45 protein-coding genes and 3 pseudogenes are annotated in these 48393 nt (G+C 68.0%); 26 read left to right on the top strand and 22 right to left on the bottom strand.

Going from position 1 to position 48393, the window contains the following annotated elements:
• Nucleotides 1-820: 820 nt before the first annotated feature.
• The 3 genes from DEU38_RS26820 to DEU38_RS26810 all read right to left on the bottom strand — a co-directional run bounded on the left by DEU38_RS26820 (nucleotide 821) and on the right by DEU38_RS26810 (nucleotide 3457).
• On the bottom strand, nucleotides 821-1711 hold the full coding sequence (locus tag DEU38_RS26820) for a DUF1707 domain-containing protein (protein WP_114724409.1): 891 nt from the start codon (nucleotides 1709-1711) through the stop codon (nucleotides 821-823).
• A 2-nt stretch (nucleotides 1712-1713) separates the two neighbouring features.
• Nucleotides 1714-2574 (bottom strand): DUF1707 domain-containing protein, encoded by an 861-nt coding sequence (locus DEU38_RS26815; RefSeq protein WP_114724408.1) that lies wholly within the window; start codon nucleotides 2572-2574, stop codon nucleotides 1714-1716.
• A gap of 88 nt (nucleotides 2575-2662) precedes the next feature.
• Entirely contained in the window at nucleotides 2663-3457 is a 795-nt protein-coding gene (locus DEU38_RS26810) for a polymer-forming cytoskeletal protein (RefSeq protein WP_114724407.1), read from the bottom strand.
• Between the two features lie 264 nt (nucleotides 3458-3721).
• Here DEU38_RS26810 and DEU38_RS26805 point away from each other — a divergent pair, with 264 nt between their 5' ends.
• Nucleotides 3722-4195 (top strand): hypothetical protein, encoded by a 474-nt coding sequence (locus DEU38_RS26805; protein WP_114724406.1) that lies wholly within the window; start codon nucleotides 3722-3724, stop codon nucleotides 4193-4195.
• 65 nt (nucleotides 4196-4260) lie between these two features.
• Here the strand turns inward: DEU38_RS26805 and DEU38_RS26800 are convergent, their stop codons facing one another.
• Nucleotides 4261-4473, bottom strand: coding sequence for a DUF2182 domain-containing protein (locus DEU38_RS26800; RefSeq protein WP_114724405.1), 213 nt, complete (start codon nucleotides 4471-4473; stop codon nucleotides 4261-4263).
• A gap of 249 nt (nucleotides 4474-4722) precedes the next feature.
• Nucleotides 4723-5196 (bottom strand): annotated as a pseudogene (locus DEU38_RS26795) (transposase); the annotation flags it as partial.
• Nucleotides 5197-5312: 116 nt separating this feature from the next.
• Between DEU38_RS26795 and DEU38_RS26790 the strand changes: the two are divergent.
• The 4 genes from DEU38_RS26790 (at nucleotide 5313) to DEU38_RS26775 (ending at nucleotide 8434) form a co-directional block, all read left to right on the top strand.
• The gene (locus tag DEU38_RS26790; protein WP_114724403.1) at nucleotides 5313-5663 is read left to right on the top strand and encodes a hypothetical protein; all 351 of its coding nucleotides are present in this window, start codon (nucleotides 5313-5315) and stop codon (nucleotides 5661-5663) included.
• Nucleotides 5664-5732: 69 nt separating this feature from the next.
• Nucleotides 5733-6233, top strand: a complete 501-nt coding sequence (locus tag DEU38_RS26785) for a hypothetical protein (RefSeq protein WP_114724402.1) — start codon at nucleotides 5733-5735, stop codon at nucleotides 6231-6233.
• A gap of 64 nt (nucleotides 6234-6297) precedes the next feature.
• The gene (locus DEU38_RS26780; protein ID WP_114724401.1) at nucleotides 6298-6786 is read left to right on the top strand and encodes a hypothetical protein; all 489 of its coding nucleotides are present in this window, start codon (nucleotides 6298-6300) and stop codon (nucleotides 6784-6786) included.
• A 544-nt stretch (nucleotides 6787-7330) separates the two neighbouring features.
• Entirely contained in the window at nucleotides 7331-8434 is a 1104-nt protein-coding gene (locus DEU38_RS26775) for an alpha/beta hydrolase (RefSeq protein WP_114724400.1), read from the top strand.
• A gap of 46 nt (nucleotides 8435-8480) precedes the next feature.
• Here the strand turns inward: DEU38_RS26775 and DEU38_RS26770 are convergent, their stop codons facing one another.
• The 6 genes from DEU38_RS26770 to DEU38_RS26745 are packed head-to-tail and all read right to left on the bottom strand — an operon-like array spanning nucleotide 8481 to nucleotide 13729.
• A complete protein-coding gene (locus DEU38_RS26770) occupies nucleotides 8481-9353 on the bottom strand; it encodes a hypothetical protein (protein WP_114724399.1) in 873 nt (290 codons plus the stop codon).
• Nucleotides 9346-10542: a hypothetical protein gene (locus DEU38_RS26765; RefSeq protein WP_147283592.1), complete on the bottom strand. Its 1197-nt coding sequence runs from the start codon at nucleotides 10540-10542 to the stop codon at nucleotides 9346-9348. Before DEU38_RS26765 ends, DEU38_RS26770 begins: the two co-directional genes overlap by 8 nt.
• A gap of 45 nt (nucleotides 10543-10587) precedes the next feature.
• Complete coding sequence (locus DEU38_RS26760; protein WP_114724397.1) at nucleotides 10588-11598, bottom strand: hypothetical protein; 1011 nt, start codon at nucleotides 11596-11598, stop codon at nucleotides 10588-10590.
• Nucleotides 11595-12164 carry a DUF4274 domain-containing protein gene (locus DEU38_RS26755; RefSeq protein WP_114724396.1) on the bottom strand — a complete coding sequence of 190 codons (570 nt, stop codon included), beginning with the start codon at nucleotides 12162-12164 and terminating at the stop codon, nucleotides 11595-11597. Before DEU38_RS26755 ends, DEU38_RS26760 begins: the two co-directional genes overlap by 4 nt.
• Nucleotides 12154-13212 carry an ankyrin repeat domain-containing protein gene (locus DEU38_RS26750; protein WP_114724395.1) on the bottom strand — a complete coding sequence of 353 codons (1059 nt, stop codon included), beginning with the start codon at nucleotides 13210-13212 and terminating at the stop codon, nucleotides 12154-12156. The genes DEU38_RS26755 and DEU38_RS26750 overlap by 11 nt, the downstream gene beginning before the upstream one ends.
• Nucleotides 13199-13729, bottom strand: coding sequence for a TetR-like C-terminal domain-containing protein (locus tag DEU38_RS26745; RefSeq protein WP_181818962.1), 531 nt, complete (start codon nucleotides 13727-13729; stop codon nucleotides 13199-13201). The genes DEU38_RS26750 and DEU38_RS26745 overlap by 14 nt, the downstream gene beginning before the upstream one ends.
• A gap of 46 nt (nucleotides 13730-13775) precedes the next feature.
• On the opposite strand from DEU38_RS26745, the gene DEU38_RS26740 reads away from it, so the two are divergent.
• Nucleotides 13776-14279, top strand: coding sequence for a DUF2004 domain-containing protein (locus tag DEU38_RS26740; RefSeq protein WP_114724393.1), 504 nt, complete (start codon nucleotides 13776-13778; stop codon nucleotides 14277-14279).
• A gap of 138 nt (nucleotides 14280-14417) precedes the next feature.
• Here the strand turns inward: DEU38_RS26740 and DEU38_RS26735 are convergent, their stop codons facing one another.
• From DEU38_RS26735 to DEU38_RS26725, 3 genes are all read right to left on the bottom strand, one after another.
• Entirely contained in the window at nucleotides 14418-14669 is a 252-nt protein-coding gene (locus tag DEU38_RS26735) for a hypothetical protein (RefSeq protein WP_114724392.1), read from the bottom strand.
• A gap of 322 nt (nucleotides 14670-14991) precedes the next feature.
• Nucleotides 14992-15957, bottom strand: coding sequence for a nitronate monooxygenase family protein (locus DEU38_RS26730; RefSeq protein WP_114724391.1), 966 nt, complete (start codon nucleotides 15955-15957; stop codon nucleotides 14992-14994).
• A gap of 44 nt (nucleotides 15958-16001) precedes the next feature.
• Complete coding sequence (locus DEU38_RS26725) at nucleotides 16002-17564, bottom strand: class I adenylate-forming enzyme family protein (protein WP_181818961.1); 1563 nt, start codon at nucleotides 17562-17564, stop codon at nucleotides 16002-16004.
• Nucleotides 17565-17656: 92 nt separating this feature from the next.
• On the opposite strand from DEU38_RS26725, the gene DEU38_RS26720 reads away from it, so the two are divergent.
• The 7 genes from DEU38_RS26720 (at nucleotide 17657) to DEU38_RS26690 (ending at nucleotide 26677) form a co-directional block, all read left to right on the top strand.
• The gene (locus DEU38_RS26720) at nucleotides 17657-18850 is read left to right on the top strand and encodes a thiolase family protein (protein WP_114724416.1); all 1194 of its coding nucleotides are present in this window, start codon (nucleotides 17657-17659) and stop codon (nucleotides 18848-18850) included.
• A gap of 53 nt (nucleotides 18851-18903) precedes the next feature.
• Nucleotides 18904-19845, top strand: coding sequence for a helix-turn-helix domain-containing protein (locus tag DEU38_RS26715; RefSeq protein WP_114724415.1), 942 nt, complete (start codon nucleotides 18904-18906; stop codon nucleotides 19843-19845).
• Between the two features lie 181 nt (nucleotides 19846-20026).
• Nucleotides 20027-21688 (top strand): aldehyde dehydrogenase family protein, encoded by a 1662-nt coding sequence (locus tag DEU38_RS26710; protein ID WP_114724389.1) that lies wholly within the window; start codon nucleotides 20027-20029, stop codon nucleotides 21686-21688.
• A 2-nt stretch (nucleotides 21689-21690) separates the two neighbouring features.
• Nucleotides 21691-22887, top strand: a complete 1197-nt coding sequence (locus DEU38_RS26705) for a thiolase family protein (RefSeq protein WP_114724388.1) — start codon at nucleotides 21691-21693, stop codon at nucleotides 22885-22887.
• A 36-nt stretch (nucleotides 22888-22923) separates the two neighbouring features.
• Nucleotides 22924-24663 carry a class I adenylate-forming enzyme family protein gene (locus tag DEU38_RS26700; protein ID WP_114724387.1) on the top strand — a complete coding sequence of 580 codons (1740 nt, stop codon included), beginning with the start codon at nucleotides 22924-22926 and terminating at the stop codon, nucleotides 24661-24663.
• Nucleotides 24664-24665: 2 nt separating this feature from the next.
• Nucleotides 24666-25193, top strand: coding sequence for a PaaI family thioesterase (locus DEU38_RS26695; RefSeq protein WP_258558178.1), 528 nt, complete (start codon nucleotides 24666-24668; stop codon nucleotides 25191-25193).
• A 2-nt stretch (nucleotides 25194-25195) separates the two neighbouring features.
• Complete coding sequence (locus DEU38_RS26690; RefSeq protein WP_114724386.1) at nucleotides 25196-26677, top strand: carotenoid oxygenase family protein; 1482 nt, start codon at nucleotides 25196-25198, stop codon at nucleotides 26675-26677.
• Between the two features lie 139 nt (nucleotides 26678-26816).
• Here DEU38_RS26690 and DEU38_RS26685 read toward each other — a convergent pair whose 3' ends face one another.
• Nucleotides 26817-28055 carry an acetyl-CoA acetyltransferase gene (locus tag DEU38_RS26685; RefSeq protein WP_114724413.1) on the bottom strand — a complete coding sequence of 413 codons (1239 nt, stop codon included), beginning with the start codon at nucleotides 28053-28055 and terminating at the stop codon, nucleotides 26817-26819.
• 403 nt (nucleotides 28056-28458) lie between these two features.
• Here DEU38_RS26685 and DEU38_RS26680 point away from each other — a divergent pair, with 403 nt between their 5' ends.
• Entirely contained in the window at nucleotides 28459-29406 is a 948-nt protein-coding gene (locus DEU38_RS26680; RefSeq protein WP_181818960.1) for a helix-turn-helix domain-containing protein, read from the top strand.
• Nucleotides 29407-29425: 19 nt separating this feature from the next.
• Here the strand turns inward: DEU38_RS26680 and DEU38_RS26675 are convergent, their stop codons facing one another.
• On the bottom strand, nucleotides 29426-31024 hold the full coding sequence (locus DEU38_RS26675) for a Na+/H+ antiporter (RefSeq protein ID WP_114724384.1): 1599 nt from the start codon (nucleotides 31022-31024) through the stop codon (nucleotides 29426-29428).
• Between the two features lie 59 nt (nucleotides 31025-31083).
• Between DEU38_RS26675 and DEU38_RS26670 the strand changes: the two genes are divergently transcribed.
• Nucleotides 31084-31413 carry a UBP-type zinc finger domain-containing protein gene (locus DEU38_RS26670; RefSeq protein ID WP_114724383.1) on the top strand — a complete coding sequence of 110 codons (330 nt, stop codon included), beginning with the start codon at nucleotides 31084-31086 and terminating at the stop codon, nucleotides 31411-31413.
• A gap of 41 nt (nucleotides 31414-31454) precedes the next feature.
• On the opposite strand, the pseudogene DEU38_RS26665 reads toward DEU38_RS26670, so the two are convergent.
• Nucleotides 31455-31883, bottom strand: a pseudogene (locus DEU38_RS26665) (sensor histidine kinase); the annotation flags it as partial.
• Between the two features lie 61 nt (nucleotides 31884-31944).
• Nucleotides 31945-33204, bottom strand: coding sequence for an MFS transporter (locus tag DEU38_RS26660; protein ID WP_114724381.1), 1260 nt, complete (start codon nucleotides 33202-33204; stop codon nucleotides 31945-31947).
• Between the two features lie 125 nt (nucleotides 33205-33329).
• Here DEU38_RS26660 and DEU38_RS26655 point away from each other — a divergent pair, with 125 nt between their 5' ends.
• A complete protein-coding gene (locus tag DEU38_RS26655; protein WP_114724380.1) occupies nucleotides 33330-34271 on the top strand; it encodes a LysR family transcriptional regulator in 942 nt (313 codons plus the stop codon).
• A gap of 23 nt (nucleotides 34272-34294) precedes the next feature.
• Here the strand turns inward: DEU38_RS26655 and DEU38_RS26650 are convergent, their stop codons facing one another.
• Entirely contained in the window at nucleotides 34295-34819 is a 525-nt protein-coding gene (locus DEU38_RS26650) for a cytochrome C5 (protein ID WP_114724412.1), read from the bottom strand.
• A 121-nt stretch (nucleotides 34820-34940) separates the two neighbouring features.
• Here DEU38_RS26650 and DEU38_RS26645 point away from each other — a divergent pair, with 121 nt between their 5' ends.
• On the top strand, nucleotides 34941-35645 hold the full coding sequence (locus tag DEU38_RS26645; RefSeq protein WP_114724379.1) for a hypothetical protein: 705 nt from the start codon (nucleotides 34941-34943) through the stop codon (nucleotides 35643-35645).
• Nucleotides 35646-35727: 82 nt separating this feature from the next.
• Here DEU38_RS26645 and DEU38_RS26640 read toward each other — a convergent pair whose 3' ends face one another.
• Nucleotides 35728-37146 carry a PLP-dependent aminotransferase family protein gene (locus DEU38_RS26640; RefSeq protein ID WP_114724378.1) on the bottom strand — a complete coding sequence of 473 codons (1419 nt, stop codon included), beginning with the start codon at nucleotides 37144-37146 and terminating at the stop codon, nucleotides 35728-35730.
• Nucleotides 37147-37193: 47 nt separating this feature from the next.
• Here DEU38_RS26640 and DEU38_RS26635 point away from each other — a divergent pair, with 47 nt between their 5' ends.
• The 3 genes from DEU38_RS26635 (at nucleotide 37194) to DEU38_RS26625 (ending at nucleotide 40874) form a co-directional block, all read left to right on the top strand.
• Nucleotides 37194-37658, top strand: a complete 465-nt coding sequence (locus DEU38_RS26635) for a carboxymuconolactone decarboxylase family protein (RefSeq protein WP_114724411.1) — start codon at nucleotides 37194-37196, stop codon at nucleotides 37656-37658.
• A 278-nt stretch (nucleotides 37659-37936) separates the two neighbouring features.
• Nucleotides 37937-39826 carry an alkyl/aryl-sulfatase gene (locus tag DEU38_RS26630; RefSeq protein WP_114724377.1) on the top strand — a complete coding sequence of 630 codons (1890 nt, stop codon included), beginning with the start codon at nucleotides 37937-37939 and terminating at the stop codon, nucleotides 39824-39826.
• 85 nt (nucleotides 39827-39911) lie between these two features.
• A complete protein-coding gene (locus DEU38_RS26625) occupies nucleotides 39912-40874 on the top strand; it encodes a DUF389 domain-containing protein (RefSeq protein WP_114724376.1) in 963 nt (320 codons plus the stop codon).
• Here DEU38_RS26625 and DEU38_RS26620 read toward each other — a convergent pair.
• Nucleotides 40875-41608: pseudogene (locus tag DEU38_RS26620) on the bottom strand (sigma factor).
• Nucleotides 41605-42177: a carboxymuconolactone decarboxylase family protein gene (locus tag DEU38_RS26615; protein ID WP_114724375.1), complete on the bottom strand. Its 573-nt coding sequence runs from the start codon at nucleotides 42175-42177 to the stop codon at nucleotides 41605-41607. The pseudogene DEU38_RS26620 and the gene DEU38_RS26615 overlap by 4 nt, the downstream one beginning before the upstream one ends.
• A gap of 148 nt (nucleotides 42178-42325) precedes the next feature.
• Between DEU38_RS26615 and DEU38_RS26610 the strand changes: the two genes are divergently transcribed.
• From DEU38_RS26610 to DEU38_RS29590, 6 genes are all read left to right on the top strand, one after another.
• The gene (locus tag DEU38_RS26610) at nucleotides 42326-42772 is read left to right on the top strand and encodes a helix-turn-helix transcriptional regulator (protein ID WP_114724374.1); all 447 of its coding nucleotides are present in this window, start codon (nucleotides 42326-42328) and stop codon (nucleotides 42770-42772) included.
• 5 nt (nucleotides 42773-42777) lie between these two features.
• On the top strand, nucleotides 42778-43188 hold the full coding sequence (locus tag DEU38_RS26605; protein ID WP_217487163.1) for a VOC family protein: 411 nt from the start codon (nucleotides 42778-42780) through the stop codon (nucleotides 43186-43188).
• Between the two features lies 1 nt (nucleotide 43189).
• The gene (locus DEU38_RS26600) at nucleotides 43190-43819 is read left to right on the top strand and encodes a glyoxalase (RefSeq protein ID WP_114724372.1); all 630 of its coding nucleotides are present in this window, start codon (nucleotides 43190-43192) and stop codon (nucleotides 43817-43819) included.
• 64 nt (nucleotides 43820-43883) lie between these two features.
• Nucleotides 43884-46274, top strand: coding sequence for an excinuclease ABC subunit UvrA (locus DEU38_RS26595; RefSeq protein ID WP_114724371.1), 2391 nt, complete (start codon nucleotides 43884-43886; stop codon nucleotides 46272-46274).
• 64 nt (nucleotides 46275-46338) lie between these two features.
• On the top strand, nucleotides 46339-46875 hold the full coding sequence (locus tag DEU38_RS26590) for a hypothetical protein (protein WP_114724370.1): 537 nt from the start codon (nucleotides 46339-46341) through the stop codon (nucleotides 46873-46875).
• Between the two features lie 53 nt (nucleotides 46876-46928).
• Nucleotides 46929-48125, top strand: a complete 1197-nt coding sequence (locus DEU38_RS29590) for a hypothetical protein (RefSeq protein WP_258558177.1) — start codon at nucleotides 46929-46931, stop codon at nucleotides 48123-48125.
• The last annotated feature ends 268 nt before the right edge of the window (nucleotides 48126-48393 follow it).

The following is a 48393-nucleotide window of genomic DNA, read 5'->3' as shown; positions in this document are numbered from 1 at the left end:
GAGCCGCTGACGTTCCTCGACTGGTACGAACTCTGGCTCGCCCGCGCCCTCGACCCGGACCTTGACCAGGTGGAGAGCTTTGCCGAGTTCGCCGATCACGGCACGAACCACGCCTGAGGTGTCACGTTCCCCCTTGCAGCGCGGTTGCGACGACGATCGCCGGGTGTCCTTCGTGCTGGTCCATGGGCGCTCGTCGTGGATCTGGCCGAGGGCGGTCGGACTTGGTGCATCATGACTGTGGAGGGGAGCTGACGTGACGGGTAAGGCGGTGGGGGGTTCCCGGGCGTCTTTCGTCGGAACGTCCTGACGTCCATCCCTGGGCTCAGTGCCGCGATTGCAGAAGCCTTCACGGCGGTGGATCGGGCGGCCTACCTGGAGCGGTTCCGCGCGCCGGGGAAACGGGAATGGATCGACGCCTCGAAGCCTCTGTCGGCCGATGCCGCGGCCGCAATCTACAGCGACCGGGCACCGGCCACGCTCGCAGTCGGGAGGTGCGCCGGCATCCTGCGTAGGTGAGCATGATGAGCGTCGCTTGGATGTCGAAGCTCAACGGCGCTTCGTCTGAATCGCCAATTTGCACTTGAGGTCGTGGTTTTGCCCGCCTTCTTACGACCTGTCCCAGTCCCGCTCACCGATCGTCAAACAGGACACCCATGTTGGGCACCTTCGGGCCATCAGCAACTGTCAGCGGGCTGAACCACCAATGACATACAGATGATCTTGTGGGCCGTGCCGTTGAACTTTGTCGAGCTCATTCGAGAAAGCGGCCTGGGCTGGTGGGTCACCCGTACCCGCGACATCGCGTGAAGCTGGTCCGCGCTCACTGGTCCGATCGGTAGATGCGTCGGATGACCCCGTCGAACCCGACGCTGAGGTAGCCCGTCGTGCCCTGCTCGTCGTTCGTCAGGTTCATCTCGACGATCGGCCCGCTCGCTCCGATGATCACGTGCGCCGAGGTCGGGTTCTCGACCCGGAGGGTGCGGTCTGCTCCGGAGAACAGCCCGATCACACGTGGCAGGTTTTGCCGGAGCGGAGTGAGATCGTTGGGGACCGCGTCACTGCTACGCGAGGACGTGCCCTGGTCGGTGAGTTCTCCTGTACCGGAGATGAGTTGGTAGCGGTAGCTCTGGTCCTGGCCGGGCTTACCCTCGATGGGTCGCTCTATTTCGGCGCGGTCAGGGTAGATGGTGATGCGGTCGACGACGAGGTCGCCGAACTCACGCTGGATGTCGTCGAGCATCTGCCCGAACCCTGCCAACGTGAACAGCGCCGAGCTGTCCGAGGTCTCCGGCGCCGCCCAGTTCGTTCCCGAGTCGGGCGCCTTGCCCACCAGCGTCACGAACAGCAGCCCCCCTGCGAGCGCTGCCCCGGCCAGGACCACGGCGCGGCGCCGTGGCGTGGATCCCGGAAAGGTCGACGCAGTGGAAGCCGACACAGTGGAAGTCGACGGCGCGGGCTGCGGGTCCGGGGGTGGCGGCGTGAACCGTGTTCTCCCGACGACCTCGTCGGTGAGCTGCAGGTCACCGACGAGCCGGTCGAGTTCGTCGAGGGTCGCTGCGGTGGCGGCGGATTCGACGCGCGACCGGTGTTCGTCGGGGCTCAGCTGCCCGGTCTCGTAGGAGGCGTCGAGGAGGGCGAGGGCGTCGGCCCGGTCGATGTCCCGAGCACGTACCGGCACGGTCGTCGCCCGTCGGCGGCGGTTGGTCGCCATGGTCACCCCTGCCGTGCGGTCTGGACTTCCACGATCTCGCCGCCGAGTGTCGCTGTCACGTTCCCTCTGGACTCGTCGTTGTCCACGACGTACACGGTGACGAGCGACTGGCCGTCGTTGGCGCGGATCGCGACACGATCGATGCGTCCGCTGGGCAGATGCACCTGTTGGAGCGCGCCGGTGATCAGGCCACCGATGCGGTCGGCATCGAGCTGAGCGAGGTCGACCGTCTCCCGATCCCGATCCCGGAGACCGGGCAGGTTGGTCCACTGCTCGAACCCGCCGGTGAACCGCCACCGCAGGTACCGGTGCGGCTGCTGGGGAACCATCCGCACGACGATGGCGTCGTCCCGGTACAGATCGACATCGTCGGCGATCGTGTCGCGGAACTGCAGTTCGAACAATCGCACGAACTCGCGGATGCCGTCGGCGGTGTGCAGGTTGATCGGCTCGACCGCGATCGGGTCCGGTTCACCGGCCGCCGCAGGCTGGGCAGCAGTCGATCCTGAACCATCGGTCGACTGGTCACCACCGGCAACACTGCTGGACAGCAGGTAGCCGATGACGCCGCAGACCACCACCGCCGAAACGAGCATCGCGGCCAGGACGAGGCCACGGCGGTGCGACTGTCCGGCCTCGTCGGCGGGCGACTCCGGCGACTCGCGAAGATGGTCTGGGACCTGCAGATCCTCGGTGAGTGCCCACAGATCGCCGAGCGTCTCCGCGTGCATCGCGGCCGCGGTGCGCGCCTCGTAGTCGTCGACACCGAGCTGACCGTCCCCGTACGCAGCGTCGAGCAGGCTGCAGGTCTCCGCGCGGTCGATGTCCCGCGCCCGGGTCTTGGGTGATCTTGAATCGGGCACGCCCCGATCCTAGGAAACGTGCTGTGACACCGACGACACCGAGGCGATCAGGGGTGCCCGGACCACGGACTACCGTTGGTCGCGATCGTCAAACAGGACAGTCGGTAGCAGGGCCTTCGTCCGTACGCTTCCACCCAGCGATACGCGCCCGGCACAGCGCCTCCAGCGCCTCGTGCTCGGCGCGCCAGCGGGCATGATCTTGCTCTGATCCTGGCCACGTCTGTGAGCGCCGATCTACCTCTGCAGGCAGTGTGTCGATGGTGCCGCCATGCCAACACCCGACCGATAAGTTGTGGCCGGCGGCGGTGCGGGTGAGAGTCGCGGCGACGGACTGGGAGCCGATGGGGTAGACGACGAGGATGTCCTGGCGCTCGGTGACAGTTGCTCGGCCGTACACCTCGGCGTGGCCGGATACCCTCGCATCGCCGGACACGTCCGCGTTGCCGTACACGCTGGCGTTGCCTTCGACCTCGGCGTCGCCGAATATCCTCGCCTCGCCGTGCACCGTCGCGTCTCCGGACACGTCCGCGTTGCCGAACACGGTGGCATCGCCGTACACCTCGGCATCGCCGTATACCCGCGCGTCGCCGTGCACCCGCGCGTCTCCGGAAACCACCGCGTTGCCGGACACCCTCGCGTTGCCTGAGGCCTCCGCGTTGCCTGAGATCTCCGCGTTGTCGGATACCCATGCGTCGCCAAACACCCTCGCGTCGCCTGACACCCACGCGTACCCGGAGACATTGCGCTCGCATTCAACCCACCCTCCGACGTCGCCCTTGCGGACGCCGTACCGTGGCATGTCGCGTGTGGCACGGATGCGATTCAGGTTGCGGCCGAAGTAGTTTCGCGTTTCGTCGGTCAGCTCGAAGTGCTTGCCGGTCATGTCGTCCTTCGCTTCTGGTCTCCGTCCCCACGCACAGCTCAGCCGGGGCACAAGACGGCTCGCCGGCATGAGGAGGCTGGCGGCGAACATTCTCCCCTGGCCTTCCCATTCCGCAGCTCTCGATCCAGTGTCGCGTTCGGCGATCGATAAACAGGACACGTGGCGGGGCGGGGAGCCCGCGTACAAGAATTTCCCGCTGGCCGGATCCGCGCCCGGGAAACGAATGGCGCGTTGTAAGCGTGGTGCCACACATAGGGTGTCGAGGTGTCCAACAAGAACGCGGAGGGGCCGCGACAGGTCGAGCTCATCGGTCCCGCCGGCGGGGTGATGACGTATTCGATCGCGGGTGGTCTCATCCTGGCCGGGCCGATCGCCGGGTGGGCCGACGGTTCGCTGGCGACCGGCCTGTGGTGGGGAGTCTTCACCCTCCCGATCGGAATCGGGCTTGCAGTCAGTACTTACGGGTGGCGCTGGGACGAAAAGCGATTCCGGGCCTCCGGGATCGCGGCGACGGCGGAGATCCTCGCCGTCAACCGGATCCGGGGCAGCGACGAGGGCCAGGACATCGCCGAACTGACGGTCCGTATCAGTGGCCCGGGTTTTGACACGTTCGACGCGGGCTGTGAGGTGCCCACAGGTAGCGTGCGACCGCAGGTCGGTGACCGGCGCACGGTGATGGTGGAACCGTCCGACCTCACCTTCGCCATCGGCTATGACCACCTTTTCCAGCACGACTAGCTGTAGTTCCCGGGGACGTTGTGGACGCCGACGCGGTCGAGTCACCCGGATGAGTGCCGCGCGCCTCACAGGCCCAAACTCAACGCGCCGACCAGGATCATCGCTGCGCCCGCGAACCGTCCACTCACGTCACCGAACGGGATCATCTTCTCCAGCAGGACGAAGATGGCGATCGCCGCGATCCACAGAAGGTTCATCACGCCGCCGACGAACAGCAATCCCATCAGGATCCAGCAGCAGCCCACGCAGTAGGCGCCGAGCGTACGGCACTGCTTCATCGACCTGCTCACCCCTCAGCAACTCGAGGTCCTCGGCGACATCGCGGACACCGTCAGCGACCACCTGAGTACAGAACATCCCTGATCCGCCGGATGATCGACCCTGTGACGCACGGCCCGTGGGAACGGCCGTCTACGGCCGGATTTCGCGGTCATCTGTCGTGAAAGACGTTGATGTCGCGGGACGATCGGAGAAGTTCGTCCGGAACCTACCCCCGGCGGGTTTCTCGTTCGATCGGAGACCTAGCCTCAATCTTTCTCGAGCCCCGCGTGCTGGCCTGAGCGGTTTCGGATCGGTGTCGGCAGTGCCGCGAGGCGCCTGAGTCCGGCGGTCAGTAGGTCGACCTGCGGTGCGTGCGTGGACAATCGTAGATGGATGCGGAGGGCGTGCAGGGTGATGCGCCCGGCAATCGAAAAAGTCTGCAGCCGTGGCTGTTCGGGTTCCCACCGTCGGTCAGGGTGGCCCTCGAATGCGAACAGTTGCGTCCACGCTGTCAACTCGCAGACCGGCTCCACGATCGCCCGCCAGATCCGGTTCTGATCGGATCCGTGTAGCGGAAGGTTCTGTGGTCCAAATTCTTTCGCGGTCCGGATGCGGTCCTCGCAGTGGGCCCGATGCTGGCGCCGCAGTTCCAGATCCGGCAAATGGCAGCAGATGGTGGTGACGAACGCGGTCAGCCGCAGCCCGTCGTGGCCGGTGACCCGCAACTCTGCGCCGGGGTGGTCGAGTCGGCCCGCATCCGCTTGGCGGCAGCATGAACCAAGAGTGTTGCGCCTGCCTCGCCTGGTGTTCGATGGTTGGATCGCCAGCAGGACACTGACGCGTCATTGGAGTGTGAATGAGCTACGACTTCGGTATCTGGAAACGCGCTGCGACGACGAAGACCGCTATGGTCCTCGACGCCTGGCATGCAATTACCCAGGAACATGGACATCCGGCGATGGGGGACTTCGACGCAGAGGCGGTCCTTGCGGAGATCGCTGCCCTCTTTCCGGGTGAGGCGACGGATCCTGACAACGCACTGATCGCGAGTTCGGGTCGAGATGGCGAGACCGCATGGATCATCATTCATGCCCCGCATTCGGCGGTTGCGCGCTACACAGGCGTCCTGATGGAGGTGGCACTGAGCCATGGCCTGATGCTCTGGGATCCGCAGCGAGGTGCCGTCTCGGTAGCTCGCACTGTGTGAGCAGGGCATCGTCCGCGACCGTCATTGTCTTCCTTGCCGAGGTGCGCGCGATGGCACAGTATTCCGGGCATGGGATTCTCACTGATCTTCGTACGCGTCCACGGAGACGAGCAGCGCGACGCGGATCGCGATGCCGTCGCCGCCTTCCTCGAGACGCGCGGCCTGCGCGCGGCGGGAAGCGCCGGCCGAGGTTCGCTTCTCGTCGATGCGGACGGGCAGGCGCTCTCGTTCGACGGGCATTGGACCGACCTGCACCTCGACCCGCTCGATCAGGAGGAGCCGTTGAGCGGTGGGATCGATCACGCCTCGCTGTCGGACGAGGAGACGACGTTCATCTATGAGCTGTGCGTCGCGGCGGGGTTCCTCATCGCCAATCTGCAGGGCAATCCGACCTACCTCGTCCCCGGCGCCAACCATGCCCCGGAAGATGTGCCCGATCAGGAGGACATCGACTGGGTGAACAGCGCCGCCGAGCTACGGCAGGCGCTCGCCGGCAACTTCGACGACTTCCGCGCATGGCGTGACCGCGTGGTCGCGCAGTACGCGGACGGGCGGGCAGACCGCGAGTAGCGCGCGCCAACCCGGCTGCTTCTCGATCCGGGGAACTGTCGTCCCCGGTCGTTAGGCTGTCGCAATGTCGATGAACTTCATGCTGGGCTTCGTGCCGAACACCGACCTCCCGGCCTTCGGAGCTGACGCCGAATCGACCACCGACTTCGACGGCGCGAGCCGCAGCACCGCGGCCGGCCCGTCGGCCGCGCAGGTCGGCGCGCACGTGCTGCTCGTGGATCCCGGTCTCGATCTCCAGCAGCTTCCGCAGCTCTCCGGGCCGCCCGCGGGAACGGTGCTCGTCACCCTCGGTGGCACGAGCGACGTCTACGTGGTCCAGTCGTTCGGCGACGACCCCCGCCTCCGAGTGCTCGCCGAGCGCGAGGTCGCCGAAGACCTCGGCGCCCCGATCGACGCCGAGGCGGTGTTCGAGACCGAGGACGACCCGGAGGACGCGCACCTGGAGTTCGTCTGCCGCCTCGCCGGGATCACGGTCGAGGAGCTGTGGAATCTCGAGTGGGCGCCGCTCGCGTCGGGCCGGGGCGGGTTCTTCGGCCGTCTCTTCGGTCGCTGAGGCTCAGTTCGGATCGCGCTGAGACGCGGCCGGCGTCTGCCCGACTTCGTCGGCTCAGGCATGCTCGACGGCCATGGCGCTCTGGAACTCTCCGTTCAGCTCGAAGGCGGGGAGCATCAGCGCCGTCAGCGCGTCGCCCCAAAGAAGTGGCGATCGCAGATGTGGCCAGGAACAGCGGCGGATCATGCCCGCCGGCGCGCCGAGTATGAGCGCTGGAGGCACTGTGCCGCGCGGCCACGCTTACTCTCGGTCTCCACCAGGTGGCTCGGACAAGTAGATCCGAACCTGCAGCTGTTGTTGAGATGAAGCGAAACTAGCAAGATGACCCACCTTGATTGACAAGCTCGACGTGTTGATCGACTGGCCCTAACCTGCGCGGATGACTGAAATCGGCCACCTGTTGGTCTGAGTTCTGGCTAGATTTGCTGCCGACTCCTGTGCAAGTCGAAACTTCCCGACCCGAGCAATTGCGCTCCGGCAGCGCTCGCAGTCACGCGCGACCAACACCTCACCTATCCGCTGTTCAGCCGATAGACTCTCCCGTATGGCTGGGGCGATCGACTCCGCAAAACGGCGCACGGCACAGGCCCTGCTGGCGCTGCCTTCCGGCGCCATCCGGCGCCTGGCGGGGCAGCCCGTGGAGGTCGAGGGCAACATCCTCGACGCCGAGATGCAGCTGATTCTCAGGCTGCAAAGGGTCGAGGGCAAGCCATTCGACGAACAGCCGATCCCGGAGGGGCGTCGCGCACTCGTCCGCAGCGCCAGAACCGTCGGTGGGGACCTGCCGATCGGCGCGGCCACCGATCTCGACATCGACGGGCCAGTTGGTCCGCTCCGGTTGCGGTTCTACACCCCGCGCGGTCTGGCCACGGCATCCCCTGCCCTGTTTTTCGTCCACGGCGGCGGCTTCGTGTACGGCGACCTCGACAGCCATGACGCGATGTGCCGCTTCCTCGCGGAGCGGGCGGGCATCCGCGTCGTGGCGGTCGACTACCGGCTCGCCCCCGAGTTTCCCTTCCCCGCCGCTGGCGCCGACGTCGAGACCGCGTACTCGTTCGTGACCGCCAACGCGACCGGCCTCGGCATCGACCCAACCCGAATTGCCGTCGGTGGCGACAGCTCGGGTGGAAATCTCGCCACGGTGCTCGCTCAGCGCGCCGTTCAGGGGGAAGTTGCGGTACCGCCCGTATTCCAGCTGCTGATCTACCCGGTGGTGGATTTCGCCGTCAGACGCCCCAGCCGATCGACCTATGCGAGCGGGTTCTTCCTGTCCAAACGTTTCGTGGCCACCAGCGAGGACAGCTATGTCACCGCCGGGACTAGCCGGACAGACCCGCTACTGTCCCCGATCTACGGTGACCTCACCGGACTGCCGCCCGCCTACGTGGTGACCGCCGGGTTCGATCCTTTGCGCGACGAGGGCAATGAGTACGCCGAAAAACTGCGCGACGCAGGTGTCGCGGTAGAGCATGTCATCGAACGCAGACTCATCCACTCCTTCGCGAACATGGTCGGCGTTGGACGATCAGGCCCTGAAGCAATGGGCCGGGCCGCGTCCGCGCTGCGGCAGGCACTGTTCAGCCCTGCGATCAGTTCCCCGGCATCCCGCCGGCTGGGGTCGGACAGCTCCGTTCACCACGAAAGTTGATCCCGGCGACCGGGATGAGCCCTTCGACAGGCCTGGTATTCGTCGATCAGCTGCGGCGTTCGCGGTCTTCCAAGAGCCCGCGCAGGTACTCGGCGGTGTCCGGGCGCGCGGCGTCGACGGCCAGGACGATGCGTTCGCGGCGATCGTCGGGCAGCGCGGCGAGCGCACCGATGAACTTCGGGAGTTCGTTCCTCCGACGCATGAGTAGCGCGTTGAGGAAGTCGGGCACCTCCCGCCAGCGCACGCCGTGGCCGAGCTCCATGATCGCGAACACGCGGTCGAAGTTGCTCGGGAAGTCCTTCTCGTTCGTCCAGGCGCGATCGACCCGACCGCTCTCGCGGAACGCCTCGGCGGCGGATCTCCAGTCCTCGGGCCAGTCGTCCGGGATCGGGTCGAGCACCGGCTTCCTGTTCGTGCCGCCGAGTGCCTCGTGGATCGGTTCCCACTGCTCGTCGTCACGGACCCAGCGGCCGAGCGTTCGGCGCACGAGCGCGCGTTGCGCATCGCCCCAGGTGTCGGTCGCCGTGAGAAACGCGCGGGTCGCGTCCTCGCTACCCGTGACGAACATCGAGCCGGTGCGGATGCTGTCGTGATCCCCGCGCGACTCCAGCCAGTTCGGCAGCACCCGGGCGGTGGCGGCTCCGCCCGTTGCCGGATCGGCTTGCGAGAGAACACCGTAGGCGGCCTCGTAGATGCCGTAGTCGTCGAGCGGGTGCAACGACCACAGGATCGCCTCGACGGTTTCCGCCTCGACGGCCTGCCCGTCGAGAGCATCGAGCATCGCGAGGTACCGATCGATGCCTGCCTGCTGGACGGCGTCCTCCTCATCGCTGAGCGGCTCCGCCTCGTCCTGATGGATGCTGCCGCCCCGGCGGATCAGCTCGTCCCGCCACGCCTGGTCGCGACCCTCGTCACTCATCTCCGGTCCCGTCGTTGAGCAGCAACATGATCGCATCTCGGTCATACGGCAGGCCGACGCGCATGAGCGCCAGACCCGCGTTGCCGATGTTCGTTCCCCACAACTTCTCGTTCGCCACCAAAGCCGCGAGGAACTGTCGCTGAGGCGCGCCGATGTTCTCGGGTACCGGTGGGTACTCGCCCGGAACGAACTCGACCTCGGGGAACGCGGCACGAAGCAACGGCCCCCAGTCGTTGTCGGCCGTGTACGGGGTCGAAAGCTGCGCCATCGCAACGGCCGCCGGCAGGATCGCGGCGAAGGACGTTTCCCGTTGCAGGAGCGAGTTCAGCAGCGTGAACCGGACGTGCATGGGAAAGCTGCTCGGTTTCTGTTCGAACCACTGGTCGACCTCTTCCGGCTGAGTCAACGCACGAACGAGTTCTTCCGCCGCCTGCCCGGAAGACGGCAGATGCATTGCGGCACACGCGCGGATCGCCGGGTCGGCGTCGGCGAGCCAGCCGCTGACGTCGGCTCCGACGGTGCCGAGAGCGAGAACAGCCGCGGCCCGGTCGTCACGCTCCGTGGCGCTGTCGGCGAAGGAACACAGCGCTGCGGCGACTCGGTGCTGATACAGCGCGGTGGAGTTGCCGTTCCACCGCGCCAGCGCGCTCACCGCCCCAGCCTTGTGGGCAACGGCATCCGATCCCATGAGCTGAAGCAGACCCTCCAGGACCGGGTTCGTCTGCTGCCGGAGCGCCGGGATGGCGAGGGTCATGAGCACGCCTGCCACAGGCGACTCCCACGCCTCCTCCGATTCTTCTTCATCGTCGGACGCCAGCGTCTCGAAGAACTCGCGTGCCTCCTCGTCCGAAGGCGGCACGACCTCGCTTTCGTCCTCGACCAGCTCCCCGGCCTGGGTCAGACTGTCGCCCGCCGCATCGAGGAAATCCGCCAGCGCAGGCAGGCGCGCTGAGGCGGTCTTGCGGTCCGCATCGCCGCTCCAGAACGACACGGCTTGTGCAACAGCGGCAACCGCGGGTGCCGTCGCCGGGTAGATGGTGCCCTGATGCAGCACCGCACTGTACAGATGCTCCATCGCCGTCGAGAACGCTGTCTCGTCGGCACCCGCCAACGCCTCCAGATGAGCGGGCGTGTCCATCGCCACGCCATAGGCATGGAAGAGCCGAGCCCAGTCGCACGTCTCGCTCACGCGACGCACTCCTTGTCATCACGCCATGTCTGATCGCGACCCTCGTCACTCATCTCCGGTCCGTGTCCGATCCCGATCGATGTACGTCTCGGCCAGTGCAAGTGCGGTGTCGTCGAGCGCGCGACCCGGCACGAAGAACGCCGCCTTCCCCGCCATGTTCCGAAACACGATGCCGTCCTTGATGCGCACCGCGTCGGAGAGCGAATTCCACGGCGCACGCGATGAGCCGAACCCGCCGCCCAACCCCAGCCCGTCCGCATCGATCCGCACGGTGAGTCGCGATCCGACACTCATGGCGTCGTCGACCGCCTTCGCGGCAATGCGACGAAGGATGACCACGAAGACGACAAGCAGCAGGATGAGGGCGGCGATCACCCCGAACGCGAACACCCCGATGGGGTGACCCGACACCGCCGACACAATGCCGACGAGCAGCGCGATCGGGAGCGCGATCATGCCCGTGATCCGCAGGCGACGCGACACCGCCCCATCGACGAATGCCTGCCGGACAGCCGCCTTGTCCGCCCCGTCGATCGTGATGCTGTTCTCGAACACAGCCGGTGGCTCGTTTCCATGCATCGCCGGCTCGGTGAGCGACGCACGAATCCACTCGAACGCCTGCCGAGTCTCCGGCGGCGCGAGGAAGTCATCCAACGGCGCCCCACTTGCCTGGAAGTCCGCCTGCTCGAGCAGCGCGATACCCAGTGCGGCGATCCGCTCCGGCGATCGATCCTCCAGATAGGCGGCCCACGTCTCCAGCGCGGTGATCGCGCGCAGGAGATCCGGATCCATGTCGCCGTCCGACAGATCGCCCTCGTCGATCTCCTCGATCCATACCCGAATCTGCTCGGCAGACGCCGTACCTGCTCCGTCGGCCGCCGCGCTGACGGCGCGTGCCCCGGCCTCCGTCAGCTCTGCTGCCGCTGCCGCCGCCACGCCATCCGCTGTGAGGAGCTCCCGCGTGACCGCGAGCCCGAATGCGGCCTGCGCCTCGGCCGTAGCGTGGGTTGCACACTCACGAACGGAGCTCTCGACTTCCGCATAGCAAGTCATCATTCCTCGTCCTCGTCGTCGTCCCGCCATGCAGCTTCGAGCGCATCGAGCACGGAAGGCGGCATCCCCTCGTTCCATCCGTGGGACTCCACGTATCCGCGGATGTCGACGTCGTCTCCGGTGACGGACTCGAACATCACCGGAGGGATCAGCCATCCCGGATCGTCTTGTGCGCCCAGCGCTTCCGCCGTCCAGTCCTGGCCGGGGTGCTTCGGATTCCCGGTCGGAGTCGAGAGATCGTTCGCCGGGTCGAACGACGCACCGGCGCCCGCCACCGTGCCGGAGACGACACGGTCCTGCAGCACATGCACATTCGCCCATCCCGCGCGATTGACCGACGGCACATCGGCCTCGCTGCGGAACCTCTGGTAGTAACCGGGCTGGGAGTACCAGTACAAGGCCGCCGCGGTGGCACGATCGAGCTTCGGATGCGCGGCCATCCATGCGATCAGCTCGGACTTGCCGTCGTAGTTCGTCGCGAGTGCGGTCACCAACCACTCGGTCGCGGACGCTCTCTCCAGGAACTCGCGCATCAGACGCAGCTCCAGTTCGTCGAAATCAACGCCCATAGTTCACCTTCCCCAGCGGTACCGATATCGGATTCAATGCGACCCACGCGACCGCGAGTTCGCTCAGGCGATACACCTGCGCGTCATCCCCGTCGCCGGATTTCAAGGCCCGCGAGAGGCTTTGGGCCTCCTGCAGTTCGCCGGCCGGGAGCGGGGTGCCGCTCGCGTAGTGCTCGGGCAGCGCAGCGAGCATGTTCCTGAAGTCGCGGCCCCAGTTCGGGCTTCCGTCGTCGAGGATCTCCCGCGCGATCCGTCCGGTGAGGCGGACCACCTCGCCCTGCACGGTCGCCGCAGGGCCGTTCGACGGCACCAGCAACTCCCAGAGCGCCTGATGCTGGTCCTGCCACGCGCCCGCGGGAACCGCGATCGGCGAGACGCCGTCGTGTCGCCGACGCCCGGCAACAGGCGTGACGCCGAACAACCGGTAGAGCTCCGCGAGGCCGGCCTCGGTCTCGTCGAGGAAGTCGGGGTTGAAGTTGTCCCGGTGGAACTCGAACTCCGTGCCGATCCGGGTCACCGCGGCCCGCATCTCCTCGGTCACGGGATCCCCGGCGTCGAGGAGTAGCTTCGCGACGCGGGCCATGCCCGGGATGAAGAAGTTCTGCGTGCGTCGGAGGCCGGCGAGCATCGGTGTCTCGCCCCTGCCGTTCAGGATTCGGGCATCGGCGCCGTGTTCGAGCAGCACCCTCGTCGCGTCGGGGCGTTGGCCTCCCGTGGCCGCGTGCAGCGGCGACTCGCCGTACCGGTTCGGTCGTTGAATGTCCGCCCCGAGCGACAGCAGGAGCGGGATCTGCTCCGCGCGACCTCTCGATGCTCTCGTCCAGAGTGGGGTGTCCTCATAAAGGTCCGCGGCATCGACATCGAGTCCCTGCTCGACCAGCCAGACGATCAGCTCGTCCGGGCACTCGACGAATCCGAGGGCGGTCTGCTTGCCGGATCCGCCGCGGGCATCGACCATCGTCCTGTCGAACACCGCCTTCAGATCGTCGAGCGATGCGGTCTCCAGCATCTCGTCGAACTCCTTCGGCAGGGTCTTACGCTTCGCCACGATGTCCTCCTTGCAGCGGGTCCATCTGCCGGACGGCCTGAGCGACCGCGTCTTCCGCGTTCGCGACTCCCAGGTCTCTGAGGACCGATGCGACGATCGCACGTTCGAAGTCCTCGTCGATCGGCGCCATGCCCGGAAGTGCCGCACGGAACAGCATGGGCGCGCAAAGTTGGATCTCGCCGCGCACGATCGCTTTCTCCAGCACCTTGACGGTCGCCGCGCGTTGGCGATGGATGAACTGCTCCGAGAAGGCATCTGCGGTGATCGGATCCCGAAAGCAGGAATCGAGGATCAGCGGCAGCAGCCCCTCGGCGAGCGGGTCGTTGTACATCTCGCGCTGTGCCCGCGCGATGACGAGCAGATCCTCCGCGAGTGAGCCGGTGTCTTCGGTCGGATCGGTCGTGGCGGCCCTCGGACGACCGGTCGTCCCCCCATTGAGCTTCATTGCCGGACCAGTGTAAGGGAAGTCGTTGGGTCCTGATCGTCGGGCCTTCGATCCGTCCGGGCGCCAGATCAACTGGGCGGCGCGGCTTCCCGTCCCGGATGGATGGCACGATCGGATCATGAATCAAATGACGAGCCGGTTCGCGGGCCCCCTCGATTTCGGCGACGACGCGTTGGCCGGCGCCATGCTCCCCGCCGGCATAGACGGATTCGGAGTGGGTGCCTGGTATTGGATTCAGGGTGATGAGACTCTGAACCAGAGCGAACTCGACAAGGCAGAAGTGGCTCTCAGCGATGTGCAGACTTTGGTCGCTGCGGCCTTCGTTGCTTTCGCCGCTGAGCTGACCGATCCCCAGTCGACAAGTTCATTGTTTCGCGGCTTTCATCTCGAGGAGATTCCCGAAGAGATGGTGTGCGACTTGTTCGACGTGGACACCGGTGAGGTTGTCACCGACGGCGTCTTCCTCGACCATCTGGTCCTCGTCGGTATCACGATCAGCCCGGCGGCGACGGAACGTGTCCTCGCACTCGACTTCGCGATCGGTGCTGACAAGCCCACTGACCAACTGCTTGTCGCCGTGTGGGATCGGAACGGCGCCGTTACCGTTCACCACGAAAGTTGATCCCGGGGACCGGGACCCGTCCCACCTGGCTTCGCGATGTCTGCCTCGATCCGGCATGTCCCGGCGCGGGCACGGATCCTTGCGGATCCGCACCCGGGCCGGGACATGGCGCGATGCGAATCGCACCGCCTGCCGCGCTCAGCTGCTCGCGATCGACCCGATCAGCGACACGAGGTCGGTGAGGTCAATGCCGAATACGCTGGAGCCGGTGCCCATTTCCCCATTGATGTCCGTCGTGGCGCAGGACAAACCATCTTCGGACTTGACTTCACCGGAGGCGCAGTAGACGGACCCGACCCCCTGCGTAGCCGCCGAGGCAGCGCCGGCCGCGGGCACCATCAAGATTCCCGCGGTGACGAACATCAGACTCGCAGCAAAACGGCGATTCATTGGCATGCTCCCGTGTAGTCGCGTTCGATACCGACGGTTGGCATCGACTCCCGATTCGCGGACGCTATCGCAGCACCGTGCAGCCCACAGAAGAATGCACAGATTGGTTCTTTCCGCCGCCTTCGGCGGCTCTTCCGAGTTGATGGGGTTCCGGGCCCCGGCAAATTCGTGAGTGAGACGTGCCCGCTGTTCATTCGCTCGAGCGGTGCGCCGGAGCGAAGCCGCCACCCCGCAGGTCTCTATCGCACTCCCAGAATTGAAGGCGGGCAGGAGGTTCGGCAGAGAAGCCATGGCGGAGAAGATTCGACTATCCCCGCGGAACTCAACGCACGGAGGTCGTGATCACCTGACTCGCCCGCTGCAGCGCCGCGACGTACTCCCTTTCGATCGTCTCGACGATCGCGCTCACCGGTTCGATCGCGCGGATGGGCTGGAGCCCTTGGCCGGCGGCCCAGACGTCCTTCCAGCGCTTCATCGATTCCGCACCCGCGGAGTAGTTCTTTTCTCCGGACGGGCGTGTCAGGTTGTCGGGGTCGAGTCCGCAGGCGACGAGGCTGGGCTTGAGCCAGGACGCCGGGGTGCCGGTGATCGCGGAACTGACCACGAGGTCGTCGGGCCCGGCGTCGACGATCATCTGCTTGTACCCGTCCACGGCCATGCTCTCCGCGGCCGCCAGGAACCGGGTGCCCATGTAGACCAGGTCGGCGCCGGCGGTGATCGCACCCGCGACACCGTGCCCGTCGCTGATGCCGCCGCCGATGATGATCATCCCGTCGAAGAACTCGCGCACGGCCGACGTGAACGCGAAGGGCGACAGGTGGCCCGTGTGTCCGCCTGCGCCGGCCGACACGCAGGCCATGCCGTCCACGCCCGCGTCGGCGGCCTTGTGCGCGAGGCGCAGGTTCACGACGTCGGCGATCACCGTGCCGCCGTAGCCCTTGACGATGTCCATCACGGGCTTCGGGGACCCGAGTGCGGTGATGACGATCTGCGGCTTGTACTCGGCGATGAGGCGCAGATCGTCCGCGAGGCGGGCATTGCTGCTGTGCGTGATCACGTTTGCCGCCCACGGGGCGACCGGGGCTGTGGTGGCCTCCGCCGCGCGGAGCTGATCGGTGATCGATCCCATCCAGGTGTCGAGATCCGCTGCGGTACGGCAGTTCTGGGTCGGGAAGGAGCCGACGATGCCGGCGGTGCAGGCGGCGGTGACGAGTTCCGGGCCGGACACCAGGAACATCGGTGCCGCGACGACGGGCAGACGCAGGGTGGTCAGGAACGAGTCGGTCATGGTGTCCTCTGTGGGGATATGTCGGTGAAAGTGTGTGCGTGCGTTCACGATGTGGCTCGGACGAGGACGTCGAGCAACTCGGTGGCCGCCGCCCGATCCACCTTGCCCAGCGCGGTCAACGGGAGACGCTCGACGCGGTGCGCGGCCTTGGGGCGTTTGTAGTCGGGCAGACGGCTGCGACTCTCCGCCAGCACGACGCCGCCGTCGATTCTCTCCGCGGCCCCCGAGGTGTACGCGGCGACGATGCGTTGCCCCCACACCTCGTCCGGCAGCCCGACGACGACGACGTCGTCGACGCCGGGGATCGCGGAGATCGCCTCCTCCACCTCGCGGGGATAGACGTTGTATCCGCCGGTGATGATCATGTCCTTGCTGCGGCCGGTCAGGTGGATGTAGCCGTCCGGGTCGCGGTAGCCGAGGTCGCCCGAGTGCAGGTGGCCGTCGACGTGGCTCTTGCCCAAATCCGTTCGCGTGCCGGCATTGTGATAGCCGGGGCTGACGGCGGGGCCGGTGACGACGAGCTCGCCGACCTCGCCGTCGAGGACGGTGTCGTCGAGGGCGCGGAACGCGATGTCCACCCCCGGGCATGTCCGCCCCACCGAGCCGAGCAGGTCGGCGTTCTCGAGCACGCCACGGCGGTGGTCCGCTGCGGTCAGCACCGTCAGGGGTGGGATCGCCTCGACCATTCCGTAGTACTGCACGAGATTGGGCGTGATGCGGTGATACGCCTGCCGGACGTGCTCGACCGGCATCGGTGCGCCCGCATACGCGAGCATGCGCATGCGTCGTCGCATCACCGACAGCCGATCGTCGTCGAAGTCCAGCAGTCGGGCGATGACTGTGGGCACCAGCGCGGTGTGCGTCGCGGAGTGGGCCTCGACGGCGTCGATCAGACCCGCGGGGCCGACGTGATCGAGCAGCACCTGCCGCCCGCCGGCCTCGAGGAACGGCAGCACGAACAAGCCGCTGGTGTGAATGACGGGGCCCGCGTGCAGGAACACCGCCGGCTCGGCTCCGTCGAGGGTGCCGGCGAGCACGTGGGCGCGCATCGCGTCCAGCGAGGCCAGCCGGTTCGCGTGGGTCCGCTGGGCGCCCTTGGGGATCCCGGTGGTCCCGGACGAATAGTGCAGCGCGCACAGCGAACTCGGTTCGGGTGTGGGTAACGGGGCGCGGCCCGCGATACCGGTCGCCAACTCGTCGACCGAAGGCCCGGTCGACGACGTCCCGCCGACGGAGATCACGGTCGGCGTGGTCGTCCGGGCGGCGAACTCGGCCGCGCCGTCTATCCGCGGGTCGACGATCAGCGCGTCCGGTTCGCAGTCGTGGACGACGCGTTCCCAATCCGTCCGGCCCACACGTGGATTGAGCGAGACCCGGACGAACCCGCCGATCGCCAGCGCGAGATCGACCTCGACCGCGGCGGCGGAGTTGCCGAGTAGGACCACGACCCGGCTCCCCGCCGCGATGCCGAGACCGTGCAGGCCCCCGGCCAGCGCGTGTGCCCGGTCCGACAGTTCGGTGAACGTTCGAGACTCGCAGTTGTCCTGGATCGCGATCGCGGGCCCGTACCGATCGGCCGCGGTTCGAACCACCTCGGCTATGGACATGGGACTCCCTCCATTCGCTACAGTTATTGAAGTAGACAACGACCGGGCGGGTTTTCGCAAGGGCCGCCCAGCCCGCAGAGGAGGAGTCCCGCATGACCCGACGCCTGTCCCCATCCGACCGACGCGCACCGTGGGTGATCGATGCAGTCCGGACCCCGTTCGGCGCGGTCAGAGGGGCGCTCTCGCACGTCCGGGCCGACGACCTGGCCGCGCTTCCGATCGCGGACCTGGTCCGCAGGCACCCCACGCTCGATCCCGGCCGCATCGACGACGTCGTCTGGGGAAATGCCAACGGCGCGGGCGAGGACAATCGGAACGTGGCCCGGATGGCGTTGCTGCTCGCGGGGCTTCCCCACACGATTCCCGGGGTTTCGGTCAACCGGCTGTGTGGTTCCGGCGCCGAGGCGGTGTTGTCTGCGGTCAGGCGTGTCGAAGTGGGCGACGCCGAGATCGCGATCGCCGGCGGCTCGGAGAGCATGAGCCGCGCTCCGTACGTACTTCCGCCGGTGGACACCGCGTTTCCTCGGTCGATGGAGCTGATCCCCACCACCGTCGGGTGGCGCATGCCGAACCCCCGATTCCCCGCGGCCTGGGTCGAGACGCTCGGCAGATCGGCGGAACTGGTGGCGCAGCAGGTGGGCGTCGGCCGGCTCGAGCAGGACGAATGGGCGCTTCGGTCCCATGAGCTGGCGGGCCGGGCGTGGGCGGACGGTGTGCACGACGGCTTCGTCGCGCCGCACCCGAACCTCGACCGCGACGAATCGATCCGCGAGACCGACCTCGCGACCCTGTCCGCCCTGCGGCCCGCCTTCTCCAGCGGCGGCAGCGTCACCGCCGGGAATTCGTCGCCGATCAGTGACGGAGCGGTCGCGGCCCTGGTCGGCACCGGAGCCGCTGCCGACGACCTCGGTGTCGAACCACTCGGCCGGGTGCTGGCCTCGGCGGTCGTCGGCACCGAGCCCGACAAGTTCGCGCTGGCGCCCGTGGCCGCCATCGGGAAGGCCCTGGACCGTGCGGGTCTCGGGCTTGCCGACGTTCGAGTGCTCGAGCTCAACGAGGCGTTCGCCGCGATGGTCCTGTCCTGCCTTCGTGAACTGCCCGGCATCCCGGTAGATCGGGTCAACCCGTTCGGCGGCGCCATCGCTCTGGGTCATCCGCTCGGTGCATCGGCGGCCCGAATGGTGGTCGATTGCCTGCGTCATCTGCGCCGGCTCGGCGGGGGAATCGGGGTCGCGGCTGCGTGCATCGGAGTGGGCCAGGGCATCGCTATTGTGTTGGAGGCCTGACAGACGATCCGACAGGATGCGATCGTCGCGGGCAGTGCCTGGAGGTGGGTGACGTGGCCGAATCCGGGGCCGCCGCGCCTCAGAGCCCGGTTGCCCAGACGATCGACCTGCTCGGTGACCGGCTGACTCTCGCCATCCTGCGCGAGGCCTTCGTCGATCATGTGCGGCGCTTCAGCCAGTGGATCGACCGTACCGGCGCTCCACCGGCCATGCTGACGGCCCGACTGAACGCGCTGGTAGAGGCCGGGCTGATGGAGCGCCGGCCGCAACAGGACGGCGGCGACCGCCACGACTACCTCCTGACCGAACTCGGCATGGCGACGTGGGAGATCCTGGCCAGCGTCTGGGCCTGGCAGCGCGAGTGGTCCCCGGAGGGGCTGCTGCAACCCGAGTTGGTGCACATCGACTGCGGCCACCGGGGGCCACCGGCGTTGATGTGCCGGCACTGCGACGGCGCCGTGGGCACGCGGGATGCGCAACTCGAACTGGACCCCGAATCGCTGGTTCTCGTGGCCCGGAGCGGGCGCCGGCGATCGACTCGTAACGCCCCGTCGGTGAGCCGGGCCGACCTGCAGTTCACCGAGGTCATGGAGGCGATCGGTGACCGCTGGAGCGCCCTTGTCACGGGCTTGGCGCTGTCGGGGGTTCGCCGATTCGGCGAGTTCCAGTCGATCCTGAAGATCTCGCCGACGACGCTCACCGAGCGACTGGTGCGGTTGTCCGAGGTGCAGATTCTCACCCGGAGCGAACACGGCACCGGTCGCGACTACGTGTTGACCCCGCGTGGCCGAGGGCTGTTCCCGATCTTTGCGTTCCTGCTGTCGTGGACACAGGTCGCGCATCCCGACGAGCTCCCACTCGGCCCGAAGCTCCGCCACCGCGACTGTGGCTCCTGGCTGCTCCCGGCACTGCGCTGCCGCGGGTGTGAGGCCAGGCTCGAGCGCACGTCCGTGCGCTTCGAACCCTTTCCGTTCGGCACCCAGCTCCCGCGCTAGACGCAGCACCCTCTCCATCGAGCGGTTCGACGTGGTCGACCGTTGACAACCCATGCTGTGTGCTGGTTCACTTCAATAACAGTAGTTACTTCGGTCAAACGAGGCGGCTGCCCTCGGCGGAGGGTCCCACCCCGATGACTGACTGATCGCCACAACTCTGTTGACACAGGAACGAGCGCCCATGTTCTTCGAATCCCACCTCGAACTGCTGCAGGCCGCGGCGGAGGCCAACCGCACCCGCGCCGCGTGGACCGGATATGCGCCCATCGCCCCGCCCGACGCCGCGCAGTCCGACGTCCTCGTCGGCGCCTATGACGGTGCCACCCTGAAGCTTTCGTCTCCCACCGACTCGGTGATCACCGCCGACGAGGTATCGCCGTACACCGGGAAGGCGCTCAACGTCACCTACAGCGCGCCGTCCGTGGACGAAGCGCTCGAGGGTGCGGCCGCCACCGCCGCCGCCCTCCGCGACGCAGGTGTCGAGCTGCGGGTCGGCGTGTGCCTCGAGGCTCTGCACCGGATTCACCGCCGCGGCCAGGAGTTTGCGGCCGTCACCTCGCACACCACCGGACAGAGCCTCAACATGGCCTGCAGCGGGAGCGGAACCAACGCGCTCGACCGCGGCCTGGAGGCAGTGGCGATGGCCTGGTCGGCCATGACTCGGGTCCCCGAACAGGTGACGTGGCAGCAGAGATTCGGCAAGTCGGACGTGACCCTGCAGAAGCGATTCCGCGCCCGCCCGCTCGGCACCGCCCTCGTCGTCGCCTGCGCCTCGTTCCCGGCCTGGAACGCCTACCCGGCGATCCTCGCCAACCTCGCGACGGGAAATCCGGTCCTCGTCAAACCGCATCCCCGCTCGGTGCTCGCGACCGCGCTCGCGGTGGGCGTGATGCGCGAGGTGCTGGTCGAGGCGCAGCTGCCGGCCGACGCCGTCCAGCTCGTCGTCGACACTGCGGACGCCCCCGTCGCGGTGAAGCTGGCCACCAGCCCCGACGTGCGGATCGTCGACTTCACCGGCAGCCCCACGTTCGGGTCGTGGCTGGAACAGAACCTCCCGAACACCCTGGTGTTCACCGAGACCGCGGGCGTCAACACCGTTGTCCTCGATTCCGTTTCCGACCTGTCGGCGGCCATGCGCACGCTCGCCGGCGGTCTCTCGCTCTTCAGCGGCCAGATGTGCACCACACCCCAGAACATCTACATCCCCGACGCGGGGGTGCTCACCGACGACGGCGTGATCGCACGAGATGACGTGATCGAGGCACTCCTGTCCGCGATCGACGACCTCGCCGGCGCACCCCGCCGCGCCGGAGCGGTCTGCGGGGCGCTGCAGTCCGACGCGACGCTGCACTCGATCACCGCGCTCGCCGACGCGGCCGAGGCGAACGGGACTCTGCTCCGCAGGCCGGTGCCGTACGCGCATCCGGACTACCCCCAGGCCCGGGCGGTGACTCCGCTGGTCATCCGGGTCGACCCGCGTCGGGGCGCAACGCTTCCCGACGGCGAACAGTTCGGCCCGGTCGCATTCCTCGTCGATTGCGCTGACACCGCGTCCGCGGTGGAGCACGCGACCGCGAGCGTCCGCAGTCACGGCGCGATCAGCTCGTACCTCTACTGCACCGATGACGCCGTCGTCGACGAGGTGGCCGATGCGTACGCCGATGCCGGCGCCTCCCTGTCGGCGAATCTGGTGTCCTCGATGCCCATGCAGTTCGCGGCCGCCTACAGCGACTACCACGTCACCGGCCTCAACCCGGCGGGCAACGCGACCCTCACCGACGAGTCCTTCGTCGCCGGGCGATTCCGCATCGTCCAGGATCGTCGCCAGGTCGGGGGCGAGTGACCATGTCCCAGTTCTCATCCGGCGTCTACATCTACGACGCGGTCCGCACGCCGAAGGCCCGCGTCCGGCGTCAGGGCGGCACGTTCGCCGACGTACCCGCGCACGAACTTCTCGCCCAGTTGCTCACCGCACTGCAGGAACGTGGGCTTCCCACCGACACCGTCGACGACGTCATCGTCGGCACCAGTACGGCCGTCGGTGAACAGGGCGGCAACGTCGCCCGTACCGCCGTGCTCTGGGCGGGTTGGCCGGACCAGGTCGGCGCCGGGGTGGTCTCCCGGCTGTGCTGCTCGGGACTGGACGCGATCGAGTCCGCCTCGGCCAAGGTGGCGTCCGGCATCGCCGACATCGTCGTCGCCGGCGGCGTCGAGTCGATGTCGCGGGTACCGATGCTCTCGGACCGGCCGGCGTTCGTCTCCGACGAGGAGCTCGGCGACCGCACGGGCTACGTGACCATCGGGGTCTCCGCCGATCTCACGGCAGCCGAATACGGTTTGACCCGGATGGATCTCGATGCCTACGCGGTGACCTCGCACCGGCGTGCCGCCGCGGCCCCGCCGTCCCGGTCGGTGATTCCGGTCCGCTCGGGCGCCACGACGATCCTCGAGTCGGACGAGGGACCCCGACCCGACATCAGTCTCGAGTCCCTCGGCGAACTCGCCACCCTCTTCGGGGAGGATCCGTCGTGGAGCAGGGTGGCGATGCGCCTGCCCGCTGTTCGGCGTCCCGATGGCGGGCTGCACACCGCCGCCACCGCCCCGCAGATGGCGGACGGTGCGGCGATGGCGGTCTTCGGGTCATCCGCCGCCCGCGATCGGATCGGCCGCGAGCCGATCGCGGAGGTGGTGGGCGTCGCCCAGGCCGCCGTGCGCTCGCCGCTGCTCACGGCATCGGTCGCCGCCTCCAGGCGTGCCCTCGCGAACGCGGGCATCACCGCCGGACAGCTCGACGTGATCGAGGCGAACGAGTCCTTCGCCGCGTCCGCCCTGGTGATGACCCGGGAACTGGGGCTCGATCCGAACAAGGTCAACCCGCTCGGTGGATCGCTCGCCACCGGCCATCCGCTGGGCGCAGGCGGTGGCGCTCTCCTCGTCAACGCCCTGGACCAGCTCTCCCGCGTCGACGGCGAGTACGCCCTGGTGACCATCCCGGCGGCGCTCGGGCTCGGTGCCGCCGTCGTCGTCCGCCGACTCCGCTGACCCTCTGCCCCCCAGACCACTGCCCGAAAGGACGCCATGAACGTCATCTCGGAAGGCCACGCCGCCAACCGTTTACGCCCGTGCCATCCCGATAGCCGTGTCGACGACTACCTCGAACACGGCTGGTGGTCGCCGCTCACCGTGCTGGATCTCCTCGACAACCAGATCCGGAGTCGCGGCGACGCCCCGGCGGTGACCGATCCGACGAACCTGCCCGTGCTGTGCGGGATCGAGCCAGACGCACTCACCTGGCAGGAACTCGACGCCCGCGTCGACGACCTGGCTGCCAAGCTGCACGAGTCGGGAATCGGTCCCGGAGATGTCGTTGCGGTGCTGATGCCCAACTCCGTCGCCCTGACCGCGACCTACTTCGCGCTGTGGCGCCTCGGAGCGATCGCGGCCCCGATGCCTGCCTCGTACCGACGGTACGAATTGACCCGGATCGTCGAATCCGCCTCGGCGGTAGCGGTTGTCACCGTCAACAGCCTGGGCGACCGGACGCCGTCCGACGAGGCGCTCAGCCTGATCGGCGAGGTGCCCTCCCTGCACACCGTGTTCACCTTCGGCCCGCCGGCGTCGAATCGCGGGCGGCCGCTGGACGCTGCCCCCGCCACCGACGAATCGGTCGATGCCGTGCGGCGTGCCTACGCGGCCCTGCCCCGATCGGTGAACGACTGCATCACGATCTGCTGGACCAGCGGCACCGAGGCCGCGCCCAAGGGCGTACCCCGGTGTCACGGTGACTGGATCGCGGTCGGGCAGGCGGTTCAGGACGGTCTGGAGACGGACGAGGCGTCCGTCATGCTCAACCCGTTCCCGATGGTCAACATGGCCGGGTTCGCGACCTCGCTGCTGCCGTGGCTGCTCGGCGGCGGTCACGTGGTCCACCACCACCCGCTGGACCTCGCCGTCTACCTCGATCAGCTCCAGCGCTATCGCGTCACCCACACCAGCATGCCGCCGGCGATTCTCACCATGCTGTTGCAGCGAGAGGACCTTCGGACCGTATACGACCTGTCCGCGCTCCGGCGGGTGGGGTCGGGCGGCGCCCCGCTTCCCCCCGGCGTGGTGCGCGACTGGCAGTACTCGCTCGGTGTCGAGGTGCTCAACTTCTTCGGCTCGAACGAGGGCGTATGCATGCTCGGGGCCCCGTCGGACACGCCGGACCCGCTGATCCGTGCCGAGTACCTGCCGAACTACGGCTCATCGGAGAGGTCCTGGGCCACCGGCGTGGCCGAGCGCACCTCGGTGCGCCTGGTGGATCTGGCGACGGGCGAACAGGTCACGGCGGTCGGTGGGCGCGGCGAGCTCCGGCTGAAGGGACCCACGATCTTCGCCGGCTATCTCGAGGGAACCGCGGCGTCGAGCCCGTTCGACGAGGACGGATACCTCTGCAGCGGGGACATATTCGAGCTGTGCGGTGACAACGGCGAGTACCTCAAGTTCGTCGACCGGAGCAAGGAGATCATCATCCGCGGCGGGATGAACATCGCTCCGGCCGAGATCGAGGGGATTCTCATCGACCACCCCGCCGTCGCTGACGTGGCGATCGTCGGATACCACGATGACGTCCTCGGTGAGAAGTGCTGCGCGGTGGTCGTTCCCAAGGACGGGGACGACGTCGTGCTCGAGGATCTGGTCGAATTCCTGCGCGCCAAGGACGTCGCGTCGTTCAAGCTGCCGGAGCGGCTCGTCACGGTCGAGCAGCTCGCCCGGAACCCGGTCGGAAAGCTGCAGCGTCGCGACATTCGCGGCGAGGTCGCGAAGGTCGGCTGACCATGGGATCACCAGATGGCGACGGCGCGCCGGTCGGGCGGCCGCGCGAGACGCCGACCGGGTCCGGCGGCCACATCGCCGACGAGATGACCGCGATGCTCGAGGGGCGATTCCCCGGCCTGGTCGGAATGCGCATCCTCGCGGCGTCGGCCGCTGCGGTCACCGGCGAACTGTCCGTTCGCGAGGAGTTGCTGGCGCCGAACGGATACCTGCACGCGGCCACCGTCGTGGCCTTGGCCGACACGGTGTGCGGTGTCGGCGCACGGCTGGCGTTGCCCGCCGAGGCGTCCGGATTCACCACACTCGAACTCAAGACCAACTATCTCGGCACCGCGCGGTCCGGGACGGTCACCGTGACGGCGTCGCTCGTACACGGCGGACGGCGCACCCAGGTGTGGGACGCCACCGTCCGCGACGGCGCCGGGAATCCGATCGCGCTCTTCCGCTGCACTCAGCTGGTGCTCTACCCCTCGGCGCCGCAACAGCATTCATCCACTCGATCAATCCTCGACACCACCGAAGCGGAGTAGGCATGACTTCCACCCAGCCCCGCGCGAACGGCGACCCCATTGCCGTCGCTCGCCCGGTCGACGCCACCGACGACAATCCGTACACCCTCGGAGTGTTCGCGCCCGTCGACGACGAACTCACCCTGGACGATCTCACCGTCATCGGTGAGATCCCCAAGGACCTCAACGGTGTGTACCTGCGCAACGGCCCGAACCGGCAGTTCGCGGCGCCGGGCCGCTATCACATGTTCGACGGCGACGGCATGATCCACGCCGCGCACTTCGAGAACGGGAAGGTGCGGTACCGCAACCGGTACGTTCGGACCAAGGCGTTCCACGAGGAGTCCGATGCGGGCCGCGCCCTGTGGACCGGACTCATGGAGAACCCGAAGGACAATCCGTGGGGCAACGGACACGGCCTCGGGATCAAGGATTCCGCCAACACCGACGTCATCTACCACCGCGGTCAGGTCCTGGCGACGTGGTACCTCTGTGGAACGCCCTACAGCGTGGATCCGCTGTCCCTGGAAACACTCGGTGCGCAGGACTTCCTGGGTACCTTCGCGGGCGACATGATGGCGCACCCCAAGGTCGACGAGGCCACCGGCGAGCTGATCTGGTTCGACTACGGGCCCGACCAGGACTTCCTGCGCTACGGCATCATCGGCGCCGATGGTCGTCAGACGCACCTCGCGCAGATCGATCTGCCGGGTCCGCGACTTCCGCACGACATCGGGATCACCGCCAACTACTCGATCCTCATGGACCTGCCGCTGGTGCAGGACCACGATGCGCGCCGGGCCGGCAAGTACCGGATCTTCTACGATCAGGAGCTGCCCGCTCGATTCGCGGTCATTCCTCGTCACGGAAACGGCAGCGACGTCCGCTGGTTCGAGGTGAAGCCCTGCTACATCTACCACGTCGTCAACTCGTGGGAAGAGGGCGACGAGATCATCATGGACGTGTGCCGGGTGAAGAACCCTCAGCACCAGACGACCTTCGCCTCGCCGCTGTCGAACATGCTCGCGTACATGCGGCTCGATGCACAGCTCTACCGGTACCGCTTCAACCTGCGCACCGGCGCCACCATCGAGACCGAACTCGACAACGCCAACATCGAGTTCCCCAGCGTGGATTCGCGGGTCATGGGCCGCTCGCACCGGTACTCGTACAACATGAGTCTCGGGAACGAACCGACCCTGCTCTTCGACGGGCTCGTGCGCTTCGACTCGCAGACGGGCACCAAGGAAGAGCACAAGTTCGGTTCCGGGCGTTGGGGTTCGGAGGCCCCCTTCGCGCCGCGTGACGGATCGACGGGAGAGACCGACGGCTACCTGGTCTGCTTCGTCAACGACGAGGCCGAGGACCGAGGCGAGATCAACATCTTCGACGCCGAGGATGTCGCGGCGGGACCGATCGCTCGGGTGCTGTTGCCGCGCCGGGTGCCGTCCGGCTTCCATGCCACTTGGGTACGCGCCGATCAGCTGGCCGAGGCCCGTACGTAGAGAAACCGTCCCTCGATCCGTGGTGCGGGCCGAGGGGCGGTTCGAAGGTCTCCTGGGCGAGGCGGTCCGAAAACCGCTTCGCCCAGGAGGCTTTCGTCGTCTGTGGGCTACACGGGCACCCGGGCGGTGCGGATGACGGTCACCGGGTGCCTCGGATGACGACCGTGGACACCGCCGTCGTGAACGATCCACCGATGTTGACGGTGAGGGCGCGTCGGGCGTCGTCTACCTGGTGGTTTCCGGCCCGACCGGTGACCTGCCGCGCCGAGTCGAGCACCATCCGGACGCCCGTGGCACCGACCGGGTGCCCGTGCGACATCAGTCCGCCGCTGGGGTTCACCGGCAGCCGTCCGTCGCGTTCGATCGAGCCGTCCATCACCACCTCGCCGCCCTTGCCCGGGTCCGCCAGGCCGATGTGCTCGAGTGTGACCAGCCCGTTGATGGTGAAGCAGTCGTGGATCTCGGCGACGTCCAGGTCGGCTACCCCCGCGATCCCCGCGCGCCGGTAGGCGTCCTCGACGGCTCCGCGCAGGTGCGGGAAGAGGTAATCCTGGTCGGCGCTCTGGGCGAGCTTGTCCGCGAGCAGCAGGGTCGCGGTGCGGTGACCGAATCCGGCGATCGTGGCCTCCTGGTCCAGGTCGGCTCCGGTCCGCTGTGCCCACGCCTGCGCAAACCTCGGCCCGGCCAGCACCACGGCGGCACCGCCGTCGGTGATGCGCCCGCAGTCGGTCTTGCGGAGCATCCCCTCCACGATGGGGTTCACCTCCTCGTTCTCGTCGAAGGATCCCGCCGGGAAGTCCCAATCCCGAGTCTGTGCAAGACCATTGCGGGATCCGTTGTCGAACGCGATCTCGGCGAACCGTCCGAGATGCGCATGATCGAGGCCGTAGCGCCGTTCGTACTCCTGCGCGATGTCGGCGAAGAGCGCGGGCCACGGATACTTCACACCCAGCGCCTCCCGCCCCGCCCACGCCGCGGTACCCAGATATTCGGCGGCCGTCTGTGCGGGCACATTGCGCATCAGCTCGACCCCGACCACCAGCGCCACGTCGTATCGACCGGACTCGATGTCCGCACACGCGGCGAGTACCGCCGTGCTGCCGGAGGCGCACGCTGCCTCGTGCCGTGTACTCGGTAGGCCGTCGAGTCCCGGCACGGCCGCAACCACCATGCCGCCGAGCTGGGCCTGGCCTGCGAAGAGTTCTCCGGCGAGGTTGCTCACGTGCACGACACCGACCTCGTGGTCGTCGACCCGTGCGTCCGCCAGGGCGGCGGGCACGGTCTCGGCAAACATGTCGACCAGGCCGAGCCCTTCTTTCGACCAGTTCCTGGCGAAGTCGGTCTGGGCTCCTCCGAGCACGTACACGGGGTTCGTCATCTGTTCGTCCTTGTTGTCGTCGGGTTCGGGGAAGGCGGCGGGTGACGCCGCACGACGCGTGGATGGGATGGGCGCCCGGCCAGGTCCACGGCGAGGCCGGTGGATATCGCCGCCGGTGGACCGGTAGCCGATCTCGGCACGCTCGGGTGTCGACGCGCGCCGGCGTCGCATCTCAGGCTAGCCTCGCGCCGCCATCACTACAAGATTAAGAGTTACTCGAACCGGCAGTGGCTCTGGTGAATCATGCAGCAGTGCAATGCAGGTAACGGCCAATGGCAATGAGATCCCCATCGGGGGTGTCTCCTGTCGAACGAATCACTTCTCGATGAGAAGTTGAATGTGTGGAGAGGTGGGGTGCAACGCCACTGCGGCCGGACCGACGCTGTTTGCGATGATGGACGGCATGTCCACAGTCCCGCCGCGCCCCGCGGAGCCACCGGCCGCCGCGGCGTCGTCAGCGCTGGGGCGCGCTCTGCTCATCGTGGGTGACAGATGGAATCTGCAGATCATGCGGGCCGTCTTCGCCGGTGTCGAGCGCTTTGCACAACTGCGCGACGAGCTCGGGATCTCGGACGCAGTCCTCTCGCATCGCCTGGGTCGGCTGATGGACGACGGGATCCTCGACGCGCATCCGTACTCGACCGCGCCGCCGCGTAACGAATACCGTCTCACCGATCTGGGCGGCGATCTGTGGCAAGTCTTCGTCGCGTTGTGGAGTTGGGACCGCCACTGGGCGCCGTGGGCACCCGCCCGACCGACCACACAACTTCGCCACCTGACGTGCGGGCACGTCATCACCCCGGTGTTCGGGTGCGGCGGGTGCCAGGCGATCGGGGTGACGGCCCGCGACGTGCGGACCGAGGTCGATGCGCCGCTCCTCGTCGACGTCGCCGACCGCCGGTCCCGGCGCACGGCGAAGGGTGACGCGTCGGGGATGGACTCCACCAGTGTGCTCGCCGATCGCTGGTCGACCTTCCTGCTCGCCGCGCTACTCGAGGGCAACCGCCGATTCGGCGACTTGCAGGACCGGCTCGGATCGATCTCGCCGGTCACCCTGACCGACCGCCTCGCGTATTTCATCGACAACGGGATGCTGGTCCGCGCGCCGATCGTGGACGGCGCGCGACGGCAGGAGTACCGCACCACGCCCAAGAGCCTCGACTTCTTTCCCGTGTTCGCCGCACTCAACGCGTGGGCGGCGCGGCATCTGTCCGAGAATGGACGGTCCGGCCTGACCATCGTGCACAGCGCGGGCGAGCACCTCCTCGAACCCCAGTACACCTGCAACGCATGCAATGCCGTGTTGCGCCGTGCGGACACCGATTTCGTGACGTCCACCGCAGGGCGCTGACGAGTCGCCCCACAACGGCTCACTCCCGGTTGAGGGTTGCCTCCTCGAGGTCGAGTTCGCGCAGCACCTGTCGCAGTACCTCGTCGTCTATTCGTCCGCTGTCGCGCTCTGCGAGGAAGACGTTCCGCTCGGTCTCGAGCATCCGCAGGCGCAGTGCGCGGAACGCGGCGGACGGGCTCTCCCCCAACTCGGCCTCGCTGCGCCCGAGCCGTTCCCACGCGGCGTGGGCGCGGTGTTCGCTCCAGGTGCGCAGGATCTCCGCGGCCCGCTCGCGGACGGCGGCGGGGTCCCCGTCGGCGTTCGCGACCAGGCTGTCGAGCACCTCCGTTGCGGCGCGTGCTGCCTTGTCCTGCGCGGCGGCCAGTGCCAGCGCGTCCTTGCGGCGTTCTTCTTCGTTGTCGACTCCCCACCGGGTGATCAGCCACGGCAGGGTCAATCCGTGCAGGAGCAGGGTGCCGACCACGACAGCGAAGGTGATGAACAGGATCATGTCGCGTCCAGGGAAGGGGCCTCCCGAATTGACGGTCAGCGGGATCGCGAACGCCGCGGCCAGCGAGACCACACCGCGCATGCCGGACCATGCGACCACGAACACCCCTCGGGGAGGCGGCGCCGGCTCCCGCTCGCGGATCCGCGCGGACAGCAGCCGGGGGAGGTAGGTCGCGGGGTAGACCCACAGCAACCGGACGGCGATCACCGCGACGAGCACGGCAAGGGAGGCGCCGACGACTTCGGCCACACTGCGGCCGTGGAGCCCCTGCACCACGCTCGGCAACTGCAGCCCGATCAGTAGGAAGACGAACGATTCGAGGACGACGTCGACGGCCTTCCACACCGCGGTGTCCTGCAAGCGGGTCGCGTAGCCGGCGCGGGTCGATCGCTGGCCCAGATACAGGCCGGCGACGACGACCGCGATCACCCCGGAGCTGTGCACCTGCTCGGCCGCCAGGTATGCGACGAAGGGGACGAGTAGCCCGATCGCGCTCTCCATCACCGGATCCGCGAGCCGGGACCGGATCGCGGCGACGACGATCCCTACCCCGAGGCCGATCAGCGTGCCGCCGATCGCGGCACCGAGGAAGGTGCGCGCCCCCTCCAGCAGGGTCACGCCGGTGCCGACCGCTGCGGCGAGCGCGACACGGTAGGCGGTGAGCGCGGTCGCGTCGTTGAGCAGGCTCTCGCCGCCGAGCAGGGTCATGATCCGTCGGGGTAGGCCGAGGCGTCGTCCGATCGCGCTGGCGGACAACGCATCCGGCGGAGCGACGACCGCCCCGAGCACCAGCGCCGCGGCGAGGGGGAACTGGGGAATGGTGAGGTACGCGACCACCCCGACAACCGCGGTGGTGGCGAGCGGCAGCCCGATTGCGAGCAGCCCGATCGCGCGCGCATTGCGGCGCAGCGCAAGCGAGGAACTGTCGAGTGCGGCCGAGTAGAGCAGCGGCGGCAGTACCGCGAACAACACGAGATCTGGGTCGAACGCGGTGTCGGGGAGTCCGGGGATCTGCGACCCGGCCAGTCCGACCGGGACCAGCAGCAGCGGCGCCGACCAGTTCAGGCGGCGCGCGAGGGCGGCGGTGAGCAGCGCCGCCACCGCGACGGCGAGCAGGGCCACGTCCATGGCGTCCTCCTGCGGTCGGGTGTAGATATCCCACCCTGCAGCATGCAGGATGGGAGGTGATGAAGAGAGTTCTCCGACGCGCGGCTGACCACATTGGTGTCGGATCCCCGGGTCCGGCTGCGGCCGGACCCTGCGACGAACTCGCGGCGGCCGCCGGACCGGACCCGGAGCCGCGCACGCCCGGCCTCTGCGAGGAATGCGAGGCGCTCGGCGAACAGAACTGGGCGCACCTGCGGCTCTGCCTCACCTGCGGACACGTCGGATGCTGCGACTCGAGCCCCCACCGGCACGCGACGGCGCATTTCGAGCAGACGGGACACCCCGTCATGCGATCGCACGAGCCGGGCGAGGCGTGGCGTTGGTGCTACCGGCACGCCGAGATGGGTTGACGCCGGACGCCTACCGCGGCGGAGCCTCGAGTCCGACGAGATCATCCATCGTGATCTCCCTCCGGACCGGCCAGCGGAAGGCGGACCACGAATTCGGTATGCCCCGGCTGTGATTCCACGCGGATGTCGCCCCGATGTTTGTCGACGATCCGCCACGAGATGTCGAGTCCGAGCCCGGTGCCCTCACCGACCGGTTTCGTCGTGAAGAACGGCTCGAAGATGCGGCCGCGGATATCCTCGGGGATGCCCGGGCCGGTGTCTCCGATTGCCACGGCCAGGCAGTCGCCGTCCCGGTAGGTGCGGATGGTGAGGGTGCCACGGCCGTCCATGGCGCTGACGGCGTTGTCGATGAGATTGGTCCAGACCTGGTTGAGTTCGGGAGCGTACGCAGGAACGGGCGGCAGGTCGCGGTCGTGCTCGGCGCCTTCGGTTCCCGCGTCCTGGGGAAGCAGTTGAAGGAGTCCGTCGAGGCCATCGAAGCGCGCAACCACGGCACGAGTGGGACGGACACACCGACGTCGGAAGGGTGAGTCATGCGGCCCGGACGTCTTCGGCCGGCGCGGCGGCCTCGGGTTCGGGTTCGGGTTCGGTCATGTGTGCCCTTGTGGGCAGCAGGAGCGGGGTCGCGAGCAGGAGAACGCCGGACATGGTGATCGCCGCGAGCGGGTTGGTGAGTGTCGCGAGGACGCCCCAGATCGCCATCAGGGAGGCCTGGAGGAGTTTGCTGCTGACACTCCAGGCGGTGAGGACCCGAGCGGCGTGACCGGCGGGGGTGCGCTGCAGGCGTTCTGTCGCGCTGACGGGGTTGAAGATGCCCATGCAGGTGATCAGCAGGCCCTCGACGACGATCACCGTGAGGAGTCCGGCGATGCCGGGTTGGACGGCGGCGAGGCCGAGCGGGAAGATCGAGCGCAACCAGCCGGAGACGATCATGACCCGGTGCCGGCCGTAGCGGGCGACGAGGCGCGCGGAAAGGCGGGCACCCACGAACCCGCCGAGTGCCGGGACGCCGAAGGCGAGACCGTATTGCCAGGCCGGGAAGTGGTATTCGCCCAGCAGGAGGACGGCCAGGAGTGGGACGGTGGCCATGATCAGGCCGCTGACCAGGATCGAGTTGAGGAACAGGCGCCGCAGCGCGCGGTCGTGGAGGATGAACCGCCAGCCGTCCAGGAGGTCGGTGGCGCGCAATCCGGTGGCCGCGGTGCGGGGGGCCGCGACGTCGTCGCCGCGGATACGGAGGATCCCGAGGGCCGACAGCAGAAAGCTGAGGGCGTCGGCGGCGACGGTGACGACCGGGCCGAGAAGCCCGACGAGCGCTCCGCCGAGGGGTGGCCCTGCCGCGGTCGCTACCCAGCTCGTGCCTTCGAATCTTCCGTTCGCCACAAGAAGTTGATCTCTGTGGACGAGGTGTTTGAGGTACGCGCCGGAGGCGGCGGTGAAGACGATGCTCGAGGTGCCGGAGACGACCGAGACGACCAGCAGTTGGCCGTAGGTCAGTAGGCCGAGGAAGTACGCGACCGGAACGCTCGCCATCGCGAGGAACCGGGCCAGGTCCGTCGCGATCATCACCGGCCGTTTGGCCCGGTGTTCGACCCACGGCCCGAGCGGGACGGCCACGATCGCCGCGACGGTGAGCCCGGCCGCCTCGAGGAGCGAGACGGCGAATGCCGGCGAGTGCAGCACTTGCACCGCGATGAGCGGGAACGCTCCGAACGCGATCCACGTGCCGTATGTGCTGACGGCGTAGGACGCCCACAGCCAGCCGAAGCTGCGCCCCGATTGCACGCGCATGCGACTCCTTCGCAACAACTGATGCTTTGGTCTGCCGGATCACATCAGCCCTGTCGGTGCTGGATCAAACAACTGGTTCTCCGGCGCGCCACAACCATCGGTTGGACAGTGCATACGCTGGGCCGATGGATACCGAGGCAGTGCGATCGTTCGTCCGGGCGGCCGAGCTCGGACAGCTGCAACACGCGGCCAACGAGCTGGGCGTGACGCAACAGGCCGTCTCGAAACGGATTGCGGCCCTGGAGCGGGAGCTGGAGGTCCGGCTGTTCACGCGTACCGCCCGCGGGGTCGAGCTGACACTCGACGGACAGGCGTTCCTCCCGCACGCACGAAGCATCGTCACGGGTGTCGAGCGCGCCGTCGCCGCGGTCAGGCCGGGCTCGCGGGCCCTTCGGATCGACGTCCTCGGCCTGCGATCCGCGCAGGCAGTCATCCTGCACGACTATTGGCGGTCGCATCCTGACGTCGATCTCGACGTGGTGACCCTCAAGGTCAACGACCCCCGCGTGGCGGTGGCCGCCGTCGAAGCCGGCGAGATCGACGCCTCGTTCCGCTCGGTCACCGATCCCGCAACGTTGCCGCGCGATGTGCAGATGATCCACGCGTTCGACTCCCCGCTGGAACTCCTCGTCGGCCCGAGGCATCCTCTCGCTGCCGCACGAAGACTGACGCCACCGCAGCTGCACCGGCATCGGATCTGGGTACCGGGTATCGCGCCGCGCACCGAATGGGCGGAGTTCTACGACCAGCTCGTCACCGAGTTCGACCTCAGCATCGACGCCGCCGGCCCGCACTTCGGCGACGAGGTACTCCTGGACACCCTCGCGGACTCCGCTGACGTGGCCACTCTTGTCGGGTCACGCGACCGGTACATCTGGCCGACGAGCCACGACCTACGCCGCATACCGATCGTGAATCCGACACTCGCGTACCCACTTTCGCTCATCCTCCCGAGGTCGAATCCGCATCCCGGGCTACGGAAGATCATCGACCACTTCGGAAGCCTGGCGCCGCCTCCGGAGACGACCTGGCGCCCGTCCTGGGCGACGCCGCCGGACGGGCCGTAGCCGGCGAGCGTGTGCGGAGCCGGCTAGCGGTCTTCGGCCGAGCTCAGGTGGTCCATGAGGTCGTCGAGCGACTCGAACTCGACGACCTCGTAGTTCTCGTCCTTCTCCTCGACGACAACGTCGTCGACGTCGAGATCCTCGTCGAGCTGAGTTCGGATCCAGCTGTCGGGGAACTGCTTCGGCGCGAGGAAGGAGAGCAGGACCGCGTCGTGGAGGACCGCGACGGATCTGAGGGTCAGGTCGTCGCGCAAGTCGGTTGCTTCGATCACGCTCTGATCGCCGACCGCGTCCTCGATCTCGTTGGCGACGGAGTCGACGACCTGATCCCATCGCGCGGGCGTGATCGTCAGCATTCGTTCGACGGCAGCAAGGAGCACGCCGGTGTCCAGGCCCGACCTGTCCTCGAGTTCGGGATCGACGTTCACAGTGACGTCCGTTCCGGCGGCAGCCACTCTCGCAGCGCCGATGACGATTCCGTCGTCGGCGAATGGTGCTGTCAACAGACCGCTCTCGGCGATCTCGTCCCTGAGCAGCTCAATCGGATCCATCAGGTCCATGCCTCTCCGTGTGCGTTCCTCGAGCGATCGCTGTTCCACCTTGGTTCAAGACTCCCTCAGCCGCAACGAGCACGGTCAGGGGCTCCAGAAACCGGACACCTACGATGGGCGCATGGCGCGGACACCGGACATCACGTCCCCACACGTGGTGACCTACGACGGACTGCCCGCGGCGGCGGGCGGTGCGCACTCGCTTCGCGCCAAGCGCCCCGACAAGGCATTCCAGCGCCTCCAGAGCTTCGTCGGCGCCTGCACCGCACCGGTGTCGCCGGCAGCGTGGGCGTTCGAGATCTCTGCGGGCGGACCGCCCGCGCCGACCGCGCGGGCGGTAGCGCTCGCCACCGAGCGCTTCGGCGGACCCCGCTACCGCGCGCAAACCCACACGGAATGGAACGTCCCACCCGAATTCGTCAGCCACGCGCTCGAGGCGCTCATCGACGTCGGTCCCGAGGTCACGACCCACGGACGGTCCCTGGCCGCGCTGACCTGCAGCACGCCCGTGCGCCTCGTCGACCCGGACACCGGCGCCTCCTACCCCGACATCACCCCCGACGCCTTCGGCCACTTCGCCGTGGACGGGTACGGCCGGCGTCTGGGCGCCTCCGGCCTACGCGCCACCCTCGGTACCGCAGCATCCTCGCTCTCCTTGTGGCTCAACCTGCCCGCCGACGAACGACTGGCCCCCGGCGCTCGTCATCTGCAAGGCCATCTCCCGTTCCGGCTGTCCGCGAAACATTGGCGCCTCTGGCGACCCACCCGGAGCGGAGACGCATACCGCGCCACCAAGACTCCATCGCCCCTGCACGACCGGGTCTGAACCACAACGGAACACGCAGCGGGACTGTGTGTCTCGGCGGTATCCGACGGCGGCCTGAACGTCGCACGATCCGGCCGGGGATTCACGGTGCCGGCGGCAGGATCTGGCACAGTGCGGCCAGTGCGGCGGCGAAGGCGTGGTCCGTCGGCGCCGCGTAGCCGACGACGAGGCCGTCGAAAACGGGCGCGGCGTCGGGATGGCGGTAGGCCGCGAGACCGTCGAGTGCGATGCCCTGCCACGCGGCGGCCTTCACCGTCGAGGCTTCGGTGCCGGGCGGAAGTCGCAGCACCGCATGCAGTCCCGCGGCGATGCCGGCGGGTTCGATGTGCGGTGCGTGCTCGGCCAGCGCGGCGGCCAGGCGGTTGCGGCGGTCGCGGTAGCGCTGGCGCATCTGCCTGACGTGCCGGTCGTATGCCCCGGAGCTGATCAGGTCGGCGAACGTGAGTTGGTCGACCACACCGGTCCAGCGCTCCCGCCGGCCCTTCACTGCCAGGACGGGGTCGATCAGCCGTTCCGGCAGCACCATCCAGCCCAGTCGCACCGCGGTCGAGAGGCTTTTACTGGCCGACCCGACGTAGAGGACGTGGTCCGGGTCGAGGGCCTGGACCGCACCGATCGGTTCGCGGTCGTACCGGAACTCGCCGTCGTAGTCGTCCTCGATCACCACCCCACCCCGCCCCCGCGCCCATTCGACCGCCGCGTGGCGCCGCGCCGGATCGAGGGGACCACCGAGCGGGAACTGGTGAGCCGGGGTGAGCAGCACCGAGCGAACGGCGCGATGATCCGCCAGTTCCGTTGTTCGGGAGCCATGTTCGTCGAGCCCGAGTGGTACGGTCCGGACACCGTCGGCCGCCAGCAGTGCGCGGTGGAAGGCCAGGCCGTACGCCTCGACCGCGAGGGGGCCCCGCAGCACACCACCACAGAACAGCAGGCGCAACGCGTCGGAGAAGCCCGCGCAGATCACGATGCACTCCGGGCCGGTGCGCACTCCCCTGACGCGGGCGAGATAGTCGGCGAGCGCGGTTCGCAACTCGATCCGGCCCTGGGGGTCGCCCGGGCCGAAGGCGCTGTTGGGTGCGGCGGTGAGCGCCCGGCGGGTCGACCCCATCCACGCCCTCCTCGGGAACGACGAGGTGTCCGGCTGCCCCTGCAGGAGGTTGTGCACCGGCGCGGCGGTGCCGGTGGACGGCTTCGTCGGTACACGCGGTCGTGCAACGGGTGCGGTGCGCTCGGCGACCCGGGTGCCCGAACCCCGCCGGGCGGTCAGCCAACCCTCGGCGACCAGTTCGGAGTAGGTGGCGGCGACCGTGTTCCGTGCGATGCCGAGGTCGGCCGCGAGCGACCGATAGGGAGGCAGCAGGGTTCCCGGGGCCAGCCGCCCATCCTGGATCGCCCCGCGCAGTGCCCGGCCGAGAGCGGCTCGGCGCGAACCGGTTCCGCCCAGTTCCAGATGCAGATCGGAACCGAGACGTTCGGCAACATTGACCCATGATTTCGACATCGGAATGCACCTCTCGGGTGGTCTATTGATTCCCTAGATTAGTGATCATGACCAACACCACCGCACCCCGAGTCACCTTCGCCGCCGCCGCCCCGAAGGCGTTCAAGGCGCTGATCGGCTTCGATGCCGCTGCCCGCGAGGGCCTCGACCCCACGCTGGTCGAGCTGATCCAGATCCGCTCGTCACAGCTCAACGGCTGCGCCTACTGCCTCCACATGCATGTGAGCGACGCGCGTAAGGCCGGCGAAGACGAGATGCGCCTGCACATGATTGCGGTCTGGCGTGAGGCGAGGCACTACTTCTCCGCACGGGAACACGCCGCGCTCGCGCTGACCGAGGCCGTCACCCGAATCGCCGGCGGCGTGCCGGACGAGGTGTACGCGCAGGCCGCGGCGCAGTTCGACGACGCGGAGCTCGCCCACGTCCTCGCCCTGATCTTCACGATCAACACCTGGAACCGTCTCGCGATCAGCACCGGCAAGGTCGCCGGCACCGACGAGCGTCGCCGGTAGTTCCGTCCGGATGCCGATCCGGTCAGCGGCCCGAGCTGCCCGCGGATTGGAGCCGTGAACGGTCAGCGGACATCCGATGGCGGCTTGCGCCAGGAAACGGTTCAGCACGGTGCCGTAGTCGCCGTCGTAGGCGAAGGATGCAAGCACCCACAGCTCCCGTCTGTCGGCAGAACCGGCGGGGAATCCGGTCGCCGCACCTGTCCCCATCGGGGAGCTACTCTTCACCCATCCCAGGTGAGGCGGACGGGCGCGGGGCGTCCCACACTGCCGACATGGCTATGACATCGAATTCGGCATCCGAGTCCATCATTCGCCAGCAGAAGGAGCTGCTCGAGAGCCTTCCCTTCTCCGATACGCAGGATTTCGACGACGCCACTCGCGGGCTCGTCGCCCGCCGCGAACCGAACGCGGTCACGGCGGAGGACGGAACGGTCCTGTGGGACAACGACACCTACGCCTTTCTCGAGGGCGACGCTCCGGACACCGTGAACCCGAGCCTGTGGCGGCAGTCCAAGCTCAACGCGATCGACGGTCTGTTCGAAGTGGTCCCGGGTATCTACCAGGTACGCGGCATGGACCTGTCGAACACCACGTTCGTCGAGGGTGACGAAGGTGTGGTCGTCGTCGACACCCTCCTCTCCGAGGAGACCGGCCGCGCGGCTCTCGAGCTCTACCGCGAGCACCGTGGCAACCGTCCGGTGAAGGCGATCGTGTACACCCATTCCCACGTCGACCACTTCGGCGGCGTCCGGGGTTTCGTGTCGCAGGAGGAGGTGGACGCCGGCAAGGTGAAGATCTTTGCCCCGGAAGGGTTCACCGAACACGCCATCTCCGAGAACGTGTACGCGGGCATCGCGATGGGTCGCCGTGCCGGCTACATGTACGGCGCCGCGCTCGCTCGCGGGCCGCAGGGCCAGGTCGGTGCCGGATTGGGTCAGACCACCTCCACCGGGACCGTCACCCTCATCCCGCCGACGGACATCGTCACCACCACCGGCCAGGAGGAGACCGTCGACGGTGTCCGGATGGTCTTCCAGATGGCGCCCGATACGGAGGCGCCGTCGGAGATGCTCATCTACTTCCCCGGTTTCAAGGCGTTGTGCGCGGCCGAGGACGCCACGCACAACTTCCACAACCTGCTGACGCTGCGCGGTGCGGTCGTCCGAGACCCGCACGGCTGGGCCGGCTACCTGACCGAGACCATCGACCTGTTCGGCGACGACGTCGAGGTCGTCTTCGCCTCCCACCACTGGCCCACGTGGGGCAAGGACCGGGTCGTGGACTTCCTGTCCACCCAGCGCGACCTCTATGCCTATGTGCACGACCAGACGTTGCGCATGATCAACAAGGGCTTGACCGGGCCCGAGATCGCCGAGCAGCTCCAACTGCCCCCGTCCCTCGAGAACGCGTGGAGCGCGCGCGGCTATTACGGGTCGGTCAGCCACAACGTCAAGGCGATCTACCAGCGCTACATCGGGTGGTTCGACGGCAACCCGGCGAGCCTGTGGGAGCACACCCCGGTCGAGCAGTCGAAGCGTTACGTCGACTTCATGGGCGGCGCGGACGCGGTCGTCGCGAAGGCGCGTGAGTCGTTCGCCGCCGGCGACTACCGCTGGGTGGCGCAGGTGGTCAACCACGTGATGTTCGCGCAACCGGACCACGCGAAGGCCCGGGACCTGCTTGCCGACACCTACGAGCAGCTCGGCTACGGCGCCGAGAACGGCACCTGGCGCAGCTGGTACCTCTCCGCGGTCACCGAGCTTCGCGAGGGAAAGTTCGGGACGCCGACCGAAACCGCCGCACCGGACGTCATCGCCCAGCTGACCCCGGACATGCTGTTCGACGCCATGGCCATCCAGATCGACGGACCGCGGGCGTGGGACGTGAAGCTGTCGATCGACATCGCGCTCACCGACGTCGACGAGCGATACCGGCTGCGGCTCGCCAACGGCGTCCTCACCTACAGCAACCGGCCCCAGCCGGGCTCGGCGGACGCGATCCTGACCACGACCCGACGGGCGCTGCCGGCGCTCGCGCTGGGCGGGCCGTCGGCCGACGGCCTCGCGGACGCCGGGATCGAGATCAGCGGTGACGCATCGGTTCTCACTCGACTGGCGGCGGTGCTGGATCCGGGTGACAAGCACTTCGCGATCGTCACACCGGAATGAGTCATCGGCAGTGCTGCGCCGGCGATGCGGGGTCCTCCTCGGGCCACCGGCGCAGCAGTAGCCCGTGGGAGAGAGACGGATCCGGATGCTGATCCCCGATACTCAACGCCGTCCTCTGCCCGAATTGGACGAACGCCTCGATCTGACGGTCGGCGACCGGAGCGCCAAGGCGTCGGCGTTCTGGACGATGTTGACCCTCGCCGGGCTGATCGCGGTCGCCGGTGTGGTGGGCGACTCCACCGCGACGGTGATCGGCGCGATGATCGTCGCCCCACTGTCGACGCCGATCCTCGGCGTCGGGTTGGGTATCGCCACCGGTCGTGCCCGGCTGATCGGGCACAGCCTGATGATCGTGGTGCTCGGAGCGGTGCTGGTCGTCGTCGTGGGTGCACTGTTCGCTCAGTTGCTCCCCAATTCCACTGATGTGCTGGCGAACTCGCAGGTCCTCGGACGGACGTCACCGAAACTGTCCGATCTGACGGCCGCGTTGGCGACCGGTCTGGTCGGGGCGATCGCGGTCGCGCGGCGCGATGTCGGCGACGTGTTGCCGGGGGTGGCCATCGCGATCTCCCTCGTCCCGCCGCTGGCCGTCGTGGGGGTCTGCCTCGGGTCCGGTGCGCCGTCCCTGGCGATGGGCGCCCTGGTCCTGTTCCTGTCGAACGTCCTGGCGTTGGTCATCACCGCCACAGGCGTTCTCGTCGTCGCCGGGTATTCCACCGAAGCGGGATGGGGCGCCGGTAAGCGCGGTGGCGCCTACCTTGCCCTCGCGCTGGGCATGGTCGTCGTGGCGGTGCCGATGGTCGCGAACACCCTGTCGTCGCTGTGGGCACAGCAGATCGCCGAGGCCGGCGAGCGATGGCTGGCGGATGTGCCCGGCGCGCACGTGACCGACGTCGTCTGGCACAGTGACACCGCGACGGTGGCGGTGCTCGGTCCCCAGGATCTTCCCCCGATCAGCGAACTGCAGGCGGCGGTCGACTCGATCGTCCCCTGGGAACCGTCGTTGCGGGTCGATCACACCGTCGGTGCCCGCATCGTCGCCGAGTAGTCACCGCCGCAGTTCCGCCGGCCGGTCCAGCCAGCCCAGCTTGTGCGGGTTGCGGATTGCGTACACCCGGCTGATCCGGCCGTCCTCGACCACCACGCTCACCGCGGTGGCCTCGCCGCCGACGTCGATCCGGATTCCCGGCATGCCGTTGTAGTACGTCGGCGCGGTCACGAAGTCCGGGAACGTCGCGGCGCGGGCCAGGAACGCCGACACCCGTCGGGCCCCGACGATCGGCTTCCGTGCCGCCGTCGCGATGCCACCGCCGTCGGCGATCACCACCACGTCCGGGGCGAGCACCTCCATCAGTGCCTGCACGTCGCCGTTCGAGACGGCGGCGAGGAACCTCTCGACCGCCGCCTGCTGTTGGTCCCGGTCGACCTGCATCCGAGGCCGCCGCGCACCGACGTGCTCGCGGGCACGGTGCGCGATCTGCCGGACCGCGGCCGGGGTCTTGCCCACCACCTCGGCGATCTCCTGGTACGGCGTCTCGAAGGCAGCCATTCCCCGACGTACTCCTCCCGGCGGCGCGACACCGACCGGAGCCGGTTCAACGCCTGGCGGGTGACGATCCGGACCAGATAGGCGCGGGGATCGTGCACCTCGGCCCGATCGACCTCGGCCCACCGCAGCCAGGTCTCCTGGACCACGTCCTCGGCGTCGGCCGCGGAGCCGAGCATCTCGTAGGCGACGGTGAAGAGCAGGCTGCGGTGGGTGACGAACGGGTCGTCGGTCATGTCGTCGAGCGTACGGCGAGCGGCTCGAGACCACAGGTGGCCGACAAGCCCTGCGACTCGATGCCGAACGCGGTGTTGGTGCGGGTCATCAGGTTCGCCACCGCGATGAACGCGGTCAGCTCCACGAGTGCGGGTGCACCGAGTTGCTCGAGCAGCCGCGCGGACATCTTGTCGGTCACCGTCGGCGGGGTCTGGGTCATCGCCTCGGCGTATTCCATGACGTCGCGTTCGAGCGGTGTGAACACGTCCGACTCGCGCCAGCGCGGCACCTCGCGTGCCTTGGTCAGATCGAGTCCCTCGTTGTGGGCGTGGAAGTAGCCGAAGTCCAGGCAGAAGCTGCAGCCGACGAGGCTGGCCACCGCCATGTGGGCGAACGACTTCAGGTTCTCGTCACACTGGTCCCATTTCTGCGCTTTGCGGCCGACGGTGAAACTGAAGTTCAGCACTTTCCGGTTGTGCCACGTCACCTCGACCGGTTCGGCGACGTCGCCGAGCATCTTGCGGGACATCCGCTTGACCACCGCGCCGTAGATGCCGGTCAACTCTGCTTTCGGGATTCTGGTAGCCATGATTCCTCCTTGCGGTTGTTTGCTCTCGGCATGGAGACACCGGCCGGGGGCCGGATGTGACACCCGACCGCAAATTCGTGGGCTCGAGGAGCGGGTCGGCGGCCCGCAGCGCTGGACAACTCCGGTACGACGCGGGACGATCGCGCAGGTGACCAGCAGACCTGACGAAGCGCAGCGCCTGCGTGACCTCGCGTTGCTGCGCCGTGTTCGCGACCGGATGGATCGGGAGTACGCGCAACCGCTGGACGTCGAGGCGCTCGCCCGCGGCGTGAACGTCTCGGCCGGTCATCTGAGCCGGCAGTTCCGCCTCGCGTACGGCGAGTCGCCGTACGCCTATCTGATGACGCGACGTATCGAGCGCGCGATGGCACTGCTGCGCCGTGGCGACCTCAGCGTCACCGAGGTCTGTTTCGCGGTCGGCTGCTCGTCGCTGGGCACCTTCAGCACCCGATTCACCGAGCTGGTCGGTGTCCCGCCCAGCGTCTACCGGGATCAGGCGCGCTCGGCCGAGGAGATGCCGTCGTGCGTCACGAAGCAGGTGACCAGACCGATCAGGAATCGAGAAGCGCCGACCCGCGCACCGCATTTAGCGTGACTGCCATGGACATCACCATTCACTCAGCCTTCCTGCCGCACACCGACCACGAGGCCTCATTGGCCTTCTACCGCGACCTGCTCGGATTCGAGGTCCGAAAGGAGGTCGGCTACAACGGGATGTACTGGATCACCGTCGGCCACCCGGATCAGCCCGGCACGTCCCTCGTCCTGCATCCCCCGGCCGCCGATCCCGGCATCACCGACGACGAGCGCCGCACCATCACCGAGATGATGGCGAAGGGGACGTACGCAATCCTGACCCTGGCCACCCCCGACCTCGACGCAACCTTCGCGAAGCTCGAGGCCGGCGGCGCCGACATCGTCCAGGAGCCGATCGACCAGCCGTACGGCATCCGGGACTGCGCCGTCCGGGACCCCGCGGGCAACCTGCTCCGAATCAACGAGGTGCGTTGACATGACCACTTCCAAGTCACCGACCACCATCGCGTCCCTCATCCTGGAAGTACCCGACCCCACGGCCGCCGAGGCGTTCTACGCCGCCTTCGGCGTCGGCGATCGCGTGGGCGTCCGCGCGGCGGAGGCGCCGACGGCCGGGTTCCGCGGCTACACCCTCTCGCTCGTGGTGTCGCAGCCGAACATCGTCGACGCGTTCGTGGGGGCCGCCCTCGACGGCGGCGCCACCACGCTGAAGCCCGCCAAGAAGGGCTTCTGGGGCTACGGCGGCGTCGTGCAGGCCCCGGACGGCGCGATCTGGAAGGTGGCGACGTCGTCGAAGAAGAACACCGGCCCCGCCACCCGGCAGATCGACGACGTCGTGCTGCTGCTCGGTGTCGAGGACGTCAAGGCGAGCAGACAGTTCTACGTCGACCGCGGGCTGGAGGTGGCGAAGAGCTTCGGACGCAAGTACGTCGAGTTCGCGGCACCGGATTCGCAGGTCAAGCTGGCGCTCTACGGGCGCCGCGCGCTCGCGAAGGACGCCGGCGTCTCCCCGGACGGGACCGGATCGCACCGTATCGTCGTCGGTAGCGAAGCCGCACCCTTCACCGACCCGGACGGGTTCGAGTGGGAGACCACGTCCGCATGACGCCGCGGTCGGTCGGACGCAGGCACGGTGGCCGCGACGGCGGCCCGACACAGAGGGAGAGACGATGAGCACGGCCACGACGACGGACCAGCAGTCGCCTGAGCTTCACGCCGCCGACCGCCACGATCTGATCCGCGTGCACGGCGCGCGCGAGAACAACCTCAAGGACATCAGCGTCGAACTGCCGAAGCGGCGGCTGACGGTGTTCACCGGTGTCTCGGGCTCCGGCAAGAGTTCGCTGGTGTTCTCCACCATCGCCGCCGAGTCGCAGCGGATGATCAACGAGACGTACAGCGCCTTCGTGCAGGGTTTCATGCCGACTCTGGCGCGGCCGGACGTCGACGTGCTCGACGGGCTGACGACGGCGATCATCGTCGATCAGGAGCGGATGGGCGCCAACCCGCGCTCCACCGTCGGCACCGCGACCGACGCCAATGCGATGCTGCGCATCCTGTTCAGCCGGGTCGGAAAGCCGTACATCGGCTCGCCGCAAGCATTCTCGTTCAACGTCGCCTCCGTCAGCGGTGCCGGGTCGATCACCGTGGAGAAGGCCGGCCGGACCGTCAAGGAGCGTCGCGCCTTCAGCGTCACCGGTGGCATGTGCCCGCGCTGCGAGGGCCTGGGCAAGGTCTCGGACTTCGACCTGACGGCTCTGTACGACGACGGGAAGTCGCTCAACGAGGGTGCGCTGACGATCCCCGGCTACAGCATGGACGGCTGGTACGGCCGCATCTTCCGCGGCTGCGGATTCTTCGACCCCGACAAGCCGATCGCCAAGTTCACCAAGAAGCAGTTGAACGACCTCCTCTACAAGGAGCCGACCAAGGTCAAGGTCGAGGGCGTCAACGTCACGTACGAGGGTCTGATCCCGAAGATCCAGAAGTCGTTCCTGTCCAAGGACCGCGAGGCGATGCAGCCGCACATCCGCGCGTTCGTGGATCGCGCGATCACCTTCCAGACGTGCCCCGACTGCGAGGGCACGCGGCTGAGTGAGGAGGCGCGCTCGTCGAAGATCGACGGGGTCAGCATCGCCGACGTCTGCGCCATGCAGATCAGCGATCTCGCCGAATGGGTGCGCGGGCTGGACGCGCCGTCGGCGGCGCCGCTGTTGAAGTCGTTGGGCGAGACGCTCGACTCGTTCGTCGAGATCGGACTCGGCTATCTCAGCCTCGACCGCCCGGCGGGCACGCTGTCCGGCGGAGAGGCGCAGCGCACCAAGCTGATCCGCCACCTCGGGTCGTCGCTCACCGACGTCACGTACGTCTTCGACGAGCCCACCATCGGCCTGCACCCGCACGACATCGCGCGGATGAACGACCTGCTGCTGCAACTGCGCGACAAGGGCAACACCGTCCTGGTCGTCGAGCACAAGCCGGAGGCGATCGCGATCGCCGACCACGTCGTCGATCTCGGCCCCCGCGCCGGCACCGAGGGCGGCGAGGTGGTGTTCGAGGGCACCGTGGACGAACTGCGCTCGAGCGGCACGCTCACCGGCAAGCACCTCGACGACCGCGCGTCGGTGAAGCCGTCGGTGCGGAAGTCGTCGGGCGCGCTGGAGGTGCGCGGTGCCGGCACCCACAACCTGCGCGACGTCGACGTCGACATCCCGTTGGGCGTGCTCGTCGTGGTGACGGGCGTCGCCGGTTCGGGCAAGAGTTCGCTGATCGGCGGCTCGGTGGCCAAGCGCGACGGTGTGGTGTCGATCGACCAGGGGGCGATCAAGGGTTCCCGCCGCAGCAACCCCGCCACCTACACCGGCCTGCTCGACCCGATCCGCAAGGCGTTCGCGAAGGTCAACGGCGTCAAGCCCGGCCTGTTCAGCGCCAACTCCGAGGGCGCCTGCCCCAACTGCAACGGCGCCGGCGTCGTGTACTCCGACCTGGCGATGATGGCCGGCGTCTCCACCCCGTGCGAGGTGTGCGAGGGCAAGCGGTTCCAGGCCGAGGTGCTGGACTACAAGTTCGGCGGCAAGGACATCAGCGAGGTGCTCACGATGTCCGTCGCCCAGGCCGAGGAGTTCTTCGGCTCCGGTGACGCGAAACTCCCTGCAGCCCACAATATCCTGGCGCGGTTGGCGGATGTCGGGCTCGGCTACGTCAAGATCGGTCAGCCGCTCACCACACTGTCCGGCGGCGAACGGCAGCGACTCAAGCTCGCCACCCACATGGGTGAGAAGGGCGACGTCTACGTCCTCGACGAGCCCACCACCGGCCTGCACCTCGCCGACGTCGAGAACCTGCTCGGCCTGCTGGACCGCCTCGTCGACTCGGGCAAGTCGGTCATCGTCATCGAGCACCACCAGGCGGTGATGGCACACGCCGACTGGATCATCGATCTCGGTCCCGGCGCGGGGCACGACGGCGGCCGGATCGTCTTCGAGGGCACGCCCGCCGACCTCGTCGCCGACCGGTCCACCCTCACCGGCAAGCACCTGGCGGAGTACGTCGGCGCCTGACCACGGCGCCGGACAATTCGGCGTTCGGTGACCACGCGGCCGGCCGGCGTGTTTCGATTCGCCTATGCGAAAAGCACTGCTGGCAGTTGCGTTGATCGCTACCTGGCTGGTTGCCGGGGCCGCGCCCGCAGGCGCCTCGTCTGTGGGCGCGGCGCAGCCGTCCTGGTCCGGTGAGTACTCGGTGAAGCGCTTCGCCGCGACGAAGACCGGGACGAGTCTGGCGGCGCGGCAATGGGAGCCCGACTTCGCCGATACCTACACGTTCGAGACGAGTTGTTCGGGCGGAACCTGCGTGGCCACCGTGACCGACGGGCCCACGCCCGCCAATCCGACACTGCCCCAACCCCCGCAGTACACCTGGGACGGGACAAGTTGGGTTCATCACTACGACTGGCAATGGGACTGCTGGCAGGGCGAGGGCGTGCCCAAGGTGTGGGCGCCGGCGTCCTCGGTGGCGATCTACACCCCGCAACGAGACGGCACGCTGACCGGTTCGTGGCGTACCGACATCGAGAGTGGCCCGTGTGAAGGCTCGGTGATCATGAACGTCGCGGCCTACCCGGTCGATCCGCCTCCCGGTGTCTTCGGCAGCAGTAGCTGAGACGGATGTACTCCGGGCGGACCAGCTAGCCGTCGCAGCCGGAGAGGGAGACCATGGACGGTTCGAGTGTCGAGCATCTGCCGTTCGGTGTGGCCGTGCCCAGGATCGTCCGTTCCATCGCGATGACCGTCGTGTTGCTGTCGCGACGGCGGGTCCGGTGTCGTTCCGAGTGGGTCGGCGAGCAACTCCGCTTCGGCGACGCGCACGGACGGGTCTACCGGGACACGGTGGCGGTGCGGCCCCCGACTGCCGACTCCTGCGTGCTGGTGGTCGAATTCCGTCTCCGTGGGATCCACGGGTGGGCCCATGCATTGTTCCGCTGGGAGAGCCTGCTCAACACCCCGCTGTTTGTCGGGTTTCCCGGATTCGTCTCGAAACTGTGGGTCACCCACGACGAACACGAGGTCTATCGGGGCGTGTACGAGTGGGACGGCGCCGAACGGGCGGAGGCGTATGTGCGGGCGCTGTGGTGGCTGCTCGCGCCGGTCAGTCTGCGCGGCTCCGTCAACTATCGGGTACTGCCGGGCGTGCGTCGCGACCAGTGGCTTGCCCAGCGCGGACACCACCGCCGGCCTGCCGAGACGCGGGGAGCGAAACGTGTCGGGGCGAGCACTGCCGGCCTCGTTCGGACCGTGGCCGAGTCGGTGGGCGGCGCCGTGCTGATTGCGGTGCACCTGCTCGGGCGACCGCTTCGTCACTGGCGCACCGGATGGGGCGCGACGGCCGAAGAAGCCGTAGCCACCCTCCCCGGTGACGAGCTGGTACCCGACGCGGCCTGGAGTTACACCCACGCGATCACCGTCGCAGCACCACCGGAGCGGTTGTGGCCGTGGATCGTTCAGCTCGGTCAGGGTCGCGGTGGGTTCTACAGCTACGCCGGCCTCGAGAACCTCGTCGGCTGCCACATCGAGAATGCCACCGAAGTGCTCGGCCGGTTCCAGGACGTGGCAGTGGGCGACCCGGTCCTGCTGCATCCCGACAGGCCGCCGTTGACGGTCGCCGCGGTCGAGCCGCGGCGGCATCTGGTGCTGCTCGGTTCGGCACCTGACAGCGCGGACGCTTCGCTGTGGGCGTTTCACCTCTTCGACGACGGCAACGGGGGCACCCGCCTGATCGAGCGGGGACGCTACGCACATGGTGGCGGTTGGGCGGGCAGTCTCGCGTTCGGCCCGGCCCTGCTCGAACCGATCAGCTTCGTGATGAGCCGCAAGATGCTGCGCACTCTCCGCGCCCTGGCGAGTATCCGATGACAACGGATCATGCTTCCGAACGCCCTGTAGGAGAACAGCCGTCACGCCGCGCGCGAGGCCACGACATTGTCGTGGGCCTGCCACCGACATGATCCAAATTGCCTGGCGTACAGCCCTTCCGGATCGATCCTTCGTTGCGGATCAGGCGAGCTGGATGAGTTCGAGGTACTCCGGGGACCAGTGATCTTCCTGCCCATCAGGCAGCAGGATGACCCGCTCCGGGTTCAGTGCCTCGGCGGCGCCCGGATCGTGCGTGACGAGGACGACG

The organism is Rhodococcus sp. AG1013 (assembly GCF_003350365.1).
Classification (GTDB): domain Bacteria; phylum Actinomycetota; class Actinomycetes; order Mycobacteriales; family Mycobacteriaceae; genus Prescottella.
This window is presented reverse-complemented; position numbering and strand designations above follow the sequence as displayed.

What these genes read in the sequence shown, in the direction of transcription:
- DEU38_RS26780 (WP_114724401.1), top strand. Translation starts at nt 6,298, where the DNA reads ATGTCGATGAACTTCATGCTGGGCTTCGTGCCGAACACCGACCTCCCG.
- DEU38_RS26755 (WP_114724396.1), bottom strand. Translation starts at nt 12,164, where the DNA reads ATGGGCGTTGATTTCGACGAACTGGAGCTGCGTCTGATGCGCGAGTTC.
- DEU38_RS26680 (WP_181818960.1), top strand. Translation starts at nt 28,459, where the DNA reads ATGTCCACAGTCCCGCCGCGCCCCGCGGAGCCACCGGCCGCCGCGGCG.
- DEU38_RS26800 (WP_114724405.1), bottom strand. Translation starts at nt 4,473, where the DNA reads ATGAAGCAGTGCCGTACGCTCGGCGCCTACTGCGTGGGCTGCTGCTGG.
- DEU38_RS26775 (WP_114724400.1), top strand. Translation starts at nt 7,331, where the DNA reads ATGGCTGGGGCGATCGACTCCGCAAAACGGCGCACGGCACAGGCCCTG.
- DEU38_RS26655 (WP_114724380.1), top strand. Translation starts at nt 33,330, where the DNA reads ATGGATACCGAGGCAGTGCGATCGTTCGTCCGGGCGGCCGAGCTCGGA.
- DEU38_RS29590 (WP_258558177.1), top strand. Translation starts at nt 46,929, where the DNA reads ATGGACGGTTCGAGTGTCGAGCATCTGCCGTTCGGTGTGGCCGTGCCC.
- DEU38_RS26635 (WP_114724411.1), top strand. Translation starts at nt 37,194, where the DNA reads ATGACCAACACCACCGCACCCCGAGTCACCTTCGCCGCCGCCGCCCCG.
- DEU38_RS26760 (WP_114724397.1), bottom strand. Translation starts at nt 11,598, where the DNA reads ATGATGACTTGCTATGCGGAAGTCGAGAGCTCCGTTCGTGAGTGTGCA.
- DEU38_RS26650 (WP_114724412.1), bottom strand. Translation starts at nt 34,819, where the DNA reads ATGGATCCGATTGAGCTGCTCAGGGACGAGATCGCCGAGAGCGGTCTG.
- DEU38_RS26600 (WP_114724372.1), top strand. Translation starts at nt 43,190, where the DNA reads ATGACCACTTCCAAGTCACCGACCACCATCGCGTCCCTCATCCTGGAA.
- DEU38_RS26690 (WP_114724386.1), top strand. Translation starts at nt 25,196, where the DNA reads ATGACTTCCACCCAGCCCCGCGCGAACGGCGACCCCATTGCCGTCGCT.
- DEU38_RS26705 (WP_114724388.1), top strand. Translation starts at nt 21,691, where the DNA reads ATGTCCCAGTTCTCATCCGGCGTCTACATCTACGACGCGGTCCGCACG.
- DEU38_RS26595 (WP_114724371.1), top strand. Translation starts at nt 43,884, where the DNA reads ATGAGCACGGCCACGACGACGGACCAGCAGTCGCCTGAGCTTCACGCC.
- DEU38_RS26735 (WP_114724392.1), bottom strand. Translation starts at nt 14,669, where the DNA reads ATGAATCGCCGTTTTGCTGCGAGTCTGATGTTCGTCACCGCGGGAATC.
- DEU38_RS26730 (WP_114724391.1), bottom strand. Translation starts at nt 15,957, where the DNA reads ATGACCGACTCGTTCCTGACCACCCTGCGTCTGCCCGTCGTCGCGGCA.
- DEU38_RS26640 (WP_114724378.1), bottom strand. Translation starts at nt 37,146, where the DNA reads ATGTCGAAATCATGGGTCAATGTTGCCGAACGTCTCGGTTCCGATCTG.
- DEU38_RS26785 (WP_114724402.1), top strand. Translation starts at nt 5,733, where the DNA reads ATGGGATTCTCACTGATCTTCGTACGCGTCCACGGAGACGAGCAGCGC.
- DEU38_RS26700 (WP_114724387.1), top strand. Translation starts at nt 22,924, where the DNA reads ATGAACGTCATCTCGGAAGGCCACGCCGCCAACCGTTTACGCCCGTGC.
- DEU38_RS26770 (WP_114724399.1), bottom strand. Translation starts at nt 9,353, where the DNA reads ATGAGTGACGAGGGTCGCGACCAGGCGTGGCGGGACGAGCTGATCCGC.
- DEU38_RS26605 (WP_217487163.1), top strand. Translation starts at nt 42,778, where the DNA reads ATGGACATCACCATTCACTCAGCCTTCCTGCCGCACACCGACCACGAG.
- DEU38_RS26810 (WP_114724407.1), bottom strand. Translation starts at nt 3,457, where the DNA reads ATGACCGGCAAGCACTTCGAGCTGACCGACGAAACGCGAAACTACTTC.
- DEU38_RS26625 (WP_114724376.1), top strand. Translation starts at nt 39,912, where the DNA reads ATGCTGATCCCCGATACTCAACGCCGTCCTCTGCCCGAATTGGACGAA.
- DEU38_RS26675 (WP_114724384.1), bottom strand. Translation starts at nt 31,024, where the DNA reads ATGGACGTGGCCCTGCTCGCCGTCGCGGTGGCGGCGCTGCTCACCGCC.
- DEU38_RS26630 (WP_114724377.1), top strand. Translation starts at nt 37,937, where the DNA reads ATGACATCGAATTCGGCATCCGAGTCCATCATTCGCCAGCAGAAGGAG.
- DEU38_RS26645 (WP_114724379.1), top strand. Translation starts at nt 34,941, where the DNA reads ATGGCGCGGACACCGGACATCACGTCCCCACACGTGGTGACCTACGAC.
- DEU38_RS26720 (WP_114724416.1), top strand. Translation starts at nt 17,657, where the DNA reads ATGACCCGACGCCTGTCCCCATCCGACCGACGCGCACCGTGGGTGATC.
- DEU38_RS26590 (WP_114724370.1), top strand. Translation starts at nt 46,339, where the DNA reads ATGCGAAAAGCACTGCTGGCAGTTGCGTTGATCGCTACCTGGCTGGTT.
- DEU38_RS26740 (WP_114724393.1), top strand. Translation starts at nt 13,776, where the DNA reads ATGAATCAAATGACGAGCCGGTTCGCGGGCCCCCTCGATTTCGGCGAC.
- DEU38_RS26685 (WP_114724413.1), bottom strand. Translation starts at nt 28,055, where the DNA reads ATGACGAACCCCGTGTACGTGCTCGGAGGAGCCCAGACCGACTTCGCC.
- DEU38_RS26695 (WP_258558178.1), top strand. Translation starts at nt 24,666, where the DNA reads ATGGGATCACCAGATGGCGACGGCGCGCCGGTCGGGCGGCCGCGCGAG.
- DEU38_RS26710 (WP_114724389.1), top strand. Translation starts at nt 20,027, where the DNA reads ATGTTCTTCGAATCCCACCTCGAACTGCTGCAGGCCGCGGCGGAGGCC.
- DEU38_RS26615 (WP_114724375.1), bottom strand. Translation starts at nt 42,177, where the DNA reads ATGGCTACCAGAATCCCGAAAGCAGAGTTGACCGGCATCTACGGCGCG.
- DEU38_RS26660 (WP_114724381.1), bottom strand. Translation starts at nt 33,204, where the DNA reads ATGCGCGTGCAATCGGGGCGCAGCTTCGGCTGGCTGTGGGCGTCCTAC.
- DEU38_RS26670 (WP_114724383.1), top strand. Translation starts at nt 31,084, where the DNA reads ATGAAGAGAGTTCTCCGACGCGCGGCTGACCACATTGGTGTCGGATCC.
- DEU38_RS26820 (WP_114724409.1), bottom strand. Translation starts at nt 1,711, where the DNA reads ATGGCGACCAACCGCCGCCGACGGGCGACGACCGTGCCGGTACGTGCT.
- DEU38_RS26790 (WP_114724403.1), top strand. Translation starts at nt 5,313, where the DNA reads ATGAGCTACGACTTCGGTATCTGGAAACGCGCTGCGACGACGAAGACC.
- DEU38_RS26725 (WP_181818961.1), bottom strand. Translation starts at nt 17,564, where the DNA reads ATGTCCATAGCCGAGGTGGTTCGAACCGCGGCCGATCGGTACGGGCCC.